This is a genomic window from Ruegeria hyattellae (assembly GCF_041537925.1).
In the GTDB taxonomy this organism is placed as follows: domain Bacteria; phylum Pseudomonadota; class Alphaproteobacteria; order Rhodobacterales; family Rhodobacteraceae; genus Ruegeria_C.
In genome coordinates this window covers 454,257-510,702 of the sequence record NZ_JBGOSH010000002.1, presented here as the reverse complement: position 1 = coordinate 510,702, position 56,446 = coordinate 454,257, and the positions used below count along the sequence as shown (strand labels likewise).

Annotated in this window: 54 protein-coding genes and 1 pseudogene (2 of these 55 only partly in view); 30 read left to right on the top strand and 25 right to left on the bottom strand. The window is 59.6% G+C overall.

The features are described 5' to 3' along the window. The 4 genes in view from AB1E33_RS06370 to AB1E33_RS06355 are tightly spaced (at most 56 nt apart) and all read left to right on the top strand, a layout consistent with a single transcriptional unit that may run on beyond the window. On the top strand, positions 1-308 hold the 3' portion of the coding sequence (locus AB1E33_RS06370; protein ID WP_372576414.1) for an aminomethyl transferase family protein. The gene continues 838 nt to the left of window position 1, outside the view; the window shows 308 of its 1,146 coding nt (coding positions 839-1,146); its start codon lies off the left edge, out of view; its stop codon occupies positions 306-308. 56 nt (positions 309-364) lie between these two features. Further along, on the top strand, positions 365-961 hold the full coding sequence (locus tag AB1E33_RS06365) for a dimethylamine monooxygenase subunit DmmA family protein (RefSeq protein ID WP_372576413.1): 597 nt from the start codon (positions 365-367) through the stop codon (positions 959-961). Then, positions 958-1,920 (top strand): PDR/VanB family oxidoreductase, encoded by a 963-nt coding sequence (locus AB1E33_RS06360; protein WP_372576412.1) that lies wholly within the window; start codon positions 958-960, stop codon positions 1,918-1,920. The genes AB1E33_RS06365 and AB1E33_RS06360 overlap by 4 nt, the downstream gene beginning before the upstream one ends. 13 nt (positions 1,921-1,933) lie before the next feature. Further along, on the top strand, positions 1,934-3,001 hold the full coding sequence (locus tag AB1E33_RS06355) for a heme-dependent oxidative N-demethylase family protein (RefSeq protein ID WP_372576411.1): 1,068 nt from the start codon (positions 1,934-1,936) through the stop codon (positions 2,999-3,001). 56 nt (positions 3,002-3,057) lie between these two features. Here the strand turns inward: AB1E33_RS06355 and AB1E33_RS06350 are convergent, their stop codons facing one another. After that, positions 3,058-3,714, bottom strand: a complete 657-nt coding sequence (locus AB1E33_RS06350) for a helix-turn-helix domain-containing protein (RefSeq protein ID WP_372576410.1) — start codon at positions 3,712-3,714, stop codon at positions 3,058-3,060. Positions 3,715-3,827: 113 nt separating this feature from the next. Here AB1E33_RS06350 and AB1E33_RS06345 point away from each other — a divergent pair, with 113 nt between their 5' ends. Beyond that, entirely contained in the window at positions 3,828-4,832 is a 1,005-nt protein-coding gene (locus tag AB1E33_RS06345) for a GlxA family transcriptional regulator (protein WP_372576409.1), read from the top strand. 8 nt (positions 4,833-4,840) lie between these two features. Here the strand turns inward: AB1E33_RS06345 and AB1E33_RS06340 are convergent, their stop codons facing one another. The 5 genes and pseudogenes from AB1E33_RS06340 to AB1E33_RS06320 form a co-directional block, all read right to left on the bottom strand. Continuing rightward, a complete protein-coding gene (locus tag AB1E33_RS06340; RefSeq protein ID WP_372576408.1) occupies positions 4,841-5,401 on the bottom strand; it encodes a sarcosine oxidase subunit gamma in 561 nt (186 codons plus the stop codon). Next, positions 5,394-8,339 (bottom strand): sarcosine oxidase subunit alpha family protein, encoded by a 2,946-nt coding sequence (locus AB1E33_RS06335; RefSeq protein ID WP_372576407.1) that lies wholly within the window; start codon positions 8,337-8,339, stop codon positions 5,394-5,396. Before AB1E33_RS06335 ends, AB1E33_RS06340 begins: the two co-directional genes overlap by 8 nt. Then, positions 8,336-8,623: a sarcosine oxidase subunit delta gene (locus AB1E33_RS06330; protein WP_372576406.1), complete on the bottom strand. Its 288-nt coding sequence runs from the start codon at positions 8,621-8,623 to the stop codon at positions 8,336-8,338. The genes AB1E33_RS06335 and AB1E33_RS06330 overlap by 4 nt, the downstream gene beginning before the upstream one ends. 13 nt (positions 8,624-8,636) lie before the next feature. Continuing rightward, the gene (locus AB1E33_RS06325) at positions 8,637-9,887 is read right to left on the bottom strand and encodes a sarcosine oxidase subunit beta family protein (RefSeq protein WP_372576405.1); all 1,251 of its coding nucleotides are present in this window, start codon (positions 9,885-9,887) and stop codon (positions 8,637-8,639) included. A gap of 337 nt (positions 9,888-10,224) precedes the next feature. Further along, positions 10,225-10,442: pseudogene (locus tag AB1E33_RS06320) on the bottom strand (aldolase/citrate lyase family protein); the annotation flags it as partial. Positions 10,443-10,717: 275 nt separating this feature from the next. Here AB1E33_RS06320 and nhaC point away from each other — a divergent pair. Next, positions 10,718-12,244 carry a Na+/H+ antiporter NhaC gene (nhaC, locus tag AB1E33_RS06315; protein ID WP_372576629.1) on the top strand — a complete coding sequence of 509 codons (1,527 nt, stop codon included), beginning with the start codon at positions 10,718-10,720 and terminating at the stop codon, positions 12,242-12,244. A 79-nt stretch (positions 12,245-12,323) separates the two neighbouring features. Beyond that, complete coding sequence (locus AB1E33_RS06310; protein WP_372576404.1) at positions 12,324-13,343, top strand: GlxA family transcriptional regulator; 1,020 nt, start codon at positions 12,324-12,326, stop codon at positions 13,341-13,343. 229 nt (positions 13,344-13,572) lie between these two features. Here the strand turns inward: AB1E33_RS06310 and AB1E33_RS06305 are convergent, their stop codons facing one another. Further along, entirely contained in the window at positions 13,573-13,749 is a 177-nt protein-coding gene (locus AB1E33_RS06305) for a hypothetical protein (RefSeq protein ID WP_372576637.1), read from the bottom strand. Between AB1E33_RS06305 and AB1E33_RS06300 the strand changes: the two genes are divergently transcribed. Next, positions 13,669-13,914, top strand: a complete 246-nt coding sequence (locus AB1E33_RS06300) for a hypothetical protein (RefSeq protein ID WP_372576403.1) — start codon at positions 13,669-13,671, stop codon at positions 13,912-13,914. The two genes, AB1E33_RS06305 and AB1E33_RS06300, sit on opposite strands and share 81 nt — an antisense overlap. 37 nt (positions 13,915-13,951) lie before the next feature. Here the strand turns inward: AB1E33_RS06300 and AB1E33_RS06295 are convergent, their stop codons facing one another. Beyond that, entirely contained in the window at positions 13,952-15,187 is a 1,236-nt protein-coding gene (locus tag AB1E33_RS06295) for a urate hydroxylase PuuD (RefSeq protein WP_372576402.1), read from the bottom strand. A gap of 99 nt (positions 15,188-15,286) precedes the next feature. On the opposite strand from AB1E33_RS06295, the gene AB1E33_RS06290 reads away from it, so the two are divergent. Then, complete coding sequence (locus AB1E33_RS06290) at positions 15,287-16,219, top strand: LysR family transcriptional regulator (protein ID WP_372576401.1); 933 nt, start codon at positions 15,287-15,289, stop codon at positions 16,217-16,219. Here AB1E33_RS06290 and uraH read toward each other — a convergent pair. Further along, the gene (gene uraH, locus AB1E33_RS06285) at positions 16,204-16,557 is read right to left on the bottom strand and encodes a hydroxyisourate hydrolase (protein ID WP_372576400.1); all 354 of its coding nucleotides are present in this window, start codon (positions 16,555-16,557) and stop codon (positions 16,204-16,206) included. The two genes, AB1E33_RS06290 and uraH, sit on opposite strands and share 16 nt — an antisense overlap. A 151-nt stretch (positions 16,558-16,708) precedes the next feature. On the opposite strand from uraH, the gene puuE reads away from it, so the two are divergent. Genes puuE through AB1E33_RS06270 form a run of 3 tightly spaced genes read left to right on the top strand, consistent with a single transcriptional unit; the run spans position 16,709 to position 20,102 of the window. Beyond that, a complete protein-coding gene (puuE, locus tag AB1E33_RS06280) occupies positions 16,709-18,121 on the top strand; it encodes an allantoinase PuuE (RefSeq protein WP_372576399.1) in 1,413 nt (470 codons plus the stop codon). After that, complete coding sequence (locus tag AB1E33_RS06275) at positions 18,118-18,603, top strand: ureidoglycolate lyase (RefSeq protein ID WP_372576398.1); 486 nt, start codon at positions 18,118-18,120, stop codon at positions 18,601-18,603. Before puuE ends, AB1E33_RS06275 begins: the two co-directional genes overlap by 4 nt. A 56-nt stretch (positions 18,604-18,659) precedes the next feature. Next, positions 18,660-20,102 carry a nucleobase:cation symporter-2 family protein gene (locus AB1E33_RS06270; protein ID WP_372576397.1) on the top strand — a complete coding sequence of 481 codons (1,443 nt, stop codon included), beginning with the start codon at positions 18,660-18,662 and terminating at the stop codon, positions 20,100-20,102. Between the two features lie 113 nt (positions 20,103-20,215). On the opposite strand, the gene bhcD is transcribed toward AB1E33_RS06270, so the two are convergent. From bhcD to bhcA, 4 genes are all read right to left on the bottom strand, one after another. After that, complete coding sequence (gene bhcD / locus AB1E33_RS06265; RefSeq protein ID WP_372576396.1) at positions 20,216-21,181, bottom strand: iminosuccinate reductase BhcD; 966 nt, start codon at positions 21,179-21,181, stop codon at positions 20,216-20,218. Between the two features lie 105 nt (positions 21,182-21,286). After that, positions 21,287-22,450, bottom strand: a complete 1,164-nt coding sequence (gene bhcC / locus AB1E33_RS06260; RefSeq protein ID WP_372576395.1) for a 3-hydroxy-D-aspartate aldolase BhcC — start codon at positions 22,448-22,450, stop codon at positions 21,287-21,289. A 14-nt stretch (positions 22,451-22,464) separates the two neighbouring features. After that, on the bottom strand, positions 22,465-23,430 hold the full coding sequence (bhcB, locus tag AB1E33_RS06255; RefSeq protein WP_372576628.1) for a beta-hydroxyaspartate dehydratase BhcB: 966 nt from the start codon (positions 23,428-23,430) through the stop codon (positions 22,465-22,467). Next, positions 23,430-24,620: an L-aspartate--glyoxylate aminotransferase BhcA gene (bhcA, locus tag AB1E33_RS06250; RefSeq protein WP_372576394.1), complete on the bottom strand. Its 1,191-nt coding sequence runs from the start codon at positions 24,618-24,620 to the stop codon at positions 23,430-23,432. The genes bhcB and bhcA overlap by 1 nt, the downstream gene beginning before the upstream one ends. Before the next feature lie 166 nt (positions 24,621-24,786). On the opposite strand from bhcA, the gene bhcR reads away from it, so the two are divergent. After that, positions 24,787-25,635 (top strand): HTH-type transcriptional regulator BhcR, encoded by an 849-nt coding sequence (bhcR, locus tag AB1E33_RS06245; protein ID WP_372576393.1) that lies wholly within the window; start codon positions 24,787-24,789, stop codon positions 25,633-25,635. Here the strand turns inward: bhcR and AB1E33_RS06240 are convergent. From AB1E33_RS06240 to xdhA, 6 genes are all read right to left on the bottom strand, one after another. Beyond that, positions 25,616-26,479 carry a bifunctional allantoicase/(S)-ureidoglycine aminohydrolase gene (locus tag AB1E33_RS06240; protein WP_372576392.1) on the bottom strand — a complete coding sequence of 288 codons (864 nt, stop codon included), beginning with the start codon at positions 26,477-26,479 and terminating at the stop codon, positions 25,616-25,618. The two genes, bhcR and AB1E33_RS06240, sit on opposite strands and share 20 nt — an antisense overlap. 178 nt (positions 26,480-26,657) lie before the next feature. Then, on the bottom strand, positions 26,658-27,995 hold the full coding sequence (gene guaD, locus AB1E33_RS06235) for a guanine deaminase (RefSeq protein WP_372576391.1): 1,338 nt from the start codon (positions 27,993-27,995) through the stop codon (positions 26,658-26,660). A 63-nt stretch (positions 27,996-28,058) separates the two neighbouring features. Then, positions 28,059-29,660: a xanthine/uracil/vitamin C permease gene (locus AB1E33_RS06230; protein ID WP_372576390.1), complete on the bottom strand. Its 1,602-nt coding sequence runs from the start codon at positions 29,658-29,660 to the stop codon at positions 28,059-28,061. Positions 29,661-29,704: 44 nt separating this feature from the next. Then, positions 29,705-30,586, bottom strand: coding sequence for a xanthine dehydrogenase accessory protein XdhC (gene xdhC, locus AB1E33_RS06225; RefSeq protein WP_372576389.1), 882 nt, complete (start codon positions 30,584-30,586; stop codon positions 29,705-29,707). Between the two features lie 3 nt (positions 30,587-30,589). After that, positions 30,590-32,908, bottom strand: coding sequence for a xanthine dehydrogenase molybdopterin binding subunit (xdhB, locus tag AB1E33_RS06220; protein WP_372576388.1), 2,319 nt, complete (start codon positions 32,906-32,908; stop codon positions 30,590-30,592). Positions 32,909-32,925: 17 nt separating this feature from the next. After that, positions 32,926-34,389, bottom strand: a complete 1,464-nt coding sequence (gene xdhA, locus AB1E33_RS06215; protein ID WP_372576387.1) for a xanthine dehydrogenase small subunit — start codon at positions 34,387-34,389, stop codon at positions 32,926-32,928. 170 nt (positions 34,390-34,559) lie between these two features. Between xdhA and AB1E33_RS06210 the strand changes: the two genes are divergently transcribed. Further along, positions 34,560-35,462 carry a LysR family transcriptional regulator gene (locus AB1E33_RS06210; RefSeq protein WP_372576386.1) on the top strand — a complete coding sequence of 301 codons (903 nt, stop codon included), beginning with the start codon at positions 34,560-34,562 and terminating at the stop codon, positions 35,460-35,462. Positions 35,463-35,671: 209 nt separating this feature from the next. On the opposite strand, the gene AB1E33_RS06205 is transcribed toward AB1E33_RS06210, so the two are convergent. Both AB1E33_RS06205 and AB1E33_RS06200 read right to left on the bottom strand, forming a co-directional pair. Further along, positions 35,672-36,472, bottom strand: a complete 801-nt coding sequence (locus tag AB1E33_RS06205; protein ID WP_372576385.1) for a substrate-binding domain-containing protein — start codon at positions 36,470-36,472, stop codon at positions 35,672-35,674. Continuing rightward, positions 36,453-36,560, bottom strand: coding sequence for a hypothetical protein (locus tag AB1E33_RS06200; protein ID WP_372576384.1), 108 nt, complete (start codon positions 36,558-36,560; stop codon positions 36,453-36,455). The genes AB1E33_RS06205 and AB1E33_RS06200 overlap by 20 nt, the downstream gene beginning before the upstream one ends. 143 nt (positions 36,561-36,703) lie before the next feature. Here AB1E33_RS06200 and AB1E33_RS06195 point away from each other — a divergent pair, with 143 nt between their 5' ends. From AB1E33_RS06195 to AB1E33_RS06175, 5 genes are all read left to right on the top strand, one after another. Next, positions 36,704-37,552 carry a sugar phosphate isomerase/epimerase family protein gene (locus tag AB1E33_RS06195; RefSeq protein WP_372576383.1) on the top strand — a complete coding sequence of 283 codons (849 nt, stop codon included), beginning with the start codon at positions 36,704-36,706 and terminating at the stop codon, positions 37,550-37,552. Continuing rightward, positions 37,549-38,328 (top strand): ATP-binding cassette domain-containing protein, encoded by a 780-nt coding sequence (locus AB1E33_RS06190; RefSeq protein WP_372576382.1) that lies wholly within the window; start codon positions 37,549-37,551, stop codon positions 38,326-38,328. The genes AB1E33_RS06195 and AB1E33_RS06190 overlap by 4 nt, the downstream gene beginning before the upstream one ends. After that, complete coding sequence (locus AB1E33_RS06185; protein WP_372576381.1) at positions 38,328-38,750, top strand: type 1 periplasmic-binding domain-containing protein; 423 nt, start codon at positions 38,328-38,330, stop codon at positions 38,748-38,750. Before AB1E33_RS06190 ends, AB1E33_RS06185 begins: the two co-directional genes overlap by 1 nt. A gap of 64 nt (positions 38,751-38,814) precedes the next feature. Further along, the gene (locus AB1E33_RS06180) at positions 38,815-39,876 is read left to right on the top strand and encodes a sugar phosphate isomerase/epimerase family protein (RefSeq protein WP_372576380.1); all 1,062 of its coding nucleotides are present in this window, start codon (positions 38,815-38,817) and stop codon (positions 39,874-39,876) included. Next, positions 39,873-41,036, top strand: coding sequence for a Gfo/Idh/MocA family protein (locus tag AB1E33_RS06175; RefSeq protein ID WP_372576379.1), 1,164 nt, complete (start codon positions 39,873-39,875; stop codon positions 41,034-41,036). Before AB1E33_RS06180 ends, AB1E33_RS06175 begins: the two co-directional genes overlap by 4 nt. A 316-nt stretch (positions 41,037-41,352) precedes the next feature. Here the strand turns inward: AB1E33_RS06175 and AB1E33_RS06170 are convergent, their stop codons facing one another. Next, complete coding sequence (locus AB1E33_RS06170) at positions 41,353-43,314, bottom strand: sensor histidine kinase (RefSeq protein WP_372576378.1); 1,962 nt, start codon at positions 43,312-43,314, stop codon at positions 41,353-41,355. A 250-nt stretch (positions 43,315-43,564) separates the two neighbouring features. On the opposite strand from AB1E33_RS06170, the gene AB1E33_RS06165 reads away from it, so the two are divergent. From AB1E33_RS06165 to AB1E33_RS06155, 3 genes are read left to right on the top strand one after another with little or no spacing between them, the layout of a single operon-like run. After that, entirely contained in the window at positions 43,565-44,269 is a 705-nt protein-coding gene (locus AB1E33_RS06165; protein WP_372576627.1) for an ABC transporter permease, read from the top strand. Continuing rightward, positions 44,263-44,979 carry an ATP-binding cassette domain-containing protein gene (locus tag AB1E33_RS06160; RefSeq protein WP_372576377.1) on the top strand — a complete coding sequence of 239 codons (717 nt, stop codon included), beginning with the start codon at positions 44,263-44,265 and terminating at the stop codon, positions 44,977-44,979. Before AB1E33_RS06165 ends, AB1E33_RS06160 begins: the two co-directional genes overlap by 7 nt. Further along, a complete protein-coding gene (locus AB1E33_RS06155; RefSeq protein ID WP_372576376.1) occupies positions 44,976-45,779 on the top strand; it encodes an ABC transporter substrate-binding protein in 804 nt (267 codons plus the stop codon). The genes AB1E33_RS06160 and AB1E33_RS06155 overlap by 4 nt, the downstream gene beginning before the upstream one ends. Positions 45,780-45,791: 12 nt before the next feature. Here AB1E33_RS06155 and AB1E33_RS06150 read toward each other — a convergent pair whose 3' ends face one another. After that, on the bottom strand, positions 45,792-46,271 hold the full coding sequence (locus AB1E33_RS06150; RefSeq protein ID WP_372576375.1) for a DUF6505 family protein: 480 nt from the start codon (positions 46,269-46,271) through the stop codon (positions 45,792-45,794). Continuing rightward, positions 46,268-46,978, bottom strand: coding sequence for a biotin/lipoate--protein ligase family protein (locus AB1E33_RS06145; protein ID WP_372576374.1), 711 nt, complete (start codon positions 46,976-46,978; stop codon positions 46,268-46,270). Before AB1E33_RS06145 ends, AB1E33_RS06150 begins: the two co-directional genes overlap by 4 nt. Positions 46,979-47,035: 57 nt before the next feature. Here AB1E33_RS06145 and AB1E33_RS06140 point away from each other — a divergent pair, with 57 nt between their 5' ends. Beyond that, positions 47,036-47,767, top strand: a complete 732-nt coding sequence (locus AB1E33_RS06140) for a hypothetical protein (protein WP_372576373.1) — start codon at positions 47,036-47,038, stop codon at positions 47,765-47,767. Here the strand turns inward: AB1E33_RS06140 and AB1E33_RS06135 are convergent. Further along, complete coding sequence (locus AB1E33_RS06135; protein WP_372576372.1) at positions 47,761-49,704, bottom strand: 4Fe-4S binding protein; 1,944 nt, start codon at positions 49,702-49,704, stop codon at positions 47,761-47,763. The two genes, AB1E33_RS06140 and AB1E33_RS06135, sit on opposite strands and share 7 nt — an antisense overlap. A gap of 360 nt (positions 49,705-50,064) precedes the next feature. Between AB1E33_RS06135 and AB1E33_RS06130 the strand changes: the two genes are divergently transcribed. The 7 genes from AB1E33_RS06130 to AB1E33_RS06100 all read left to right on the top strand — a co-directional run. Continuing rightward, positions 50,065-50,598, top strand: coding sequence for a DUF3305 domain-containing protein (locus AB1E33_RS06130; RefSeq protein ID WP_372576626.1), 534 nt, complete (start codon positions 50,065-50,067; stop codon positions 50,596-50,598). Continuing rightward, a complete protein-coding gene (locus tag AB1E33_RS06125) occupies positions 50,595-51,140 on the top strand; it encodes a DUF3306 domain-containing protein (protein ID WP_372576371.1) in 546 nt (181 codons plus the stop codon). The genes AB1E33_RS06130 and AB1E33_RS06125 overlap by 4 nt, the downstream gene beginning before the upstream one ends. A gap of 17 nt (positions 51,141-51,157) precedes the next feature. Next, positions 51,158-51,766: a TorD/DmsD family molecular chaperone gene (locus AB1E33_RS06120; protein WP_372576370.1), complete on the top strand. Its 609-nt coding sequence runs from the start codon at positions 51,158-51,160 to the stop codon at positions 51,764-51,766. A 55-nt stretch (positions 51,767-51,821) separates the two neighbouring features. Next, the gene (locus AB1E33_RS06115; protein WP_372576369.1) at positions 51,822-52,007 is read left to right on the top strand and encodes a twin-arginine translocation pathway signal protein; all 186 of its coding nucleotides are present in this window, start codon (positions 51,822-51,824) and stop codon (positions 52,005-52,007) included. A gap of 147 nt (positions 52,008-52,154) precedes the next feature. Next, the gene (locus AB1E33_RS06110; RefSeq protein ID WP_372576368.1) at positions 52,155-55,052 is read left to right on the top strand and encodes a formate dehydrogenase subunit alpha; all 2,898 of its coding nucleotides are present in this window, start codon (positions 52,155-52,157) and stop codon (positions 55,050-55,052) included. A 13-nt stretch (positions 55,053-55,065) separates the two neighbouring features. Continuing rightward, entirely contained in the window at positions 55,066-55,659 is a 594-nt protein-coding gene (gene fdh3B / locus AB1E33_RS06105) for a formate dehydrogenase FDH3 subunit beta (protein WP_372576367.1), read from the top strand. A gap of 197 nt (positions 55,660-55,856) precedes the next feature. Beyond that, a protein-coding gene (locus tag AB1E33_RS06100; RefSeq protein WP_372576366.1) for a formate dehydrogenase subunit gamma crosses the window boundary here: on the top strand, positions 55,857-56,446 show its 5' end (the start). Its footprint extends 592 nt past the window's final position; only the first 590 of its 1,182 coding nucleotides appear in the window; its start codon is at positions 55,857-55,859; its stop codon lies beyond the right edge, outside the window.

The following is a 56,446-nucleotide window of genomic DNA, read 5'->3' as shown; positions in this document are numbered from 1 at the left end:
CCGAGAACCACTATGCCGCGCAGGGCAAGGAGCGGTTCAAGATCTATGGCGTTGTGCTTGACGGCACCACTCCGGCGGATGAGGGTGCGGACCTGCTGCAGAATGGCGAAAAGGTCGGTGTTGTGACCTTTGGTATGTATTCCGAACTCAATGGCCACAACGTCGGCATCGCCCGGATGCCGGTCGCTTGCGCCGCACCCGGTACGGCGCTGACGGTGCGCAACGGTGACGGCACCGAGATCGCCGCCAAGGCCGAAGAGATGCCGTTCTATGACAGGGACAAGTCAATCAGAACAGCAAAAGGCTGATATTATCGGGGGCGCAATGGTCAGACCGTTGCGCCGTTTTCCTATCCGAGGACACAATGTCAAAGTTCGAATTTCCCAAGTCAATCGCAAGCCGCCCGGTCTGGGGCACGCTAGAGGTTCGCTCAGGTGAGCATCATCTCATGATCGTCGAGGCCGAAGGCGCCGAGGCCATCCTTGACATCGCCACACCGGAGCTGATGGCGAAGACCCATATCATCTACATTCCGCGCCATACCGATCATGTCGCCAAGCTACAGGCGCTGAACCCGGTTCAATTCTACGAAGGTCCGTCTTATGAGGCGTCTCTGCAGCGCATCCGCCGGGTGCTGGGTGACGCGCATATGGGGCTGCAGGTCTACCTGTCCGGCTCCGAGGGCATGATGGGGCAGGCGATGAACGAGGCGATGGCGGTGGGCATCCCGCACACCGCCATCCAGACCGAACATCGCGGATCGACCGCGCGCCGGATGCAATGCGTGCATTGCAAGGGCATCACCGAAAACGTCGAAGTCGATCCCTATGTCTGCGCCCATTGCGGGCTGAACCTGTTTGTGCGCGATCATTATTCCCGCCGTCTGGCCGCCTATCAGGGCGTGCGCGTGGATGCCGAGGATCATGGCAGCGTGCCGGAGCCGAAGGGGATTTATAAATGAGCGGTGCCGAGAAAATTCAGGTCAAAGTGACCGAGATCACCCCGCTGAACGAATTGGTCACACGGTTCCGGTTCGAACGTGTTGATGGTGGTCAACTGCCGACCTTTTCCGGTGGCGCCCATACGGTTGTCGAGATGCAGGATGGCGGCATCACCCGCCTGAACCCTTATTCGCTGATGTCCGATCCCTTCGATCAGTCCTCATACACCGTTTCGGTGCGCCGTGACGATGCAGGCCGGGGCGGGTCGCTGTTCATGCACCGGGAGGTCAAGCTGGGTGACGAAATGACGATCAGCTACCCAGTCAATCTGTTCTCGCTCGATCTGCGCGCACGCAAGCATCTGTTCCTTGCCGGTGGCATCGGAATCACGCCATTTCTGGCTCAGATCAAACAGCTTGAGGTTCTGCACGGACATTGGGAACTGCACTATGCCTGCCGCAATCACACATTGGCCTCTTATGCCGATAAACTGACAGACCGGCACCCCAATGAGACGCATATCTATTATGACGACCAGAACCAGGCGATTGACCTTAAGAATCTGCTCAGCGGTCAGCCGCTGGGAACGCATGTCTATGTCTGCGGACCCAAGGGCATGATCGACTGGGTGCGCAGCACTGCGACCGCCGAAGGCTGGCCCGCCGATTGCATCCATTACGAGGAATTCCTGGCTCCGCAGCCGGGTAAGCCGTTCCAGGTTCGGTTGGCGACCTCTGACAAAATCGTTCAGGTCGGTGAAAACGAAAGCCTGCTGGAAGCCATCGAGCGCGAAGGCGTCGATGCGCCGTATCTGTGCCGGGGTGGTGCCTGCGGACAATGCGAAACCGTGGTGCTGGATCACGACGGCAATTTCGTGCATCGCGATCACTGGCTGACCGACGAAGAACGGGCCTCTGGCAAGAGAATCATGCCCTGTGTATCGCGTTTCGAGGGCAAGTCCCTCGTGCTGGACCGCTGAGAGGAGGCCCAACATGACCATTCAATTCAACGACGAATCCTTCCGCGACGATTATACGTTCCACAATTCGGAATGGGCGATCAAACGCTTTCCGTTCCCGTTCCACGAAGACAGCTATATGTATTCCGTCAACATGGAGCAGCACCGGGGCGGGCCGAAGGGTTCCGTTTATGAGATGCGGTTTGATGTTGATGAGCATTACGTCTCGGAGATGAAAGACCGCGCCATAGTTCTGGATCAGGACCCCCTGCGCTGCCAATCCCTGCCGCATATGACACTGGCGGGCTGGGACATGCTAGAACTGATCATGGTTTGCAAGTCCGAGGACTATCCGGACCTGTTCGAGCTGCATCGCAACGGCAATCAATGGCGTTGGGTGAACAAACCCATGGGCATCGATCACAGCTTTACCTTCATGGATGAAACCACCCTGCCTTACGGCCCGATGGAGTACATTACCCGTCAGGCACAGGGCGATTTCGCCGTGCTCGACCAGCGCGACGACATGTTGTGGATGGATGCCGGCATGGTGACGACGCAGGCCGACTGGAGCCTGGACTTCGACATAGGCATGAATTTCTTCGAGTGGCACGCGCCGGTGCCGATGGCGCATGAGATGGGTATTTTCCAGCGCGCGTTAAAATTTCTGCTCAACATTCAACAAGGCGCGCCGGCACGCCGCCTGAACTGGACCATGACGGTCAATCCGCTACTGGATACCAGTCCGGAAAACTACCACAAATGGGGCATACAAAAGACCACGCTGACGCCAGAGAACATTGGCCATAAGCAGCATCTGCGGGTCGAGCTTCAGACCTTCTTCCGCCTGCCACGCTCCAATGCTTTGGTGTTCCCGATCCGCTGTTATCTGTGCAGTTTTCAGGACTTGATGACGATGCCCAAATGGGGCCGCCGCCTTCATCGGGTGATCCGCGATTTGCCCGAGGAATTGGCCACCTATAAAGGCTTCATCGACAACCGCCCAATGATGCTGGATTATCTCAGCCAGTTCGATGATGGGCTGCCGACGTCACCGGGGATCTGGCCGGATCTGGAAACGGAACCGCCTTTGAAGACCTGATCAACTGCGAATAGAAGTGCGAAACCACGGCCATGCGCCGTGGTTTTCCTTATCCGTCAGTTTGCCTGCGGATAGCTGATCACCGAGATATACCGAGCGGGCAGCGAGACCAGCCGCTCCGGCCCGTGCGGCGAATCGGCGTCAAAGAACAGGGTGTCGCCCGGTTGCAGAGGATAGACCTCATCGCCATGGCGATAATCCACTGCGCCTTCCAACATATAGATCGTCTCGATCCCGCCATGCTGAAAGGTCGGGAACACATCGGATTCCACTGTCAGCGTGATCAGATAAGGTTCCACGATCACACCTGACCCATTGGCACCGATATGGCCCAGCAGGTTGTATTGGTGGTTGGCGCGCGTGCCTGCCCGCTCAAGTTCGACACCTTCACCCGCTTTGGTATGCACCGCCTCGCGACGTTCTTCGAAGCGGCGAAAAAAGGCGGTCAGAGGAACCGAAAGCGCATTGGCCAACGCTTGCAACGTGGTCAGCGACGGGGAGGTGTTGCCGTTTTCGATCTTGGACAGCATCCCGATCGACAACCCGGTCAGCTGCGCCAGTTCCGCCACAGTGATGTTCTGCTGTTTGCGAAAGGCACGGACCTCGCGACCGATGGCAACTTCGAGAACTTTCTCGCGCTCTCCCGTCCGAACCGAATGTGGATCCTGCGTCAGTTTTGTTGCCATTTCTGCGTCGCGTTTTTTCAGTTTCATCTCGTCAGTGTCTTGCTACACTTGGCCAAACCTGTTCGGCAAGCCGCTGCACTACATTACCCAAACCAATTCGGACTACCTTAGCACTGATTTTTCCTGATAGTAAAATAATCATGCTGACAGAAAAAAGAATCGAGATTGGGTTTCTGCTTTTTGACGGGTTTCCGATGGCCTGTCTGACCTCTTTGATCGAGCCTCTGCGCGCTGCGAACGAGATTGCCGGGCAGGGGGCCTTCTGCTGGTCGCTGGTCACCGAACGCGGTCAGAAAGTACGCTCCAGCGCCGAAGTGCGTTTCGAGGCCGAACGCCTGCTGTCGGAATGTCAGTCCATCGACATTCTATTCCTGCTCAGCAGTCCGACCTCCGGATTTGACGACCCCGTTACAGGCAATGGCATGCTGCGCAGCCTCGGTCGACACGGCACCATTCTGGGCGGTATCAGCGGCGGTGTCTTTCCTTTGGTCCGGTCGGGGGCCATGACTGGGCATCCCGTCTCTGTCCATTGGTGTTACGAAGCTGCGTTTGAGGCCGAGTTCCCCGAAATGGATGCCCGCTGCGAGGTGATCGTTTCAGATGCGTCCCGCTATACGGCTGCCGGTGCGGCGGCGGCATTCGATCTCGCCCTGCACTTGATCGAAGACCGGTTGGGTAGCGATGTCGCGCACGAAGTCGCTTGTTGGTTCCAGCATCCGATGATGCGCGGCGAGGGCGTGCGCCAACAGGTTCCAAGCACGACAGCGCCCGACACCGGCGACAAGTTGCCTCCGCTGGTGGTGCAATGTGTTGACCTGTTTGCCAGTCATATCAGTGAGCCGATCTCGATCGCCGAAGTGGCGCAGCAGACAGGCGTTACCCCGCGCCAGATCGAGCGCGCCTTCAAGCAGGCCACGGGTCAAAGCCCCAGCCATTACTACCGCGCCATGCGGATGAAGGCCGCCCGGCAGATGGTGGTCTATACCAAGGATCCGCTGGCGGAAATCGCCTCGGCGATCGGATATGGGTCCGTCGCACCGCTGGTGACACACTACCGGTCGGCCTTTGGTCTCAGCCCAAGCGAAGATCGCCGCCGGATCAACCGGTTCCGGGTCGAGGACAACGCCCCATTGCCGTCGATCTGATCAACACTTCACAGCGTAGATTTCATCGCTGCCATGATGGCATGGTGCAGTGACCCGGCGGAGGATCGTGGGCCATAAATGCTGAACGCCTCGGGCGTCCGACACAAGACAAAGCAGCCCAGATGATGGATCGACGCGCGCGCGGCGTCACCGTCAGCCATCTTGCGTGTGTCCAGCGGGCAGAGCAATTCCAGCACGGCCAGAACATCTGCGCCACTCAGGTCGAACCGCGCCCAGGCGTCGGTTTGTTCCGAAACCGAGGCGGTATCGCCCGCCGCTGCCTTCGCCTGTTCAGACAGATCCTCGTGGCTCTCAAATGGCGCCTCGGCCATCCACTGATCCGGCCCGGTCCAGAACGCCATGATCGACGCACCATCGAACCGTCCAACATCGGGAGCAGGGGCACCAGTCAGCTTGGCCAGCGCTTTGGCGGCCTTCTTCTCTTGTCCCGGGCGCGCCGCGACCGAGGCCAAGGCCACGCCGGGCACTTCGGTACAAGTGACTGTGCCGACCGTATCAACGCGGGGTTCTGATCCGCCCAGAGCGGTGATTGCTACAAGATCATGCACGAAGCCGTTCTCCCTCAGGGTCGACAAAATGGGCCGAGACGATCTGGACCTCGACGGTCAGGTCGGTCAGGGGCGACACAAGGCGCATCTTCTCGCCCTGCCGCGCGCCACCGTTTTTCAGAAAGCCCAAACCGATGTGACAGTCCAGCGATGGCGAAAAGGCGGCCGAGGTGACATAGCCTTGATCATGGGCCGCATCGACCGGACCAATGGCGTCCATCAGATGCGCACCAGCTGTGATCTTGTCACCTTGGCTCACAGGTATGACGCCCACCATCATCAGCGCGTCCGGTTCGTTCAAACCTTCGCGCTCGGACAAGGTTGAACCGATGCTGTCCTTTTTCTTCGACACCATCCGGCCCATTCCAAGGTTCAGCGCGGTGGTGGTCCCGTTCAATTCGTTGCCCGCCGCGTGACCCTTTTCGATCCGCATCACACTCAGGGCCTCGGTGCCATAGGGCACCACGTCAAATTCCTCACCCTCGGCCATCAGACGCCGCATCAAGGCATCGCCATAGCGGGACGGGACGGCGATCTCAAAGGCCAGTTCACCCGAGAAGGAAATCCGGAACAACCGCGCCCGCAACCCGCCGCAGACGGTGATGTTGCCACAACCCATGAAGGGGAAGCCTTCGTTCGAGATGTCGAATTCCGGGTCGACGATTTTTTGCAGCAGCTTGCGCGAGTTGGGTCCGGCGACTGCATATTGCGCCCAGGCCTCGGTGGTCGAGATTAGCTGCACATCCATGCCCGGGAACAGGCATTGTCGGACAAATTCCATATGCTGATAGACCTTGACCGCATTGGCCGTGGTGGTGGTGACCACGAAATGATCCTCGGCCAACCGCGCCGCGGTGCCGTCATCCATCGCAATGCCATCTTCGCGCAGCATCAGACCATAGCGGGTCTTGCCAGCGGCCAGCTTGGCAAAGCCGTTGCAGTAAATCCGGTTCAGGAAGGCTGCGGCATCACTGCCCTGCACATCGATCTTGCCCAGGGTGGTACAGTCGCACACTCCGACCGAGGCGCGGGTCTGGCGCACCTCGCGGTCTACCGATTCACGCCAGTGGGTTTCACCCGGCAGCGGGAACCATTGTGCACGCAACCAGTTGCCAACCTCGACAAACACCGCACCGCGTTCCTTGGCCCAATAATGCGAAGGTGTCAGTCGGGTCGGGTGGAACTCCTTGCCCTTCATCCGGCCGGCGAATGTGCCGATCGGCACCGGTGTGTAGGGCGGGCGGAATATCGTGGTTCCGGTTTCGGGAATGGATTTGCCCGCAAGCTCGGCCATGATCGCCAGCCCGCCCATGTTCGAAGTCTTGCCCTGATCGGTCGCCATACCCAGCGTAGTATAGCGTTTCAGGTGCTCGACCGAGCGGAAGCCTTCCTGATGGCTAAGCTTCACGTCCTTGACTGTCACATCGTTCTGCAAATCCAGCCAGGCACGGGAACAACCCTGCACATACCAGAACGGTGTCTGGGACACTGGAGCATCCTCGGCACTGGGCATGTCGGGCAAGGACCCTTTCAGATCTAGTGCCTTCATCGCGCCCTCGGCCCCCGACTGCAACGCGCCATGGGTCGACAGTGCCCCATTGGCCGCGCCCGCGACCGACAAGCCCGGCGGCAGGTCAGCACCGGGGACAAAGGCAGCCAATTCGTCATTCCAATTCGGGCGCCCGCGTTGATGGCAGGTCAAATGCACATTCGGGTTCCACCCGCCCGAAACACCCAGCGCGCCGCACTCCAGCGTCCGGGTCGAGCCATCTGGCAAGGCGACCTCGACAAAGCTCAGACCCAGGCGGCCCTTGGTGTCGGTGACTTGCGCGCCGCGCAGCACCTCATATTCGTGGTTGATTGGTGCGTCCTCACGGACATCGATCACGGCGGCGATCTTGACCCCTTTGGCGTATAGATCGGCGGCGGTGCGGTGCCCATTATCATTGTTGGTAAAGATCGCCACCCGTTGCGCCGCCGTGGTGGCAAAGCGATTGGCATAGGTCCGCAGGGCGCTGGCCAGCATGATGCCGGGCCGGTCGTTGTTTTCAAACGCTATCGGGCGCTCGGTTGCGCCCGCGCAAAGCAAGGTGCGCTTGGAATAGATGCGCCAGAGGATTTGGCGCGGCTTGCCCGCAGGCAGACTGGCCAAATGATCCCCGGTCCGTTCGACAGCGCCATAAATCCCGTGATCGAAGGCCCCGATCACCGTTGTGCGCGGCATCAAACGCACATTAGGTAGGGAAGACAGCTCAGCTACAGCTTGCACCGCCCAGTCACTGGCAGCCGCGTCGTTCAGCGCAAAGGTCTCGCTATTCAGTCGTCCACCAAGGGCGAAATCCTCGTCCGCTAGAATAATGTCTGCCCCGGCACGCCCGGCGGTCAGTGCCGCCATCAGCCCGGCGGGACCAGCCCCGACGATCAGCAGATCGCAGTGGCGAAAACCCTTGTCATACTCATCCGGGTCTTCCTGCATCGACAAAGACCCCAGCCCAGCAGCGCGGCGGATCATCGGCTCATAGAGCTTTTCCCAAAATGCGGCAGGCCACATGAAAGTCTTGTAGTAGAACCCCGCCGACAGGAAGTTCGAGAACCGGTCATTGATCGCCAGAGCATCGAATTTCAGGCTGGGCCAGCGGTTCTGCGACCGTGCCTCCAGCCCGTCAAACATCTCGGCGGTGGTGGCGCGGGTATTGGGTTCCTGGCGGTTGCCGCTGCGCAGTTCAACGATCCCGTTGGGTTCCTCTGATCCAGCGGACAGCAGGCCACGCGGGCGATGGTATTTGAATGACCGTCCGATCAGCCGCACGTTGTTGGCCAGCAGGGCCGAGGCCAGCGTATCGCCGGGATGCGCGGTATAGCTGCGGTTGTCGAACTTGAAATTCAGGGTCGTGTTGCGGTCGATCTGGCCGCCGCTCAGCCTGTTGCTTTGGGTCATTTGGATCGTCCCTGCGACCGGGCCACGTCGCGGGCCAGTTCCACCTTTGAAATCTCATGGGTCACCGTGTTACGGGTGACCACCAACCAGGACCGGTCACCGCCTTCGTGAAACCACAGCTCGCGATGCTCTCCAGCGGGGTTGGCGCGCTGATAGGCGTAGTCATGAAACGCCTCTGCCGCGTTCTCGGCCTGCCAGTCGGGGCGGTCGATAAGGGATGCATCGCCGAGATAGACAAACTCGGAACTGTCGCGCGGACCCAGCAGAGGGTGTTGAATGATCATGCCTCTGTCCCCCTCAATGCAGGTTGGGCTGGTTGCCCATGCCCTTTTCATCGATCATCCGGCCGGCGCGGAACCGGTCGAACCGATAGGCGGTTGCGGTCGGGTGCGGCGCGTCATTCGCCAACAGATGGGCAAAGCAATAGCCCGAGGCCGGGGTCGCCTTGAACCCGCCGTAACACCAGCCGCCATTGAAATAGAGTCCGTCGATATGGGTTTGATCGATGATGGGCGAGCCATCCATCGACATATCCATGATCCCGCCCCACATCCGCAGCAACCGCGCCCGGCCGATCATCGGCATCAGCGCCATGCCACCTTCGCAGACATCCTCGACCACTGGCAGGTTGCCGCGTTGGGCATAAGAGTTATAGCCATCCAGATCGCCGCCAAAGACCAGCCCGCCCTTGTCGGACTGGCTGACATAGAAATGGCCGGCCCCAAAGGTAATGACGCCGGGCAGCAAGGGCTTCAGCCCCTCGGAGACAAAGGCCTGCAGCACGTGGCTTTCGATGGGCAACCGCATACCGGCCATCCCCATCAGGCGGCCCGAATTGCCCGCAACCGCGCAGCCAACCTTGCCTGCGCCGATGAACCCTTTGGAGGTTTCAACGCCCAGGCATTTGCCATTCTCGATCCGGAATCCTGTGACCTCGCAATTCTGGATGATGTCGACACCATTGCCGTCAGCCGATCGGGCATAGCCCCAGGCCACCGCATCATGGCGCACCGTACCGCCACGCCGCTGCGCCAGCCCGCCCTTGATCGGAAACCGGGCGTCGTTGAAGTTCAGATAGGGATATTCCTTGCGCACCTGCTCGGTATCCAGCAACTCGGCATCTGCTCCGTTCAGGATCATCGCATTGCCCCGGCGCGTGAACGCGTCACGCTGCGCGTCCGAGTGGATCAGGTTGACGATGCCGCGCTGGCTGACCATGGCGTTATAGTTCAGGTCCTGCTCCAGACCTTCCCACAGTTTCAGTGAGAACTCGTAGAACGGCTCATTCCCATCCAGCAGGTAGTTCGAGCGGATGATGGTGGTGTTCCGACCCACATTGCCGCCGCCGATCCAGCCCTTTTCGATCACCGCGACGCTGCGCTGCCCATAGACCTTGGCAAGGTAATGCGCCGTGGCCAGCCCGTGACCGCCACCGCCAATGACCACGATGTCATAATGCGTCTTTGGGGCGGGATCGCGCCAGGCGGGTGTCCAGCCTTTGTGGCCGGTGAGGGCCTCTTTGAAAACCTTGAAGCCAGAATATCGCATGAATCGGACCTTTTTTTCCATATTCCGTTAAAAAAACTTCTTTGGATATTCTCAAATCCGACATTGAAGATGTTGAATCAGACTTCGGACAGCAGGGTAACGTACAAGTCCGGTTCTTGATTGTGTCCGCCGATGCCAGTTGCGCCGGCGTTGCCGTAGCAACCGTCCGGCCGAATGGCGGACCGCGAAGTAGGTACCTGCGGGCCGTTTTGGTGCGATCAGAAAGGTGACATATGCAGCGGCGATCTTGCGGACTTTTTTGATCATGACTTCGGCCTGGCAGATTGAGGCACAGTCGATCAGATGGCCATCTAGTGACACCGCGCCCGCTTTAATTGATCATGATCAGGACCAGCCGCGCTCCGACCTGCTCGACCACATCGACGACGTCGCGATACATGTAGTGGGTGTCCAGCGCATTGATGCGCACCGACATGGTCTTGTTACCCCAGTCGTCTCGTTCAGGGCCTGGATGATGTTGCGGCGCGCCTGTTCCTTTTTGTCGTGGGCGACCGCATCTTCGAGATCGAGGAAGATCACGTCGACATCCGACTGCGGGGTTTGACGAGCTCCTTAGAAGAGCGGAGTCAGTCGAGGCAAGGCAGGCGCGCAATGCCTTCAGCATCTCCGCGACCCCGTCTGCGATCCGGGCGGAGCGGGTATCAAAAAGATCAACTTAGTCCGACGGCGCCAATTCACGCCCGAACTTGCTGCATTTCAGCGGCAACCTCGCCGCCCTACCTGAGGTTTGCGATGCATCCATCTCTCGGGTTGTCGCAAATCCGTAGCTATCCGGCGTGCTGGCGGAACTCCAAGCGCGCCGAAATATGATGATCTTGGACGATCCAGACAAATTCAAATGTCCAAATCGGGAGGTGACACACGTGTCTGCCAGTGATGAAAATGCTATCAAGCCAAGCTTGGGAATGGCGTTGGTTCCAATTGTATTGACGCTGTTGGTTTTGGGAATTCAGTTATTCTATTTTGGTGATTTCACACCGCATATTCCATTGACGATCGGCATCGCGATCACCGGGCTTGTCGGGCTGAAGCTCGGCTACAAATGGCCCAGCATCGAAGAAGGGGCGTTCCACGTTATCAACATCTCGATGCCCTCGGTTTCGATCCTGATAGTCGTCGGCATGATTGTCGGGGTCTGGATTGCGAGCGGCACCGTGCCATCGTTGATTTACTATGGACTCAAACTTCTTTCGCCCGAGATTTTCCTGGCCGCCGGCATGATCCTGTGTTCGACCGTCTCAGTGTCGCTGGGCACGTCATGGGGTACGGTCGGGACGGTCGGCCTGGCACTCATGGGGATTGGTGCCGGTTTTGGCATCCCGATGTACTGGACTGCTGGCGCTGTTGTTTCCGGCGCATTCTTTGGCGACAAGATCTCACCGCTTTCAGACACAACAAATCTCGCACCCGCCGTCACCGGCACCAACCTGTTCGACCATATCCGCAACATGCTGCCGACCACAGTGCCCTCCATGCTGATCGCGCTAGCGATTTACTTTGTGGTTGGTTTCACGCTCATCGACACGTCGCAGGTGTCTTTTGAGCGCATCGACGCCATCACGTCCGCCCTGGACGATGCGTTCTGGATATCCCCGATCATGCTTGCGCCGGCGCTGCTGGTCATTGCGCTGGCGGTCAAGAAGCAGCCTCCCATTCCGTCGCTCTTTGCCGGTGCTGTCGTGGGCGGATTGATGGCAATCGTGTGCCAAGGCGCAACGATGCACGAAACCTTCACCTTCGCCAACAGCGGTTATTCCATCGACACTGGCGTGCCCGAAATCGACCCGCTTCTGAACCGGGGCGGCATCCAGTCGATGATGTGGACCATCTCTCTGGTTTTGCTGGCGCTCGGCTTTGGCGGTGCACTTGAAAAAACTGGATGTTTGCAGACGATCATCGAAGTTATTATTTCGCGGGTAAAGACATTCGCGGGCATCCAGACCTCGGCGATCCTGACATCGGTTGCCACCAACACGGTTGCCGGTGATCCCTACCTATCGATTGCACTACCGGGCCGCATGTACGCGCCGGTCTATCGTGGCATCGGCTATTCACCACTAAACCTGTCGCGGGCGATTGAGGAAGGCGGGACGCTGGTGTCACCGCTCATACCATGGAATGCAGGAGGGGCTTTTGTGATCTCGGCGCTCGCGCTGGGGATTGGTGACGGAAACTTCGAGAATCTGCTCTATATTCCACTGGCATTTGCCTGCTGGTTGTCGCCGGTGATCGGCATCTTCTATGCCATGACGGGACTGTTTTCGCCCAAATCGAGCGACGAGGAAAAGCAAGCCTGGCAGGACGCCGGGGAACCCATCGCAACAATTGGCGCATAAGTCCAGGGCGCGCCGGGTGTCGATAAGTCCCCGGCGTGCCTCGCTCCCCATGCGGAAGCAGACCTGATAGGATCAACTTATGAAAACCCGAAACTTTGTCCCCAAAGGCGCGGCCAGTTTTTGTGTTGACTATGATGGCCCGCCGAAAGACATCCACTTTCTGCTTTTGCCGAAACTGACGATGCTTGCTTTCAGTTCGGCAGTGGAACCTTTGCGGATTGCCAATCAGGTGGCCAACAAGGAACTCTATCGATGGTTTCTGATGAGCGAGGACGGCGAACCGGTCCGCTGCTCGAACGGGATCGCAATTATTCCAGATACCGAGATCCGGAACCTGCCCAGATCGAGCCTAATCTTCGTGTGCTCGGGAATCGAGCCGACCACGAGCACCAGTCCGAAAGTTCTCAACTGGCTGAGCCGTCAACGCGCCTTCGGGTGCCGGTTTGGCGGGATATGCACCGGTGCTTTTGCACTGGCCGAAGCGGGCCTGCTCAGGGATAGGGAATTCACACTACACTGGGAAAACCAGCCCACCTTCTCGGAGTGTTTTCATGATCTGCGGCCAACAACCAACCTCTACGAGATCGATCAGGATCTGATGACCTGCGGAGGTGGCAACGCCGCAATAGACATGATGCTTGAGATGATCGAAATAGATCATGGTAAGGATCTGGCCGTCATCGTGTCGGACATGTGCATTCATTTTAGGTCGAATAACCGCGAGGCACCGCAGAAATCGGCTTACTCCGTCGCTTTGAACAGTCGAAATCAGCACCTCATAAACGCAATGCAATACATGCATGAGGCGATAGAAGAGCCGATGGAGATCACCGAAATCGCCAAGCGGGCACAGATCTCGCGCCGTCAGCTCGAGCGGCTTTTTCAGATCTATGTTGGGATATCGCCCGTGCAGTTTTATGTCGAACTCAGAGTGGCCCGCGCCCAGGCGTTGCTCAATGAGACCACCATGCCCATCGCCGAAATCGCGGCGGCAACCGGGTTCAGCAGTGCCAATCGCCTGTCTCTGCGCTTCAAGGAGCGCTATGGCAAGACCCCTGCCGCATACCGTCGAAGTTGGACCACGCAGGAAAACCGCTAGAGTCCTGACGCTTCTGAACCTTACCTTTTCCATTGATGTCTCTGTCACCACCATTGGCGAAGTGTGATGACGCGGCGGTATTTGGCGAATGTCCTATTTCTCAAACCCACCTAATTTCCGGCCGCATGATCAGTTCGCTGTTGCGGCGGGCTCAAAGCGCAGCAGGCCTATTGCGACGAAATAGAAGCTGCAGCGGCACGATTACTACTAGTAATAACAGGAATGGAATTTAGAGCCACATTTTCGAGGGGCGATCGTTCTGAATCAGGATCTCGATGACGGACCAGTCATAGTCGATACCTGCCAGTTGGGCGGCGTTGCCCCCTTGTTTGATGCGGGGAAAAGTCAGGTTGATGCCGGTGTTCCGATGAATGAAGGTGCCGTCGCAACGGCAGTTGTCGTGCATCTGACATTCGCACTGTATGCAACCCACGAAGAGCTGTGCGGAACCATGAACCTACGCGACAATTCGGTCAGGAATCCGACCTATTCGGATGGGATTGTGCATGTTCCCGACAAGCCCGGAATTGGCGTTGTGCTTTCGATGATCGGATTGAATATATCGGATTGAATATACTGTGGCGATGCCCTGAACTAGCAGATTGACTTTACTCTTTCTGTCGAACTTCGTTCACCCAAGAAACAATTGTCGCGCGGGCGTCTTCATCCATTTGAACCGCGTTCGGCGGCGGCATGGCGTGGCTAATGCCGGCTTGAAGATAGATCTGGCTGGCCTGCCGCGCGACATCGCCGGGGGTTTCCAAGTAAACCCCCTTGGGGGCCCATTTCATGGAGCCCCAGACAGGTTCTCTGGCGTGGCACATCGAGCAGTTGCCGAGGACGGTATCATAGGCCTCTTCGAATCCGGCGGCTGAGGCAAATTTCTGCTCGTAGGGGGTCAGAGGTTCGGCTTCGGCTTCTTCCAAGGTCTGCGTCGGACGCACCGACGACAACCAGGCGATCAGGATCATCAGAAGGACTGTCACCGCCCATGTCCAATGTGGGCCGCTACCGGTAGCGTGCATGGTGTTGAAGTAGTGGCGGATCGTCACGCCCGTCAGGAAGATCAGGCTTGCGATTATCCAGGCATACTCCGTGGCGAAGGCCAGCGGATAATGGTTGGACAGCATCAGGAACACGACCGGCAGCGTTAGGTAGTTGTTGTGGGTCGAGCGCAGCTTGGCGATCTTTCCGTATTTCGCGTCAGGCGTGCGCCCCGCCTTCAGGTCTGCCACAACGATGCGCTGGTTAGGCATGATTTGAAAGAAGACGTTGGCAGTCATTATGGTGGCCGTGAAGGCGCCCAGATGTAGCAGCGCCGCGCGGCCTGTGAAGATCTGATCGTACCCCCAGGACATTACCACAAGGATGACGAACAGCAGCAGCATCAGCATTGTAGGCCGCTCGCCCAGCTTGGATTTGCACATATAATCATAGGCCAGCCAGCCGATGGTCAGGGAGCCTCCCGAGATCAGGATGCCCTGCCACAGCGACAGATCGACCTTTGTCGGATCGAGCAGGAACAACTCTCCACCGACCCAATAGATGATCATCAGCAAGGCCGCACCGGACACCCAGGTGATGTAGCTTTGCCATTTATGCCAGACCAGATGCTCGGGCATGTTCTCGGGCGCGACCAGGTATTTCTGGATGTGATAGAACCCACCCCCATGAACCTGCCACTCTTCACCGAAGGCGCCAACAGGCATGTTGGGCGCTTTGCGCAGGCCCAGATCCAGCGCAATGAAATAGAATGACGCGCCAATCCACGCCATCGCGGTGATGACGTGCAGCCATCGAACCGAGAATGCGATCCAGTCCCACGCAACAGCCAGATCATACATAGCAGATTCCTTCTATTCTCTCACCGAAGCACACTATGCGACCGCGCATTGTTCTGGTATCGTCGATGAATATCAAATAGCATCAAAAAAAACAAAACAATGTCCTATCTCGACAACATCAGAACCTTCGTCCGTGTCTATGAACTGGGCAGCATGTCGGCGGCGGGGCGTGATCTGCGTATCTCTCCGGCTGTGACATCGTCGCGCATTTCGCAGCTTGAGGAACATCTGAGTGTTAGGTTGTTTCAGCGCACGACGCGCAGCCTGACGCCGACCGAACAGGGGCAGGCTTTTTATAGCGGTGCCTGCGAGATTCTGGAATCCGTTGAAAGCGCCGAGGCACAGGTCGTCAATATTACGGAGTACCCAAAGGGTTCACTTTATGTGGCGGCCCCTCTGGGGGTCGGGCGCAGACTGATCGCACCACAGGTTCCGAACTTTCTGCAGGAATATCCGGAGGTCAAAATCAGGCTGCGCCTGACCGACCGCAATGTCGATCTGACGACCGAAGGACTCGATCTGGCATTTTTTCTGGGCCAGCCCGAAGACAGCAACCTGCGCATCCGCAAGATTGCCGATGTGGACCGGGTGCTGTGCGCCGCGCCCTCTTATATCGCGGAACGTGGCAATCCGGCGAATGGCGAAAAACTGGTGTCAGAGCAGCATGAATGCCTGAATCTGCGGTTTCCCGGTGCCACGGAGTTTCAATGGCCGCTGATGACGCCGGAGGGGCCCAAAAAATATCCGGTATCCGGTCGCTACGAGTCCGATGATGGCGATGTTCTGACCGATTGGGCGCTGGCCGGGAACGGGATTGCTATGAAACCGGTTTTTGAGGTTTCGGAACATATCAAATCTGGCGCCCTTGTGCCCGTCGCCGTTGAGACGCCACCGGATTCCATCCAGATGGCGTGCCTGTTCACACACCGGAAATGGCAGGACCCAAAAACTCGCCTGTTCATGGAATTTGTTATCGAACGGATCAGTAAGGTCGTCCGCGACAGTACGCTTAGGGCTCAACTGCCCCGATAGGTCGAGTACCCGAAAGGAGAAAGCAAAAGCGGTACGTGGTAATGCGACGCCTCTGACATGCCGAACCTGAGCGGGATGACATCGAGGAAACGCGGCGCCTCAGGATCCACGCCGCAGGCGTCAAGATATCTGCCGGCATGGAACACCAACTCGTACACTCCGGTTTCAAACGCATCTGCTGGCAGGATCTGCTCATCCGTGCGCCCATCATCATTCGTGACAAGAGTCTTGAGGTGAATGCGTGCTTCCCCATCGAGCCTGTAGAGATCGATCTTGAGACCTTGCGCCGGACAGCCACGCGCGGTGTCGAGCACATGTGTTGTCAAATATCCGGTCATTCGCGTTTCTCCTTTAGTGGTGTTGGTTTATAGGCCTAAGATTTGGCAAACTGCAAAACACTCCAAACAAGATACTCTTTCTCAAGTTTTTTGAAAAAATGTCGTATTGTTTTGGATTACAGAGGAATGAAGCTAAGAAGAAAGGCCTCAAGTGACCCGTTACCCCCGTGACATGACAGGATATGGTGCAAATCCACCTGCCGCTAACTGGCCCGACGACGCGAAGATCGCCGTACAATTCGTGTTGAACTATGAAGAGGGCGGCGAAAACTGCGTCCTGCACGGTGATGCCGCGTCAGAGGCGTTTCTTTCCGAGATCACCGGTGCACAGCCGTGGCCAGGTCAACGCCATCTGAACATGGAATCGATCTATGAGTACGGCGCGCGCGCCGGGTTCTGGCGCGTTCACCAGCTGCTAGGCGATTTGCCCGTGACCGTTTATGGGGTTGCGACCGCCCTGGCGCGGGCGCCGGAACAGGTTGCAGCGATGAAGGCCTCGGGCTGGGAAATCGCTAGCCACGGCCTGAAATGGGTCGAGTACAAGGATATGGCAGAGGAGGAAGAACGCGCGCAGATTGCCGAGGCAATCCGCCTGCACCGCGACGTGACGGGCGATGCGCCGCGCGGTTGGTACACAGGTCGCTGTTCGGCCAACACGGTCCGGCTGGCTTCCGAGACCGGCCAGTTCGATTATGTCGCCGACAGCTACGCCGACGACCTGCCTTATTGGACGCGCGTCGGCGCGCGGGACCAGCTGATTGTTCCCTACACGCTGGATTGCAATGACATGCGCTTTGCCATTCAGGCGGGTTTCACCAATGGGAATCAGTTTGAAAGCTACCTCAAGGACAGCTTCGACACGCTCTACGCAGAGGGTGCTGCCGGTGCTCCAAAGATGCTGTCAATCGGACTGCATTGCCGGTTGATCGGACGCCCCGGCCGAGTGGCCGCCTTGCGCCGAGTGATCGAGTACTTCAAATCCCATGAAGGTGTCTGGTTCGCGACGCGGCTGCAGATCGCACAGCACTGGGCAAAGGAGAACCCCCCGATGCAACATAGCCGCCCTTCCGAGATGGATCGCGAAACCTTCGTTGCCGAGTTTGGTGGTATTTTTGAGCACAGCCCCTGGATCGCCGAAGGCGCGCACGGATTAGAATTGGGCCCCACGCATGACACCGCCCGGGGCGTTCATCAAATGTTGGCACGCGTGTTTCGCGCCGCGCCAGAGGATAAGCGCCTCGGCGTATTGACTGCGCACCCGGATTTGGCGGGAAAGCTTGCCGAAGCCAAACGGCTGACTGCGGAATCCACGGCGGAACAGGCCTCAGTCGGTCTGGACGCGCTGACCGATGAGGAACGCGCAACGTTCACGCGGTTGAACGAGGCCTATACCTCCAAGTTCGGTTTCCCGTTCATCATTGCGGTGCGCGACAACACCAAGGCGTCGATCATGGAGGCGTTCGAACGTCGCATAGACCATGACCGCGCGACCGAACTCGACGCGGCCTGCAAACAGGTCGAACGCATCGCCGAATTGCGGTTGCTGGAGAAGCTCGGCCAATGACCAGACATCTCAAGGCCCAGCCCCTGACCGCGGCTGCATTTGCACCTTATGGCGATGTGATGGAGGCCAGCGGCGACCCGGACAAACTCATCAATCAGGGCAAATGTGGCCGGTTTCATGACCGGGCACGTCTTGATTTTTCGGATGGGGTGGCGGGCATCAGTATCTTCAAGGGAGAGAAGGAAAGCCTTCCTTTAACCCTGAAGATGGTCGAGCGGCACCCGGCGGGCAGTCAGGCCTTTGTTCCGATGTCGGCCGATCCGTTTCTGGTTGTTGTGGCCAGCGACGACAATGGCGTTCCGAAAGACCCGGTCGCTTTTCTTACCCAACCGGGTCAGGCGATCAATTTTCTCAGCGGCACCTGGCACGGTGTTCTGACCCCTTTGTCCGAACCGGGGCTGTTTGCGGTCATCGACCGGATCGGAGACGGCGCGAACCTTGAGGAACACTGGTTCGACACGGATTACGTAATCGAAAGATGAAAGTCGAAGTTGGCAGAGGAGCCAGCACAAAGCATCTTCACGGGAGGACCACCAACATGGCAGATGCATCTATCGGGACACCGGAACAGCTCCGCGACCCGAATTACACTCCGGCGCTCCACCGCGCTATCCCATTGGGCATACAGCATGTCCTGGCCATGTTTGTGTCGAACGTGACGCCCGCGATCATCATCGCGGGTGCTGCCGGTTTTGGGTTCGGGTCTGATGCGGGCGCGCAGGGCTTTCCGGACATGACCTATCTGATCCAGATGTCGATGCTGTTTGCGGGGGTTGCCACGCTCCTGCAGACCATCGGCTTTGGCCCGGTCGGCGCGCGGCTGCCGATTGTTCAAGGGACCAGCTTTGCCTTCATTCCGATCATGATTCCGCTGGTTGCGGGCAAGGGAGTCGAGGCGCTGCCTGTTCTGTTCGGCGGTGTTCTGGTAGGCGGGCTATTCCACGCTTTCATCGCGACGTTCATTGGCAAGATCCGCTTTGCTCTGCCGCCGCTTGTAACTGGGCTGGTGGTCACGATGATCGGTCTGGCGCTGGTGAAAGTGGGCATTCAATACGCCGCAGGTGGCGTGCCTGCAATCGACAAGCCGGAATATGGCAGCCTGCTGAACTGGTCGGCAGCCCTGGTCGTGGTCTTTGTCACGCTGGCGCTAAAATTCTATGCCAAGGGTATGCTGGCCGTGTCTGCGGTCGTGATCGGTATCGTCGTAGGGTATTTCTACGCCATGGCAATGGGCATGGTTACAGTCGAAGGAATTGCGACAAGCTGGGGCCGCGCGGCATCCGTCGCCTTTCCAGTTCCGTTCAAATACGGGTTTGAGTTCGGTTTTGCCTCGATCATCGGGTTCTGCCTGATGGCATTTGTCTCGGCGGTGGAAACCGTGGGCGATGTCTCGGGCATCACCAAGGGCGGCGCGGGGCGTGAAGCGACCGAAGAGGAAATCACTGGCGCAACATATGCCGACGGGATCGGGTCCGCGTTTGCCGGTGTCTTCGGAGGATTCCCGAACACGTCCTTCAGCCAAAATGTGGGTCTTATCGCCATGACTGGCGTGATGAGCCGCCATGTGGTTACCATCGGCGCGCTGTTCCTGATCCTGTGCGGATTGGTGCCAAAGGTGGGTGCCGTGATCCGGACGATCCCGATCGAGGTTCTGGGTGGCGGTGTGATCGTCATGTTTGGTATGGTTGTCGCTGCGGGCATCTCGATGCTGTCAGACGTGAACTGGAATCGCCGCAACATGGTGATCTTCGCGATCTCATTGTCCATTGGGCTTGGCCTGCAGCTTGACCCGAAAGCCGTGCAATACCTGCCAGACACGCTGCGCATCCTGATGACCAGCGGGTTGCTGCCTGCAGCTCTGATCGCCATCGTGCTGAACCTGATCCTGCCAGAGGAACTGTCTGACGAAGCGACCGAGGAGGTTTCGGGCGGTATGGCGGGGCATGGCGAAGGATCGCTACCGCATGACGGTCACGTCTGAGTTAGCTGGGTGTAGCACTTTGGCGCTACATCCATGTGCGCAAACAGAAAAGCGGCGCGGAAGGGGCGCCGCTTTTTATTCGTTTGGGGGTTTAGCTCTAAGGGCTTTCTAGATCAGAAGTCGACCTCGATGGCGATGCCCTTGGCAACCGCCAGCTCAACCACCGACGCGGCCACAGCGAGGTCCTGCAGGCCCACGCCGGTGCCGTCAAACAGCGTGATCTGGTCGTCAGAGCTCCGCCCGGCATGGGCTCCGTTTATTACCGCGCCAAGCTGTGCGACATCCGCCTCGGTGATCAGCCCGGCGGCAATTGCATGCTGGGCCTCACCGATGGAAATGGACTGCGCCACCTCATCCGTGAATACATCCACCTTGGCCAGCAAAGCAGTCTCGACCTCCTGCTTGCCTTTGGTGTCGGTGCCCATACAGGCGACGTGGGTGCCCGGTGATACATGATTTGCCATTAGCGAAGGGGAGAAGGCTGATGTGATCGAGATGATGACATCGGCCTCGGTCATACCGTCAAGCTGCACCGCCTCGAAGGGCAGGCCTGCTTCGGAAGCCACCTTTTCAATATTCGGCAGCATCTCGGGGTGGAAATTCCAACCGATGACCTTTTCGAAATCGCGCTGCTCAAGGGCGGAGCGGAGTTGGAACGCCGCCTGATGACCGGCCCCGATCATCCCTATGACCGAGGCGTCCTGACGGGCAAGATGCTTGATCGACACCGAAGAGGCCGCCGCCGTACGCAGAGCGGTCAGAAGGTTGCCGCCGACCATGGCCTTGGCCTTTCCCGTGTCGGGATCGAACAGGAAAACGGTCGATTGGTGATTGATGATCTGACGCTTTTCAAGATTGTTCGGCCAGTATCCGCCCGCCTTCAACCCCAGCGTCAGACCGGCCTGATCGAACCCGCCCTTGAAACCATAAAGCGCGTCTTCGTGGCCGATCGCTTCGCGGACCACGGGAAAGTTATAGGCGTCTCCGGCGGCCATGGCCGCAAAAACTTTTTCGACCGCATCAAAGGCGGCCTCGCGCGTCATGAGATCGGCGATCTCGCGCTCGGGGACGATTAGCATATGTGTGCTCCTTGTCGTGAAAACTCGTGCGCCCGCGTGCATACCTTGGGTGGCCATTGCACGCGGGCGTCTTGATCCGACAACCTGCCGGACCCCCTGTTTCGATCAGTACGTCTTGCCGCGCGCGGAGACCGGCCAGAGCGTTTCGACCTTTCCGTTCCGAACCCCGACATACCAGTCGTGCACGTTGCAGGTCGGGTCACAGTGGCCCGGCACCAGCTTGAGCTTGTCATTGACCTTGAGCACGCCGTCCGGGTCAGCAACCACGCCATGCTCGTCTGAGCATTTGACGTATTCGACATCATCCCGGCCATAGATGGTCGGCAGGCCGCTATCAAGCGACTGGGCCTTCAGACCCGCATCGACAATGGCCTTGTCGCTTTTTGCATGGCTCATCACGGTGGTCAGAATGAACAGCGCATTCTCCCACTCGCCCTGATCGATGCGCTTGCCGTCCTTGTCCAGAATGCGCCCGTAATCGGCGTCCATGAACGCGTAGGAGCCGCATTGAAGCTCGTTATAGACGCCGGAGCTACTCTCGAAATAGTAGGACCCCGTGCCACCGCCACCAACGATATCGCAGTCTAAACCCTGCGCCTTGAGGGCCGTGACCGCGTTCGCGACCTGTGCGACGGCCACATCGAGCTTGGCTTTGCGATCCTCATAGCTGTCCATGTGCTGCATAGCGCCCTGATAGGCTTGGATGCCTGCAAATTTCAGCCCTTCGGCGGTGTCGAGCATCTTGGCGATGTTGACGACTTCTTGTGTGGTCGTCACACCGCAACGGCCCGCGCCGCAGTCGATCTCGACCAATACTTCGATCTGGGTGCCATGTTTGACGGCAGCGGCAGACAGAGCTGCGACGTTCTCCGGATCGTCCACACAACACAGAACCCGCGCGCCCAGATTTGGCATCCGCGCCAGCCGGTCGATCTTGATAGGATCAGTCACCTGGTTGGAGACCAGAACATCCTTGATGCCGCCACGGGCAAAGACCTCGGCCTCGGACACTTTCTGACAGCACACGCCGACAGAGCCCCCCAGCTTTTCCTGCAGCTTGGCCACATCGACGGATTTGTGCATCTTGCCATGCACCCGGTGGCGCATGCCGTGGGTTTTTGCATAATCGCCCATTTTCTTGATGTTGCGTTCCAGCGCGTCCAAATCCAGAACCAGGCAAGGTGTCTGGATGTCGGCCTCGTCCATGCCGGGCAGGGCAGGAACGTCAAAGCCTACTTCGAGGCCTTTGAAATCTGTTTGTGCGTTCATTGGATTGGCTCCCTTCACTTGATCCAGGGCAAGGTGTCGAGGTCGACATTCCCGCCGGTGATGATGACGCCGACCCGCTTGTCAGCGAACCGGTCTTTGTTCTTGAGAATGGTGGCAAGCGGCACGGCCGAACTTGCCTCCATCACGATTTTCATCCGCTTCCAGGTAAGTTTCATCGTCTCGACAATGTCTTCCTCGGATGCCGTCAGAATGTCGGTGACGTGGTTCGAGACAAAGTGCCAGGTCAGGTCCTTGAGCGGCACTTTCAGACCATCGGCGATCGTGTCGGGCGCGTCATCCGCGATGATGTGACCCGCCTTGAAGCTGCGATAGGCATCATCCGCCTGCTCCGGCTCGGCCGCGATGATCTGCGTTTCCGGCGCCATATGTGACAGCGTCAGGCAGGTGCCCGAGATCATGCCGCCACCGCCGATCGGGGCCACGACCATATCGAGGCCACCGGTCTGCTCCATCAACTCGCGGCTGCAGGTGCCCTGGCCTGCAATCACCCGGTGGTCGTTATAGGGGTGCACGAAATTGCCACCGGTCGCCGCCTGTACTTCGGCAAAGACCGCCTCACGCGAGGTGGTTGAGGGGTCGCATTCCGTGATGGTCCCGCCATAGCCGATGACCGCGTCTTTCTTGGCTTGTGGGGCAGTGCGCGGCATCACCACGTTACAGGGGATGCCACGACGCCCTGCCGCGTAGCTGAGCGAAAGTGCGTGATTGCCAGACGAATGCGTGCAGACGCCTTTTCCTGCCTCTTCCTCGGTCAAGCCGAACACTGCATTTGAGGCGCCACGCACCTTGAATGCAGCTGCTTTTTGGAAGTTCTCACATTTGAAGAATAGCTGCGCGCCGGTTAGCTCGTTCAAGTATGATGAGGTCAGGACCGGCGTGCGGTGGATATGCGGCTTGATCCGCTCATGCGCCGCCAGCATGTCGTCAAACGTTGGGATATACATTGCGCTGTCCTTCATCATGCGGCGTCCTTGCACGCAACGGCAGGGTGCCCGCGATAATATTCCTGCGCGGCGGCAACGCCGGACCCCAGGGTGATGTCAAGGCCCAGATCCGCCATGCACATTTCGGCGGTTGCGATGCCGCTCAGGGTCATCACATCCGTCAGACTGCCAAGATGCCCGATACGGAACACCTTGCCAGCGACCTCGCCCAGGCCGACACCAAAAGCGACGCCATAGGTCTCTGCCGCATGGGTCACGATGTCGGTTGCGTTGAACCCTTCGGGAGTGCGAATCGCGCTGACCGTGTCCGAATAGACCGCCGGGCTGGCGGCGCAGAGGTGCAGGCCCCAGGCATTGACTGCTTCGCGCACGCCCGTCGCGATGCGATGGTGCCGCGCAAAGACATTCTCCAGCCCTTCATTCAACAGCATCTGACACGCGTCGTTGAGGCCATTGAGCAACCCGACAGCGGGCGTGTACGGGTAGGCATTGTTGGCATACCCCTTGGCCATGTCATGCACATCAAAAAACGTTCTCGGCAGGGTTCCGGTCTTGGTGGCTGCCATGGCCTTTTCGCTGAACCCCACAATCGCCAGCCCGGCGGGCAGCATGAAGCCCTTTTGCGACCCGGTGACCGCGACATCTACGCCCCATTCGTCAAATCGGAAATCCATCGACCCGATCGAGGATACGCCATCAACGAACAGCAAAGCAGGATGGCCCGCCGCATCCAATGCGCGACGAACGGCGGCGATGTCCGATCTGACCCCGGTTGCGGTCTCGTTATGTGTGGCCAGAACAACCTTGATCTGGTGGCTCTTGTCCGCAGTTAGGATTTCTTCGTAACGGTCCGCGGGCAGGCCCTCGCCCCAGGGTGTTTCCACAATCTGGACGTCCAGCGCGTGGCGCTGGCACATATCGATCCAGCGGTGCGAAAACATCCCATTGCGCGCGGCCAGAACCTTGTCGCCCGCACTCAGGCAGTTGGTCAGCGCCGTTTCCCAACCACCGGTACCGGTGGAGGGAAAGATAAAGATCTCGGCATTGCCGCTTTTAAGCACCTTGCGGACACCATTGCGTGCAGGGTGCAGGATTTGCCCAAAAAGCGGCGACCGGTGGTCAATGGTCGGCATGTCGCAGGCTTTGCGCAGAGCTTCCGGGATGTTGGTTGGCCCCGGAATGAAAACAGGGTTTTGAAAGCTCATATCGATCTCCTCAAGTCGTTATCCTGTTTCTAACGCCTCGCTGGATTCGGCGAAATTTTTTTGAAATCGTTTTTCAAAAAGTCGATACTCAGAATAAATTATTGTTGTCATGGGCTTACGTTTTTCATATCGTGAAATTGCCTTTCGCAAAAATCTGAGACTTTATATGAAATCGCAAGAAAATGATATTTCCAGCCCGCGTCGCGCTCGCGGTCGGCCACGGGACTGGGACGACAAGACCGCGCAAAACACAATTAAATCCCTGGATCGCGCGATGGAGGTCTTTGAGTTTCTCAGCGAGGCGCAGGGCAAGGCGCTGACCGCGTTATCTGCCGAGATGGGACAATCCCCGGCCACGGTCTATCGCGTCCTGGTGACACTTGAAGGCCGGGGGCTTGTCGAATTCGACCCGGTCGAGCAGGTCTGGCATATCGGGCCACAGGCATTCATTATCGGCGCGCGTTTTCTGAGGCGCACCAGCCTTGTGGATCGCGCGCGTCCGATCCTGCGGAAATTGATGGAAGAGTCCGGTGAAACTGCCAATCTGGGGATCGAAAAAGAAGGCTTTGTGCTGTTTCTGAGTCAGGTCGAGACCCACGCAGCGATCCGTGCGTTTTTCCCGCCCGGTACGTTGTCGCCGATGCATGCCTCGGGCATCGGCAAAGCCCTGCTGGCCGAGATGGACGATGCCCGATTGACCCGAACCTTGCAGGGTAAGACGCTCGAAGCATTTACAGACTTCACCATTACCGACTTCGCAGCCCTGCGCAACAGCCTCGCCGAGGTGCGCCATGCCGGATATGCCATCGACGGTGAGGAAAAGAACCTTGGCATGCGGTGTATCGCGGCGCCGGTCTTCGATGTGACAGGCGAAGCTGTGGCGGGAATTTCGGTTTCGGGTCCGACCAGCCGCGTCGGCACCGGTGATATCGAACGCCTGAGCCGCTCTGTGAAAGAGGCCGCTCAGGCGTTGTCGCTTGCCATAGGAGGAAAGGTCACCCCGCCGCCGACCTGAGCATGGCATGCTGAGCATCCGACAGGGGCCGAAGTGCCATGTGGCGGTTCACGTCCTTATAGAGCAGATACCGGAACTTACCTGGTCCCCCCGCATAACAGGCTTGCGGGCAGAAGGCGCGCAGCCACATATAGTCGCCTGCTTCGACCTCGACCCAATCATTGTTAAGGCGATAGACCGCCTTGCCTTCCAGCACATAAAGACCATGCTCCATCACATGGGTTTCTAGGAAGGGAATGACTGCGCCGGGCTCGAAGGTCACGATGGTGACATGCATGTCGTGGCGCAGATCATTTGGATCGACGAAGCGTGTCGTTGCCCATTTGCCGTCCGTGTCGGGCATGACCGTCGGAGTGATGTCCTTTTCGTTGGCGATGATCACATCAGGTGCGTCCAGACCCGGAACAGCCTCATAGGTTTTGCGGATCCAGTGGAACCGCAGCATCCCGTCCGAGTTGTTGTGCAGGGTCCAGTTGGTCGATGGCGGCAGATAAGCATAGCCGCCTTCTTCCAGAATATGCTCGGTACCGTCGGCAGTCAGCGATGCGTTGCCTTCAACGACGAACAGGACGCCTTCGGCACCGGGATCGGTTTCGGGGCGACCCGAGCCACCACCGGGTGAGACCTCCATGATGTATTGCGAGAACGTTTCGGCAAACCCGCTTAGCGGGCGGGCGATCACCCAAAGCCGGGTGTGCTCCCAGAACGGCAGAAAGCTGGTCACGATGTCGCGCATCGTGCCTTTTGGAATGACGGCATAGGCATCGGTAAAAACCGCCCGATCCGTAAGGAGCTGTTCTTGACCGGGATGCCCGCCTTTTGGGGCATAGTAATTCGTTGACATCAAGGCTCCTGTCTTTTGTGCAGTTTAGGTCAAATATGTTGCGCCAAGCACCGGCTGGCCACCCGCATCAGGCTTGCAACACCTTTCGCAATCGCTTGATAATCCCGGCCTACTGATTGAAATGCCGTCAATCGGGCGGCCTCTCCAGAGACCAGCCGTTTGATGAACACGGCGCGGGTTACGAATGCTCCGGCACCCGAACGCTGGGCGCGCGCGCGGCAGGGGTTGTCTTGCTTGGCACACCGTTGACGTAAACCTCTTCGATGGCCCGGTCGTCGCCCATCATCTGCAGGACGAACAGCTCTTCCGACAGAGTGGTGGCGCGGTCCATGCGCAGGGCCATCGCCTCTGTGCTGCGTGCGTTGAGCACGACGATGTCCGCTTCTGTGCCGGGATCGAGAGTTCCGATCTTATCTTCCATCCCAAGAACGCAGGCATTCCCGCGCGTCGCCCAGTGGAACGCCTGCAGCGGATGCAGGGACTGCCCCTGCATCTGCAACACCTTGTAGCCCTCGTTCAGGGTCTGCAGCATGGAATAGCTTGTCCCCGCGCCGACATCGGTCGCGATCCCGTTGGTGATGCCGCGCCCGCGCAGACCGGCATCGTCAAAAAGCCCGCTGCCCAGAAACAGGTTTGAGGTCGGGCAAAACACGGGGTGTGCGCCAGTCTCGGCCAGGGCGTCGATCTCGCGCGGTTCAAGATGGATGGAGTGTCCGAGCAAGGTTTTGGGACCCAGAAGCCCGTAGGATTGATACACATCCAGATAGTCGCGTGCCTGCGGATAGAGCTCCAACGTATAGGCGATCTCGTCGCGGTTCTCGGACAGGTGGGTCTGCACATGGCAATCGCTGTGTTCTCGCACCAGAGCCTGCGCCATCTCCATCTGTTCGGGCGTTGAGGTGATGGCAAAGCGCGGCGTGATGACATAGCTCGACCGGCCCGTACCATGCCATGTGGAGATCAGGTCCTTGCTGTCGTCATAGCCCGTTTGCGGGGTGTCCATCAGACCGGTGGGCGCGTTGCGATCCATCATTACCTTGCCGCCCAGCATCCGCAACTGACGCTTGGTTGCTTCATGAAAAAACGCGCTGACCGAGGCTTTGTGGACGGAACAGAAGGCCACGGCCGTTGTAGTCCCGTGGGCGATCAACTGGTCGAAGAATTTTTCGGCCATAAGCGCGCTGTGATCGGGGTCTGCAAAGCGCGTTTCTTCGGGAAAGGTGTAATTGTTGAGCCAATCCAGCAGCTGCGATCCCCAGGAGGCGATCACCTGGACCTGCGGAAAGTGGATATGGGAGTCGATGAAACCCGCCATCAACAGGTGCGGCCGGTGGTCGATGACGGGGGCATCCGGGGCCATTGCCGCCACGTCGCCGAAGCTGCCGGTATTTTGGATCACCCCGTCACGGACTAGCACCGCTCCGTCTTCAATATAGCTGTAGGCGCCTGTGTCTTCGCCACTTTGCGGCTCGGCGTGGAAACTCAGCACGCGTCCGCGCAGCAATGTCTGGGTCATGATCATTCTCTTTGCATCACTGGGAAGGGGCCGGGGCGGCTGTTGTGCCGCCCCGGCCTGTGCTCAGGCTTGTTGTGCCGGCGTGTCGTCGTCGATCAGATCCGGCTCGTCGGGAACGATGACCCGATGTTCCAGATCTTCCTTCGGTGCGAGCATGGGATAGATGTAAAGGAACGCGCCGATGATCAGATAGCCGACGGTGATCCCGTCCAGTTGCGGGGCCTGAAGCGTAAAGGAGTGGATCACACCGATCGAGGACATCACCGCCGCAGCGATGGCAAAGCCGCCCGCCATGCGGAAGCGTCCGTCGATCACGTCTGCCACGATTGCCCCCCAGATCAGGCCAGTCAGAATAGCACCCTGGCTCAGCGCCAGATGGCCTTCGTAATGCGCACCTTCCATCAGTAGCGCCGCCGTCAGGCCCTCATCGCCCAACGCAGGCAGGCCTTCGACACCAGAGCTACGGAGCGCATTCATCAGCGATCCCCATTTGACGATCAGAAACTCCGAGATATGCGGCAAGATGGCAAAGGAAACGGCTGCCATATGCATCGGCTTGACCGCCCATGCAGTGTTGGTGATCAGGCTAACTGAAACAAAGACCAGCACCGGTGCCGCGGCGGCAATCGGAATAAGGCCGGCCAGGAAGGACAGGAACCCGAGGAATGCCGCAGCGGCGATCACAAAGGCAACCCCTACGATATAGCCCGCATGTGCATCCAGACGCTTATAGGCCGGGTGCCCGATATAAACCGTAGTGGGGAAGGGCGAGCCGAACAGCGCACCGATCATGGTGCCTGCACCATCCGTGACCTGACACAGGCCGACGGGATAGTGATCGCCTGCGGCTTCGGCGGATTCCACGTTGTTCATGGTCTCGATGAAGTTGTAGATCTGCACCGGGATCAGGACGAGGAACAGCTCGGGGTTGGCAAACAGGTACTGAACCCCGGCGATCAGGTCTCCGAAATAGGGAACGGGCGGGTAGAATCCGATGCCGCTGACGTCGAACCTGGACTGTCCCAACACGATAGCGATCACCGTGCCTGCGCCGATGGCCAGAAGGCCCGCAGGAATGTTCCCGGGCAGGCGAAACCGTCCGATCAGTCCCCAAAGGATGAAGAGCAGCGACGTGAAGCCGATGATCGGATGTTCAAAGATCTCCGCAAGCGGGACCGATCCGATGAAGACCAGCGCGATGCCGCAGAGCGTGCCCAGCATACCCGCGCGTGGCGTGATGCGCTTGAGAAACGGGCCGACAATGGCGCCAAGCGCCGCAACGATGCCACCCATGAAACCCGCTCCGATGCCGACCTGCCAGGCCAGAAGCGGATCCTGCGTCGCCCAGTAGATCGGTCCGATCACGCCGAAGAGATAGACGAACATCACTGGCGTCGAGATGCCGTAAGGCAGGGCGGTCACGTCCTTGCCTTGCCTATTTGCGGCCCATTTGGCCATGTAGGTATAGACGGCGACACCTGCCAGAATGGCGATGGCGGCACCCGGAACAATGCGGCCGAACACGATCTCGGCGGGCATCTGAAACACGAACTGGCAGACCCCGGACAGGATCAGTAGATTGACAAGGTTGTCGGTGAACAGCGCCCAGAAGGCGCTGAAATCGCTGCGTGTGAACAGCTTATAGTCGTAGGTCCTCCCGTCCATGACGGTCTCCTCCTCTGATGGAACCAGCCCTCGCTCTGACGATGTCAGCCCGAAATCCCTTGCTGGCCTTGGTGTTGACCCGATGCGGGTGCGTCGAGTGCTCCGTAAGGAGCGGTTGCGGCAGTTTCAGAGGTCAATTCAGCCATCACTTCGGCCACCACGAAGGAGGCAATGACGCTGGGCCGCTTGTCGCGGCTGCCGCTTGCCCCGATGGGGCAATTCAAATTTTCGATTGTCTGGCCGCCGCAGTGCTTGCGCGCCCAGTTGCGGAATTTGGTCCGCTTCGTGCCCGAACCGATCATGCCTACATAGCGCGCGTCGCCGCGTTCTAGGGCAGATGATGTCAGCAGGAAGTCGAGGCCGTGATCATGGGTCAAGACGATGAACGCGCTGTCAGACGGGGCGGTCATGATGTCGACCTCGGGGATGGCGCTGACGCGGCATTCCACATCCGATTGGCAAAACTCGAGCTCCTGCGCCCTTGTGTCAATCACGATGCAGCGCACCGGCAGGTGCTGGAACAGGTTCGCCAGCGCGCGCCCGACATGTCCGCCGCCCATGACATATACATGGGGCAGTGCTGCGTCGGAGTTGTCCGCGCGCAGCTGGGCGGCGCGCTTGTCCGACGGGCGCATGCGCGACAGCGACAGTTCCACCCTCCCACCGCAGCATTGCCCGATCTCGGGGCCCAAAGGCACATCCATATCCTTGTCGAGGATGCCCGCGCACAGCATGTCGCGCGCCTGCTCGATGGCAAGGTGTTCCAATTGCCCACCGCCTATCGTGCCCCTGAGCCCCTGCGCCGAGACAAACATCTCGGTCCCTTCGTTGCGCGGTGACGAACCGCGCACCCGGGTGAGCGACACTCGGATCACAGGGCCTTGAACCTGTAAGAATGTCGACAAGGATTTGGATGCGCTGGCCATATCCTATCCCCCGTCTCTGAGCCGGGTCACCGCCATCAACACGCGTTCCGGCGTGGCGGGCGCGTCAAGACGCGGACAGGTCTTGTAGTTGGCCACCGAGGCAACCGCCATCGACAGCGCTTCGAACACCGAGATGCCCAGCATGAAGGGCGGCTCGCCCACCGCTTTGGAGCGTTTGATCGTCAGCTCGCGGTTTTCCGACCAGTCGGCGAGGTTCACATTGAAGATGCGTGGCCGATCCGATGCCAGCGGGATCTTGTAGGTCGAGGGCGCATGGGTCCGCAGGCGGCCTGCGTCGTCCCACCAGAGTTCTTCGGTGGTCAGCCAGCCCATCCCCTGAACAAACGCCCCCTCAACCTGGCCCTTGTCCAGCGCGGGGTTCAGCGAGCGCCCGACATCATGCAAGAGGTCGGTGCGCTCGACCCGGTATTCGCCTGTCAGAGTGTCGATGGTCACTTCGGAACAGGCCGCGCCATAGGAGTAATAGTAGAACGGACGGCCTTGACCCTTGTCCCTGTCCCAATGGATTTTCGGGGTCTTGTAGAAACCTGCAGCAGAGAGCTGAATTCGCGCCAGATACGCCTGTTTGATGAAGGCGTCGAAGGGGATGACTTGCGTGCCGACATGAACCTCGTTTGCGCGGAACACTACTTCTTCAGGTGCGACACCCCATTTCTTGGCCGCAAAATCGACCAGACGCGCCTGGATCTGTTTGACCGCATCCAATGCCGCCATGCCATTCAGGTCAGTCCCGCTTGAGGCGGCCGTTGCAGAGGTGTTCGGCACCTTCTCGGTCGTGGTTTTGGTGATCTTGATCCGATCGATATCGACCTGAAACGCTTCGGCGACAATCTGTGCGACCTTGGTATTCAGCCCTTGCCCCATCTCGGTCCCACCATGATTGAGGTGGATCGAGCCGTCGTTATAGACATGAACCAGCGCACCGGCCTGATTGTACCAGGTGGCGGTGAAAGAGATGCCGAACTTCACCGGCGTCAGCGCGATACCCTTTTTTAGAACTGGCGAGTCGGCGTTGAACGCGATGATCTCCTGCCGCCTCTGTCGATAGGCTGCGCTGTCTTCCAGTTCGGACACCAAACGGTCGAGGATATTGTCCTCAACAGTTTGGTGATACGGCGTCAGATCGCGGCCCTTGCCGCCATAGAAATTGACCTTGCGCACATCCAGCGGATCCTGGCCGGTGGCAAAGGCGATTTCTTCGATAATACGTTCCGCCGCGATCACGCCTTGCGGGCCGCCAAAGCCACGGAAAGCCGTGTTCGACACGGTGTTGGTCTTCATTGGATGGCTGGTCAGGCGCACATTGGGGTAGAAATAGGCGTTGTCGGCATGAAACAAAGCGCGGTCGGTTACCGGCCCCGACAGATCGGCCGAGAATCCGCAACGGGCTGCAAAGCTGCCGTCCAAGGCGTGAATGCGCCCGGCCTCATCAAAAGCCACATCGTAATCGATCACGAAATCATGCCGCTTGCCGGTTGCGGTCATGTCCTGATCGCGGTCGGGGCGTATCTTGACCGCGCGGTTCCATTTCTTGGCGGCAATCGCGGCGACCGCACAGAACAGGTTCATCTGGCTTTCCTTACCGCCAAACCCCCCTCCCATGCGCCGCACATTCACGACCACGGCATTCGAGGGCACGCCCAGAACATGCGCCACCATATGCTGCGCCTCGGAGGGGTGCTGGGTGGAGCATTGAACAACGACCTCGTCATCTTCGCCAGGGATGGCAAAGGCAATATGGCCTTCGAGATACATGTGATCCTGACCGCCCACATTCATCCGCCCCTTGATGCGGTGCGGTGCAGCCTTGAAGGCGGGCACAATGTCGCCACGTTCAAGCTTGAGCGGCTTGGTTACATATGGGTAATCGGCCTCCTGCGCGGCAATTGGATCGAGCGCGTGAGGCAGCACTTCGCAGTCGATCTGCGCCAGTTCCGCCGCATGCCGCGCCGCGTCGCGGGTATCAGCAATGACGGCAAACAGAGGCTGGCCGTGGAACTGGATTTCGTCGGTGGGAAAGACCGGCTCATCGTTCAACCCGGTGGGGCTGATGTCGTTCACACCTGGCACATCTTCGGCTGTCAGCACGCCGACCACGCCCGGCGCGGCCCTGACTGCGGACAGGTCGATGCCCTTCAATGTGGCATGTGCCACCTCCGAAACGCCTAAATAGGCATGCAGCGCGCCTACGGGCAGCGCTATATCGTCGGTGTAATCCGCGCGGCCCGTGACGTGCTTGATGGCGCTGTCATGAATGCGGTCGCTATGCGCGGTACCCTGGACGGAAACGTTGTCTTTCATCGGGTCGTCTCCTTTTATCAGGCCGAGGCCAGTTGAATGGGGGCCGCTGTTGCGACGTCATGTTCAAGGAAGAACCGGTGCAACAGATTCTGGGCGGAGAGCATTCGGTAGTCAGACGAGGCCCGCCAATCGCTGAGCGGCGAGAAATCCTGCGGAAGCGCGGCAGCGGCCTTATCGAATGCGGCTTCGGACCAATTCTGGCCGACAAGCGCCTGTTCGACTGCGGTGGCGCGCTTTGGGGTAGCGGCCATGCCGCCAAAGGCGATGCGGCAGGTGGTGATGACACCATCGGTAACGCTCAAGTTGATCCCTACCGCGACAGACGAGATATCCTCGTCACGCCGTTTCGAGATCTTGTAGGCTGCGTTGCGCTGGTCGGGCTCGGGAAGCGGAATTCGGATGGTTTCGACGAATTCTCCGGATTGCCGGTCCTGCTTGCCATAGTCGACAAAGAAACTTTCCAGCGGCAGCGTACGGCGTTCACCCCCGCGCCGCAGGGTGATATCAGCACCCAGAGCAATCAGGACTGGTGGCGTGTCACCGATTGGCGAGCCATTTGCGATGTTGCCGCCAACGGTGCCCATATTGCGCACTTGCCAACCGGCGATGCGGTCCCAATACGCCGAGAGATGCGGCAGATGGCGGGACAGTGCGTCCTGGCATTCGGTGTAACTTGCCCCGGCGCCGATCATCAGATCGCCGCCTTGCCTTTGAACAAATTTCAGGTCGTTTAGATGGTCGATGAAAATGGCGGGGCCGATTTTGCGCAAGAACTTGGTCACCCAGAGGCCGACATCCGTTGCACCTGCTACAATCGTTGCGTCGGGATGGTTCAGCAGGCATTCGGCAAAATCATCCAGATCCGCTGGCAGAATGCTGAGGTTGTTCTCCGGGCCCGAAACGACCCGCTTGCCATCCTGCAAGATCCGCAGGCGGGTGGTTATTCCGCTGCGTTCCGTGTTCAGATGATCGGAGGTGGGCGATCCATAGCGGCTGATCGCGACTGCGGCGCGGATGATCGGCTCATATCCGGTGCATCGGCACAGATTGCCTTGCAGCGCGGTTTCGACCTGCGCCTCGGAGGGTTCGGGGGTCTCCATCCAAAGGGCATAAAGCGACATGACAAAGCCCGGCGTGCAAAATCCACACTGGCTGCCATGGTGATCGATCATTGCCTGTTGAACCGGGTGCAGCCGCCCGTCGGGTCCCGACAGATACTCTACCGTCACCACGTGGCAGCCATCCACAGAGGCGAGGAACCGGATGCAGGCATTGACCGGGGCGTAGGTCAGACCATTCTCGGCGAGGCGGCCGACCAGAACGGTGCAGGCACCGCAATCGCCTTCGGCACACCCTTCTTTGGTACCGGTCAGGCGACGCTCCAGCCGGAGGTAGTCGAGCAGCGTCTGGCTTGCGCCGACATCGCTGACCGAAACATCCCTGCCGTTCAGTACAAATCGTATTTCTCTGCGATGCGCCATTTGCGTCGTTTCCCGGTGCCGTGGTTGCCAAACGTCGAGTCCCGGACACTCTAACGCGGCGCATTACGGTAAAAAATGGCCGCAAACGGCAAATACTTTCAACGTTTCGTTGAAAATAGGGTCGCATGAGCGCAAACTGCCTGTGTTGAGTACGCGAAAGGTGGGAAAAAATGTCGTATGTAGAAAGCCTTCGCGTCTTTGTCAGGGTGGTCGAGCTTGGTAGCATCACCTCGGGCGGGCGCGACCTCAGGCTGACGCCTGCCGTCGCGAGCAAACGAATAAAGGAACTTGAGAGGCGACTTGGGGTGCGGCTATTCAACAGAACCACCCGGTCGATCACGCCCACCGAGGTAGGTACGGTTTTCTATGACGAAGCCAAAAGCGTGCTGTCCGCCCTCGAAACGGCAGAGGCGAAAGTTGCCAATTTCTCGGACAAGCCAAAGGGCGCAATTCGGGTCACCGCTCCGCTGGGTGTGGGCCGCAGAATAGTTGCTCCGCTCGTTCCGGATTTTGTCGATACCTACCCCGAAACCGAGGTTAGAATGCGGCTGTCGGACCGCAAAGTAGATATGCTGGCTGATGGTTTGGATGTCGCGTTCTTTGTCGGTCAACCGCAGGACTCAAACATGAAACTGCGCAAGATCGCGGATTGCGAGCGGGTTCTGTGTGCCTCCCCAAACTATCTTTCGGAATTCGGCACGCCTGAAGCGCCAGAGGATCTGCTGCATCTGAAACATAACTGCCTGCTGTTGCGGTACCCGCGATCGCCGGAGTATTTCTGGACGCTGAACCCGGAATCCGGACCAATCAAGCTTGACGTGCGCGGCAAGTTCGATGCTGATGATGGCGACGTCCTGACAGACTGGGCACTTGCGGGCCGAGGCATCGTCAACAAGCCACGGTTTGATGTATCGGAGCATATGTCGAACGGGCGTCTGGTCGAGGTTCTGCCTGCTGCCCCGCCGCTGTCAACGATCTTTGGGTGCATATACCCGCACAAGAAGTTGCAAGACCCAAAGGTTCGCCTTTTCGTAGACCACATTGTTGCCAGGAGTCAGGTGATGCTGCGTTAGGCGGCCTTAGATGTGCGCACTCAGTGTCTTCGCTTCTCAGGAACAGGTTGGAATAGTCCCGAGCATAACGTTCGTTTGAACCACATGGTTTCAATTCACTCAACGCGCCGACAACTATGCTACGACTCAATCAACTTTGCGGTGCTTTGTCTGGTGACGATCTCATGAGCAAGGAATGCCGGGGCGGCTGGGGCCGGGTTGTTCCCCAACTAGGCCAGCAAGGTTTCCATTGCCGGTTTCCCGATCAGGTTTCGCGCCTGGTGCACAGTTGTAAGCTCGGGTTGAAAAATGGCCGCGAAGGGGACTTCGTCGAACCCCATCTCTGAGTATTCTCCCGGAATGTCCACACCGGCCTCATGCAAACCCCGTATGACGCCCATGGCAGATTCGTCATTTGCGCAGAATGCTGCGGTGGAGCTTTGGTGCTCTGCCAGCAAAATATCTGCCGCCCGCTTGCCGTCCCGAAAGGCAGAGCCACCAGCAACCGCGGCGGATTTGTCATCAAGTCCTGGATCCCTCATCGCAGCGGCGTAATCGTCATGCCGGTCTTTGGTTAGCGAATTACCTTGCGGGCCGGTGACATGAACGATCGACCTGTGCCCTAGCGACAATAGATAGGTGGTGGCATCATAGGCTGCTTTTACATTGTCGGTACCGACGTATGGAATGGCGCTATTATCGATCCGCTCGGAGATAGACAAGATTGGAACTCCGTCAGGCAGAAGGTCCGTCGGGCGCGCGCGGACGTTCAGAAGAAGAGCGCCATCCGCGCGACCGTTACGTAAATTTTTCAGGATATTGGAAAATCTTTCATTTTCGTCACTGGTGTTGCCAATCAGGATCGTCAGGTTTGCCTGGGTGGCCACCTTGTCGATTCCAGATAGGATTTTGGAAAAGAACGGATTTGCGATGTCGGGCAAGATGACAAGAACGGTTCCGGCCCGATTGCGCCGCAACATTTGCGCGGCGGTATTGACGCTATGGCCGGTCTCAAAAACCGCATCGAACACGGCTTTGCGAGTTTTTTTTCGAAACGATATTCGGTGATTGCAGGGCACGGCTGACGGTTGCGGTCGATATACCTGCCACCCGAGTCACGTCTCTTACGGCAGGTTTTTTCTGCGACTGTCTGGTCTTCGTGACCTGATTGTAACAGGGCAAGATGGCAAATGTAATGGTTTACATAAAAAGTGTAAACGATTACATAAAATCCGAATGTGGTGCCATCCTAGGGAGGATAAATGAAGCTGGGTGTAAACCTGCTTTGTGTAGGCGGACTGATCGAAGTGGCAAATCTGGAACATTGCCGTCTGGCCTCACAAGAGGGTTATGACGGCATTGAAATTGCCGTTCAGGATGGCTCCCCCAACAACTATGGATGGCTGGGCGCGCAGTTGGATGCAATAGGGTTGGAGCGGGCCTGCACCGCCATTGTCCCGGACCCGGGTGCAGACCCAACCAGTGCGGACCCGGCAATCCGGACGCGCGGTATTGCGCATCTGGACGGGATTCTAGACTGTACAACAGCCTTGGGTGCCCGGATCATCGGCGGGCCGTTTCACGCGCCAATTGGGCAGTTTACCGGCAAAGGTCCGACCACAGACGAATGGCAGCGCGGGACTGAAGCGCACTACATGATGGCTGAGAAGGTGGCGGAACGGGGTATTCCGCTTGCCCGTGAGCTCCTCAACTGGTTCGAGACGCATTTTCTTAACGCGGCTGAACAGGCCGCGCAATTTTGCGATATGGTCGGGCATCCCACCTTCGGGACCATGTTCGACACGTTTTGTCCCCATATCGAAGAAAAGGATCCGGTCGGCGCATTCCGGGCGCTGGCAGGACGGATCAATGTGCTCCTCGTGTCCGAGAATGACCGGGGAATAGCAGTCACTGTTCAGATTGATTGCCCATCGGTCTTTATGGTGGTCAAGGCAACGGGCTTCGACGATTGGGTGTTGATGGAGGCTAGCGGCGCTGGCGTACCCGAGATTGCGGCCGCCACACGAATCTGGCGACCGATGTTCGACAACTATACAACGCAGTTCCGTGACAGTGCGCGTCTCATCCAAGACACGTGGGAGCAGGCATGAGCGGCGATATCGTCTTTGAAATGAAAGTTGTCACAAAGGAGTTCCCAGACATCAAAGCGCTGGATCGTGTCAGTTTCACAGTGCGCGCAGCCGAGGTGCACGCGCTGTCTGGCAAAATCGGGGCGGGGAAGTCCACACTGATGAAGGTTCTGTCGGGCGTCTCCCAGGCAGACAAAGGCGATATCTATCTGCGCGGTGAACGGGTTGCGTTCCACCATCTGCTCGAGTTGCTCGCACAGGGTGTCAGCGTGATCTATCAGGAGTTTTCTCTGCGACCGGACCGCACCGTGGCTCAGAACATCTTTCTGGGGTGCGAGCCTGTGCGCTGCTCGGGAGTTTTGGATGCCGACCGGATGCGGCGAGAAACGCAGAAGGTTCTGGCCCTGTTCGAAGACCACCACCGGTTTGGCCCCGATACACGGGTGGGAGAACTTGACGTCACGCAGCAGCAGATGGTCGAGATCGCCAAGGAGCTTTCGCTGAACATTCATGTCATCGTGATGGATGCCGAAGGTTTGGACGACAAGCAGATCGCCGATCTCGAGGACCTGCTGGCCGGTGGCACCTGCGACGCGCTGATCGTTTCACCGAACACCACGGCCGCGCTGACACGGGCGGTCGAGAGTGCCTGCGAACAACTTCCCGCCATTGTTTTCGACCGCAGTGTGAATACTGACTGCCCAGTGACCTTCATCAAGCCGGTCGGTGGCAACGGGTTCGGAATCAGTCCGGCGAGTTCATCGCAGCCAACGCCCCCGAAGGCTCGGACGTTCTGATGCTGCGTATTCTGCACGGCGTAGATGTTCTGGAAACCCGCTATTCCGCCGCCAAGCGCATTCTGGAAGAGGCAGGGCTGAACATCTTGGGTGCGGCCATTGAAGCCTTTGAGGATTGGGGGCCGGATGTGCCGATCGTCACGGGTGAGGACCAGCATGACTTCCTCCAGAAATGGCAAGAGATCGGCATGAGCACCATCGCGACGCCCTACCCGACCAATCAATGGCGCACGCCGATCCTGGCGGCGTTGAAGGCTCTGGACAGCGAAGCTATCCCTGGGTCGGAGTGGAACCTGCCGCAGCCCGCGACTGCCAACGACAATCTGGCTGACTTCTTGAACCCTGCGATACCACCGCTGCACTACGCCGCTTGCGGTTGCGAAAGGATGCCAGGCTACCCCGAGCGTTGGCGCGGCAAGTAACCATCTGAATCGACCGGGCCCCAGGGCGGGGCCTCGCAAACCCGAATAATAAAAGGAGGCACACATGCCGGGTGCGATCAAAGGACCTGCGATTTTTCTAGCGCAGTTTGCGGGGGACGAGGCCCCATTCAACTCGCTGGGCACGATCACGAAATGGGCGCGTGAGCTTGGCTATGAGGGCGTGCAGATCCCAGCTTGGGACACGCGGTTATTCGATCTAGACCGCGCTGCCGAAAGCAGGGAGTATTGTGACGAGGTTGTTGGTATATGCGCCGAGAACGGCGTGCAGATAACCGAATTGGCGACCCACCTGCTGGGGCAACTGGTTGCGGTGCATCCTGCTTATGACACCCAGTTCGACGCGTTCGCGCCGCAGGAGGTTGCGGGCAATCCCGCCGCACGGCAGGCATGGGCGGTGCAGCAGATGCTTAAGGCGGCGACAGCCTCGCGCAATCTGGGGCTGGAGGTCTCGGCCTCGTTCACCGGGTCGCTGGCCTTTCCGTTTCTTTATCCGTGGCCGCAGCGCCCCTCGGGGCTGATCGAGGAAGCCTTTGGCGAGCTAGCACGCCGCTGGACAACAATCCTGAACGCTTACGAAGATCAGGGGGTTGATGTTGCCTATGAGCTGCATCCCGGAGAGGACGTTTTTGATGGCGCCACGTTCGAGATGTTTCTGGACGCGCTGGACGGCCACAAACGCTGCACCATCAACTACGACCCGTCGCATTTCCTGCTGCAACAGTTGGACTACCTGGGGTTCATCGACCTCTACCACGACCGGATCAGCGCCTTTCACGTCAAGGATGCCGAATTCAATCCGGACGCGCGGCAGGGGGTCTATTCGGGCTATCAGCCCTGGCTGAACCGGGCCGGACGGTTTCGGTCGCTGGGGGATGGGCAGGTGGATTTCACCGGGATATTTTCGCGGCTCGCCACCCATGGATATGACGGCTGGGCAGTTCTGGAATGGGAGTGCTGCCTGAAACACCCCGAAACCGGTGCCGCCGAAGGCGCGCCCTTTATCCGCGATCACATCATCCATGTTACCGACAAGGCGTTCGACGATTTCGTCGGGGGTGACGGCAATCCGGCCATATTGAAATCCATGCTGGGGATCGCGCGATGAGTGGAAGCTACAAATCACCCATCCGCTGGGGCATGGTCGGCGGCGGCGAGGGTGCGTTCATCGGGGGCGTTCATCGCATCGCCGCCCGGTTGGACGGGCAGTACGACCTGCTTGCCGGAGCATTTTCGTCGGACCCAGAACGGGCCAGAAGGTCCGGCGCGGCGCTAGGGGTTTCAGCCGAACGCAGTTATGGCAGTTTCGAAGAAATGGCCCGCACCGAGGCCGCACGCCCCGACGGGATCGAAGCCGTCTCGATCGTGACGCCCAATCATATGCACCTGCCCGTGGCGCGGGCCTTTTTGAAGGCAGGTATCCATGTCATTTGCGACAAGCCGTTGACCACATCGCTGCAGGCCGCGCGGGACTTCTTGGATGAACAGTCGAATGCCGACGCCCTGTTCGTTCTGACTCAAAACTATCCCGGCGCGCCGATGGTCCGTCAGGCACGCGAAATGATCGCTCAGGGTGCAATCGGAACCTTGCGCCACGTCCAGGTGGAATATGTGCAGGACTGGCTGACCAAGCCGGTAGATGAAGCCAACAAACAGGCCGCCTGGCGCACCGACCCATCGAAATCGGGCGCGGCAGGGGCCTTGGGGGATATCGGCACCCATGCCTATCAACTGGCCTGTTTTGTCACCGGGCAGCGTGCGGGACAGGTGGCTGCCGATTTGACCGCCTTTGTTCCCGGACGCCAGGTGGATGACAACGCGGCCGTTCTGATGCGATACCCAAGTGGCGCCAAGGGTATGTTATGGGCCAGCCAGGTGTCACCGGGCAACGAAAACGGGTTATCGATACGGGCCTATGGAGACAAGGGCGGTCTGGAGTGGCAGCAGGAAGACCCCAACCGGCTGTGGTTCACCCCTTTCGGAGAACCCAAACAATTGCTGACCCGCGGCGGGGCAGGGGCCAATCGCGCCGCCAACGCTGTTACGCGGGTGCCGGGCGGTCATCCCGAAGGGTATCTGGAAGCCTTCGCAACAATCTATGCCTCGGCTGCTCAAGCAATCCGAGCACATCGGGGCGGTCTCGATCCAGCGCCGGAATTTCTGCTCACCACCTTGGAGGAGGGCGTCCACGGCATGGCCTTCATCGATGCCTGTCTGCGCTCATCAGCAGGTGTTGCCGCGTGGGAACCCCTTCAAACGCTACCTTGACGGATATCCATGAACTGAAACTGCGACCCGCATCTTCAAGATACTTTGGGTCACAGGATCACTTGTTCTTCGGCAGGGTGCCCGTAGGAGGAGCCTTCGTACCAATTTTGTTTCGGTCGCAAGGGTTGCTCCTCGGCCCCGGTCTCCCGCGCTGTAACGGCTCTTTGGCGGCATAAGTGTCTACTGGGCAATAAATTCGTTGCAGATCACCAACGGGATGACAGCACATGGTGCTGCCATGACATACTTGTCACATAAGGCTCCCTGCCATTCCAATGAGTGGCTCGCACCCTCAACAAAGCTTGGGATCTATCACCTAGACTGCTTGTTGTAGCGCGGCTGCCTTTGCGGTTGCCGCTGGCAACCAGACTTCGAACCGGGCACCGCCGCCCGGTCGGTTGTGCGCCGTGATCAGGCCGCCAGCCCGCTGTATCAGGGTTTGCGAAATCGACAGGCCCAGACCCGTCCCCTCGGCCTGCTTGGTGGTGTAGAAAGGGGCAAAGACATCATCGACATCTTCGGGTGCGATGCCTGGCCCGGTATCAGATACGACGATGCAGACGCCATCGACCCCATCCTGTTCGGCATCTGTGGTCTCGAGGGTCAACACGCCGCGCTCGCCCATGGCCTGAACCGCGTTCAAGATCAGGTTGATCAGGACTTGCTGTAATTCGCCGGGGTCGATGCGGACCGCCAATTCGGTCCCCAACTGCGTTTGGACCCGGAAATCGCCGTGAGAAATGACGTGATTGACCAGCACCAGGCAATCGGTGATGACCGGGTTCACCGGCACCGTCTGTTCAAGGTCGGCAAAATCGCCCGGGCGGGCAAATTGCAACAGTTTGCCCACAATAGTTCGGATGCGGGCAATCTGCCGGTCGACCAAACCAAGTTCAGTCCGGATTGTCTCGGCGGCATCCCCCAGACTGTCGCGGATCACGTCCATATTGCCCTGAATGACGGCGACAGGGTTGTTGATCTCATGCGCGACACCGGCGGTGATCTCACCGATCGAAGCCAGCTTTTCGCTCATCACTAACTGGCGGAACGTTTCTTCGAGCTTTTCATTGGCGCGCTGCAACTCAGCTGTGCGCTGATCGACGCGCACGTTCAACTCCTCGTTCCACGACCTCAATGTCCGGTCCCGCTCCTGTATCTGGTCCAGCAGATCATCGAGATGGCCTGCCACTTCTCCGATCTCTCCGCCGCCGCCAACCTGGCCGTTGCGCGCCGACAGGTTGCCGCGCTGCACCTGGTTCATGGTACGTGTCATACGTTCAAGTGGCGCAAAGATGCCCTTGGCAAGCCGTAGGAATACCGGCGCGGACAAGAGCAGCACCGCCATGAACGCCCCGAGAATGGCAAGGAAGGCGTTGCGCTTGGCGATGGTGAACGGCTCTTCCAGCACACCGACATAGAGCATACCGACATAGTCTCCGAAACTGTCGGTCAAGGGCAGGTAGCCCGAGATATACCAGTCGTTCACCACAAATGCGCGGTCGAGCCAGGTCTGCCCTTGTCCCAGCACCTGTCCCCGGACCGCCGCCGACACGCGGGTGCCCAGGGCGCGGACATCTTCGAACAGGCGCACATTGGTCGACACGCGCACATCTTCCAGAAACAGGGTTGCGGTGCCCTGCCGTGACCCGCCCGCCACCGCGTCCTGATAGACAAGCGCGTTGATCGTATCGATGAAGCCCAGGTTGCGGTTCAGCAGGATGCCCCCCACCAACACCCCGTCGCGGCCCGGCAGGCGAACGGGAGTGGCGGAATGAATGACCATCCCACGATCCTCGACCGTGCGGTCCGTGGGTACGGCTGCCTCGGTCTCGATAAGAGGCAGGCGGGCGCGGTCGGCGAGCTGGGGCGATATTGCGCCTAGCGCCGCGCCCGAAAAGATATCGACTGCGGTCTGTCCCTGTCCCTTGGCCGCGCTCTCAATCACCGGCCACGTCCCGGTCGCTTTGGCAGGCGGCAGATAGTAGAGAAAGTCCAGTTCCAGTTCCGCTCGCTTTTTCTCAAAGAATGCGTCAAACCCCGTCATCCGCGTCTCGGCGAACTCCACTGAACCGGCAACCGCCTGCAGTTCATCCCCGGTCTCGACCATCAGACGTGACAGATATTGTTCCGCAATGCGCAGGTCGCTTTCGACATTTGCAATCAGCACCTCGTCATAATCCGCCGTCCACCGCGTCATGCCCAGAAAAAGCAGCAGCGGCATCAGCAGGACCATGGGCGCAAGGGCCAGGATCAGCAGGCGGAAGCGGACAGAAGTCATGGGCGCACGCTATCAAAGCCGATGACTTTGCGCAAAAGCTCTGCAACAGGCGCGCGTGCCACATTTGTCATTTTGGCCGGTCTCAAGCCCGAGGCATGGAAAAATACGCCGGACAATTTGGCCCTGAAAAGGCACCGCGGCGTGGCCTGCTGGACAAGCTGTCATGCCCGCCCCACCTTGCAACAACAGGGCTGGTATCCCCCGTGAAAACCGTCCAACCTGCGGCAAAACAAGAACTGGAGGATTGACCATCGTCGATCTGTGGGAGGGGCTGCGCCACGCCTTTTGGCTGGTCGTCACGTTTAATCCAGAGTTGACCGAGATCGCGCTGCTCTCGCTTCGCGTCACCTTGACTGCGTTGGTTATTGCCTGTGTTATTGCGCTGCCGCTTGCCGCCCTTCTGGCGGTTCGCCGCTTTCGCTGGCGCCGCGCCACCATCGCGATGCTGAACGCGCTCATGGGCCTGCCACCGGTGGTCGTTGGCCTGATCGTCTATATCTTCCTGTCCCGATCGGGTCCGTTTGGCGCGCTAGGGCTACTGTTCACGCCCTCTGCGATGATCGTGGCGCAGGTGATCATAATCGTGCCCCTGATCGCGTCGATCGCGCACCAGTCGCTGCGCGAGCTTTGGGCTGAATATCACGACCTTCTGATTTCGATGAATGTCACGCAGGTGCAGAAGATGCGGACGCTGATCTGGGACGCACGGCGCGCCCTGCTGACTGCCGCACTGGCGGGCTTCGGACGCGGCATCGGAGAGGTCGGCGCCATCATGATCGTGGGTGGGAACATCGACCACGCCACCCGTGTGCTGACTACCGCCATCGCGCTTGAGACCGGGAAAGGCGAATTCGCGCTGGCCCTGGCGCTTGGCTTCATCCTGATTGCACTAGCGCTCGGCGTGAATCTGACGATCCACTGGATCGGGCAGACCGAAAGGGACAGCCGATGGTGACCGAGTTGTTTCCGCTGGTTCTTGAAGGTGCCGAAACCTCGCGCCGTGGCAAGCGGCTGGTGGGGCCCACCGACCTGACGCTGAACGGGCAGGGCCTGTGCGTGGTGATGGGGCCGAATGGCGCTGGTAAAACGACGCTTTTGCGATTGATGCATGGCACCGCGCGGCTGACTGGCGGTTCCGTGAGATGGGCTTGTGACACGGATCTTGCGCGCCACCATCAGGCATTCGTGTTCCAGCGTCCCGTGGTCCTGCGCCGCACGGTGGAAGACAACTTGACCTACCCGCTGCGCCTGCGCGGCGTAGCGCGGGCGCAGGCAAGGGACGCCGCAAGAAGATGGGCGAAACGTGTCGGGCTTGAGCCGCATATGACGCGCCGCGCCATGGTCCTGTCGGGCGGAGAGCAGCAGAAACTCGCCATCGCGCGTGCACTGATCACCGAGCCCGCGCTGGTATTTCTCGATGAACCCACGGCCTCGCTCGATGGGCGTGCAACGCGCGAGATCGAGGCGATCCTGCTGCAGGCCAAGGCCGACGGGACCCGTCTGATCCTGTCCACGCATGACATGGGACAGGCGCGCCGGATTGCCGATCAGGTTGTGTTCATCCTCGGGGGTAAGGTACACGAGACCGGACCGGCGGATGCCTTTTTTGACGGACCGGAAACACCCGAAGCGCTGGCTTTTTTGAACGGAGATATCGTGGAATGAAACAGTGGCTAATTGTTGGGATTCTGGCGCTTTTCTCAGCAAATCTCGCCCACGCCGCAGACCAGATGCGCATGGCCGTCACAACTTCGTTCCACAACTCGGGTCTGGCCGAGGTACTGCTGCCCGAGGTCGTGAGGGATCTGGACCTGGAGGTGCAGTTGTTGGTCGTCGGCACAGGTCAGGCACTCAGACTGGGCCGGGCCGGGGATGTGGATGCGATTCTGGTGCATTCCCGCGACGCCGAAGAGGCGTTTTTGGCCGAAGGCTATGGCACGCATCGGCGCGAGATCATGTATAATGACTTCGTCCTTGTTGGCCCGTCCAATGATCCTGCGGGCATTGCAGATGCCGAAACCGCCACGAACGCTTTGCAAGATATTGCAGCGGCTGGCGCCGGTTTTGTCAGCCGCGGCGATGACAGCGGTACCCACAAGAAAGAGCTGGCCTTGTGGCAGGAGGCGGGACTGGATGCCGACACCTTCGGACCGTGGTACCGCGCCGTGGGGGCGGGCATGGGGGCAGCGCTAAACACGGCTTCGGGTCTTGACGCCTATATCCTGTCCGACCGGGCCAGTTGGTTGAACTTCGGCAACAAAAGCGGTCTGGAGTTGCTGTTTGCAGGGGACCCGGTGCTGTTCAACCAATATGCCTATTTGCCCGTGAACCCGGCGCGGCACATTCATGTCAAATCCGATCTGGCGGCAAGGCTGGAGGACTGGTTGACCTCTGTGCGCGCGCAGGCGCTGATCGACGAATACCGGATAGACGACGAGACGCTGTTTGTGTTCAACGCAAAGTAGGGTCTGGGCGCCCTATTCGCCCGTGTCGCCATGGACCGCGAACTGATCCAACCCGGCATCCTGCGGCTGGATAGTGCGATACGCCTCACGCACGCCTGCATCGGCCAGCTCGCGTGAAACAGTCAGCAGCGTGTTGGGATCATGGTCATCGCACAGATCGACCATCTGTGCCAGTTCTTCGGCCGCGACGGGGCGGGCGGCCTCGACCGACGGCGCACCATAATAGGTCACGAAATGTTGCGCCAGAAGTTCAGTAAGCCTGTCCAACTCGGCAGGTTCCAGCGCGGTCACGGCGACAAAGGTAACCCGGCCGCCGGTTTCCAGCCCGAGCCAGCCATTGGCAAAGGCTTGCCGCGCCTTGCCGGTCAGGTCCGCTTCGGACCAGTTCGAAAACTCGAACCCGCCAGAGATGCACCATTCGCCCGTTCGCGCGGGTAAGGAAAAGACATTCATGTCGCTTTCGTCGAAATGGATCGCGCGCGCGAGTTTCATACCGGGTCCTCTAACACTGTGGTGAGCGGGATCAGGTGGGTTGTGTCGTCATCGCGCAAAAGCATGCCGAACGCCTCATCCACACCCAGAAACGTCCCGGTCAGGGACTGGTTCCGCACGTCTTCCCCGATCCCGAGCGCCAGCCCGCGCCATTCGGAATGCACCGGCGCTATGCCCTCGCCTTCCCACCGGCTGAGCCAGTTCAGCGTGTGTCGCGCCCAGGCCTCGAGCAGAGCAGGGGGCGAGACATCGGCGCAGCCTTCGGCAAAGAGCGCGGTTTGATCCGGCGTCCGGCCTGTCTCTTCGGTCGCGGGGACCAGAGGCAGGCAAAAACCGATCACCAGCCAGTCCGGAATGGCTTCGGGATCGGCGCCCGAGGCGCGCGCACGAAACCCGCCGCAGCGCGCGCCGTTCACGCGGATGCCGCCCCACCAGTCCAGATGCACGGCCACCTCGGGGGGGGCCAGCGCACCCAGCGCATTCTGCAGGCCCACACCACAGAGCGGCAGCATGGTAATTGCCTGGCCCAGCGGCACCTCGGGGGCAAAGACCAGCGCCGCCTCCATTTCCGTGGCACCCAGTTTATGCGCGATCAGCCCAGCGTCGCAGCCAAGCGTCGCGCGCATGATCGCGTGGTCGAAAGCGCTGCCGGGCGCGCCTTCACCCCACATCAGCGGAGGGAAGGTGACGTCTGCCACGTCGCTCATGGGGTTGTATCCTCGCTATCGTTGACGGATCGCGTCCGCGGGCCCTAGGTTGACCCAATGCGCTATCTGGTTCTGATCTTGGCCCTGTTTCCGGGTTTGGCAATGGCCGATGACAAGCGGGTGGCATTCTATGCCCCACCCGCGCTGGTCGAGAGCGGGTTGATCCGCCATATCGCGCCTCGCTTTTCGCTGAAGACCCAGGTCAAGGTCGATCTTGTGAGTGACCCGGCGAAGGCCGACCTGCTGTTGGGCCCGGAGGGGCAGGCACTGTTTTCGGGCCTTGGGCAGACCTGGCATATGGAGTTGCGCGGTGAGGCCAAGGGCGCGCAACGCTTTGCCGAGTGGCTGACCTCGCAAGTCGGCAGCCGAACCATTCAGGGCTTTGCACCCGAAGGCGCGCCTATCTTTACCAAGCCAAAAGTGCAAAAGGCGGCGGTGGCAAAGGTCGAGATGACGGGCGATGCCGTAGTGGGGCAGAGGCTGGCCTGGGCAAAATGTGGGCGATGTCACGTGACCGAGCGGGGCAGGGACAGTTTTGGTATCGGCTCCACCCCCAGTTTCTTTGTCATGCGCGGGTTTGACGACTGGCAGGCGCGTTTCACGGGGTTCTTCGTGCTCAAACCCCATGCAGCCTTCACCCAGATCGCAGAGGTGACCGACCCGTTTCCGGTCGACCGCCCGTCGCCGATTGCGCCCATCGAGTTGACGCTGGACGAGTTGGAGGCGATCCTGGCTTATATCGCCATTCTGGCCCCTGCCGATCTGGGCAATCCTCTGCAACATCAGTGATCGCGCCGTTTTGACAGGTAGTCGTCTGTGGTGCGCACGCGCGGTCGTTCGCCGCCCGCAAAGGGGTTGTCGGTTGCGTGGAATTGCGCGTTCACCCGGCAATTGTCGCACATCTGGATCATGCGCAGCTTGTCGCCCGAGAACATCGCGTGATCCTTCAGCTTGTCGCTGATCCGGTCGATAGCAGATTTGGACCCGAACAGCGCGCCGCATTCTATGCAGGCAAAGGGCTCCTCCTCGTTCAGAACCTTTTGGCTCAGCGCCGCGGTGGTCAGGTCGAGGCGCGGTTCATAGGTGATTGCATCCTCGGGGCAGATGCTGGCGCACAGACCGCATTGCAAGCAAGCGTCCTCCTGAAAACGCAGTTGCGGTTTGTCGGAGTTGTCGCCAAGCGCGCCCGAGGGGCAGAGCGACACACAGGACAGGCACAAAGTGCAGGCATCTGTGTCGACCAGCACCGCGCCATAAGGAGCGTCTGGGGGCAGCGGGATCCGGTCGGTGTTTGGATGCAGAGCGCGCGCTGCTTGCCGCGTGATCTGGCGTCTTGTGCCCATTGGGCGGACGGGGCTATCGACCGGGGCGGGGGCCGTTTCGTCATATAGCGCTTGGCTCATCGCGTCCGGGTCAGACGTTTCGATCAGCGCGGTTTTGCCCGCACCTGCGATTGCGTTGGTCAGCGCGATCTGTGCCTCCAGCACCGGGACGTCGGCGGTGGGGCCGGGTAGCAATGTGACCGACGCAAACCCGGCGGCGAGGGCGGCAACAGCCTCGGCATGGCCAAAGGCGCCGATCGCGGTCATCTCAAGCGGGACAACATCGGCGGGCAATCCGCGCCCGTGGCGTGCCGACAGCCGCACCATCTCGGCGCCATGAGCGTCATGGACCAGCAAGCGTGGCGCGGTGCCGCCTGCGTCCAGATAGGCCTTGGCCATGATCTGCACCCGCCGCATGGTCGCATCCACCGGCGGCGCATCATAGGTGATCGCTCCAGATGGGCAGGCGGCGGAGCAGGCCCCGCATCCCGCGCAGATCATCGGATCGATGGCGACATGTTCTCCGGCAGAAGTGATGGCTCCAGTCGGGCACAGATCGAGGCAATTGGTGCACCCCGTCTGTTCGGCGCGGGAATGAGCGCAGAGCAAAGGCGTGGTCTTGACGTAGAGCGTCTTTTCGAATGTGCCGGTCATATGCGAGGCGGCCATGATGGCGGCACCCACTCCGGTCGCATGACCGGGATCAGCGCGAAGGTATCCGTCGCGCTTTTCCGGGGCCACAAACAAGGGCGTGCCGCCGCGCAGATCCAGGATAATATCGCAGTGCGACACGGCACCGTCACGCGGGTCGCTAAGCGTAAACGCCCCGCGACCGCCAGGGTTCACCTGTTGCAGGGCGTCGATCACCACCTCAAACCCGCCAAACGCCCCCGAGGCACGGCGCAGCCTGCCCAGAACCACATCAAACTCCCGCGCGTCGGGCACGTCGCCAGATTCGATCAGCACGGTGACGCCCAGATACTCTTTCAATTGCGCAGCGGCTTCCAGCGCTACATCGGCAGTGCCGAGGATCAGGCACATCCCCTCGCTGACCACATCCAGGGTCTTTTCCGGCTCTGCGGGCAGCATAGCACCGGCGACGAGCGCGGACATTTTGGGCAGTTTCGGTGCTTCGTCATCGCTCCAGCCTGCGCGGTCACGCAGGTCCAGAGTAGGTGGCGCGGGGCGGTTCAGACCCTCTGCCAACTCCTCAAAAACCTGGGCTTCTTGTGTGCAACAGAAAACGGCGTCTTCCCCTTCGAGAGCGGCTTGCGCGCGCTCCAGCTGAGTAGTGCACAGGGCCGAGCAGGGGCGGACGACGTTCAGTCCGGTAGCTTGAGACAAGCCCTCGGCGTCGATGGCCTGGGTTCCCAAACAATCGCACGTTATCAATGATTTGACCACGTTTGCCTCCCCTGTGACAGGTGGCTTTTTGCCCCCCTGTTCGACCAATCTTTGACCTCAGCCTAGTCAGGATTGGGACGTATCACAAACCATTTTAAGAACAGGTTATGCGCCACAACAGGCCTCGAATCGGGCAGGTGATTCGCGACCTAGTACCAATCCATAAACCTGAGTTAAACACTCATATTGGACAATTCGTCCCATTTCGCCCGCGGCCCCCGGACAGGCTGGCCAAATTGCCAGAAGCGCCTCTTGAGGTGTCTTTTACGGGACTACGCCCTTCTCGGCTGAACACTTTGGCGGTTTGATTGCTCACGAGGAGGAGATTGGGTGATCCGAAACCCCCACCAGCACCGATACATGCCGTTGGGTGTCGTCTTGCGACGGCTGCCCGGTGTGACCCGCTGGGCCTCCTACAGCTGGAAAGCCGTTGCTGTTCTGCCTGGAGCCGGGCCCTCTGACTGGCAGGAACTGCGCCGCGACGGCGAAGCGGTCGAATACCACGCCGCGACCCTGACTTTGGATCTGCACGGGGCCGAGACCGAGGCCTATCTGCATGGATTATCGGCTCAGGTGCCTGCGATCTATGTGGTGCTGCGTGACGGGGGCGGCGATCATCCGCTCGACGTGGTTCTGGTCACGGCGTCGCCCTACGAGGCGCAGGATTACACCGATAGTGGCGAAGAGATCGTCGAGAAAGTGCCGATGCCTGCGGGCCTGATGGCATGGGTGCAGGCCTTTGTCACCGATTTTCATCAAGATGAGGTATTCGTCAAACGCAAGCGTGACAAGAAACGCACCGACCTGACGCAAGACGGCATCGGTGATCCACGGATCGCAGGAACGGGGGACATCTATGCCTCACCCGCGCGGCAACGGAGGCGGGTGCATTGAGCGATGGGCGCGATTTCTGGTCCCGGCGCCGCGCCGGAGTTGAGGCCGAGGCGCAGGCGGTCGAAGTCCGCGCGCTCGAAGCCGAAACCGCCCGGCTTGAGGCGCGCCCGGATGATGAAATTCTGGCCGATTTGGACCTGCCCGAACCCGAGGCCCTAAACAGTCCGGACGCGGTTCGGGATTTCCTGCAGGCTGAACTGCCTCAGCGTCTCAAGATCCGCGCGTTGCGGCGGCTCTGGCGGTTGAACCCGACACTCGCCAATCTCGACGGGCTGGTCGATTACGGCGAGGACTATACCGACGCCGCGACAGTCGTCGAAAACCTGCAGACCGCCTATCAGGTGGGCAAGGGCATGCTGACCGCCTTTGTTGAGGACGACGAAGAAGCAACCGCCGAAGATCCCGCCACCGAAGAGATCAAACCAGAGGAAGACGCTGCGCCGCTGATCGCGCAGGCCGACCCGCAGCCTCTGCCAGAGCCTGATCCCGCGCCCGTTGCGATGCCGCAGCGGCGGATGCGGTTCAGTTTCGATACGGCCTAGCGATGGAAGACCCGAAGATGGACACCGCCGAAGACATTCAGATTGCAGACATGGATCGCGCCCGCGCCGATCTTTATAACTTCCTCGGCGCGCTGCTGGCCGGACCGCCAGACGAGATGCTGCTTGCACAGACTGCTGGCCTGACCGGTGATGAGACCGAGTTGGGGCAAGCCATCGGCACGCTGGCAAAGCTGGCCCGCGTGACAAAGCCAAAGGCGGCGGAAACAGAGTTCAACAAGCTCTTCATCGGATTGGGCCGGGGCGAACTTCTGCCTTTTGCCAGCTACTATCTGACCGGCTTCCTAAACGAAAAACCGCTGGCGCTGCTGCGTCAGGACATGGCGGCGTCCGGAATGCAGCGATCAGAGACAGTGTTCGAACCCGAAGACAGCATTGCCAGCCTGATGGAGATGATGGCGAGCATGATCGTTGGCCGTTTCGGCCCGCCTGCGGACCTGACCATGCAAAAGCAGTTCTTCAACAAGCATATCGGCCCCTGGGCCGGGCATTTCTTTTCCGACCTCGAAGAGGCCAAGACCTCTGTCTTTTACACACCCGTGGGCACGGTGGGTCGGATCTTCATGACCGTGGAGGCAGAAGCCTTCCGGATGAGCGGCGGCGAGTGATCGGCGTCATTGAGGGTGGGGCAACCTGCCGACAACATCGAAAGGAGACATAGCGATGAGCGGGAAAGAAGACGGTGCATCGCGCCGCGACTTTCTGAAACTGGCCACAACGGCAGCGCCTATTGCGGCGGTTGCGGTGGCGACCGGTGCGCAGGCAGAGGCGGCCGAGCCGGACCCGAGCAAGGAGACCATGCAAGATACCGCGCATACCCGCGCGTATTTTGACAGCGCGCGGTTCTAGGCGCCAACAAGGGAGGATGGTCGCGCCCGGGAATCAGCCCGGACGAGGCAGGCCGACAGCGACTGGTTGCGTGACGCCCGACTGCTGCAGGCCAAAGACGAAACCAAGCGAGCAACCCGGAACGGGACGCAAGCAAGGGAGGAAACTATGCTGAGGAAAAAGACCAACGGGGTTGCGCGACGCCCCCAGCGGACAAGTATCCTGTCTGAAGCAGCCAATGCCTCGGTAGACCGGCGCGCGTTTTTGCGCGGTTCGGGACTGGTGATCGGGGGCCTGTCGGCGATTGCCGCCACGGGCGGGACGGTCACCCGGGCCGACGCTGCAACTGCTGCGGCGGGCAAAGTGGATTTGAAGAAAACGGTATGCACGCATTGCTCAGTCGGCTGCACGGTCATGGCCGAGGTGCAGGACGGTGTCTGGACGGGTCAGGAACCCGGCTGGGACAGTCCCTTTAATCTGGGCGCGCACTGCGCCAAGGGGGCTTCTGTCCGCGAGCACGCCCATGGCGAGCGCCGTCTCAAATACCCGATGAAGAAAGAGGGTGGCGAGTGGAAGCGCATCAGCTGGGAACAGGCGATCGACGAAATCGGCGGCGGCATGATGAAGATCCGGGAGGAAAGCGGCCCGGACAGCGTCTATTGGCTGGGCTCGGCAAAGCACAACAATGAACAGGCTTACCTGTTCCGAAAATTCGCCGCCTATTGGGGCACGAACAACGTCGACCACCAGGCGCGTATCTGCCATTCGACCACCGTTGCGGGTGTTGCGAACACATGGGGCTACGGCGCCATGACCAACAGCTACAACGATATTCATAACTCCAAGGCGATATTCATCATCGGGGGCAACCCGGCCGAGGCGCATCCCGTCTCGCTCTTGCACCTGCTGCGCGCCAAGGAACAGAACAACGCCCCGGTCATCGTCTGTGACCCGCGCTTTACCCGCACCGCAGCCCACGCGGACGAGTATGTGCGCTTCCGTCCCGGCACCGACGTGGCGCTGATCTGGGGGATCCTGTGGCATATTTTTGACAACGGATGGGAGGACAGGGAGTTCATCCGCACCCGTGTCTGGGGCATGGACCAGATCAGGGACGAGGTCGCCAAATGGACGCCTGACGAGGTCGAGCGTGTGACCGGCGCGCCCGGCTCGCAGCTCAAGCGCGTTGCGCGCACTATGGCCAACAACCGCCCCGGCACCGTGATCTGGTGTATGGGTGGCACGCAGCACACCAATGGCAACAACAACACCCGTGCCTATTGCGTGCTGCAGCTTGCGCTCGGCAATATGGGCACCGCTGGCGGTGGTACCAATATCTTCCGCGGCCATGACAATGTGCAGGGGGCGACCGATCTTGGCGTTCTGTCACACACGCTGCCTGGCTATTACGGCCTGTCGGCCGGGGCCTGGGGCCACTGGGCGCGTGTTTGGGAAGAAGATCCTGAATGGCTGGCCGGTCAGTTTGCCAAAGTCACCGGTGCCGATGGCAAGGAAAAGTCGCTGCAGAACCTCACCGGTATCCCGGTGTCGCGCTGGATCGACGGCGTTTTGGAAGACCCCGACAACATGGACAACCCCGACAAGGTGCGGGCCATGGTGCTGTGGGGTCACGCGCCCAACTCTCAGACCCGGATGACGGAAATGAAGACGGCGATGGAGCAGCTTGACATGCTGGTTGTCATCGACCCCTTCCCAACCGTCTCGGCGGTGCTGCAAGATCGCACCGATGGGGTCTATCTGCTTCCGGCGACAACCCAGTTCGAAACCCGCGGCTCGGTTACTGCGTCGAATCGGTCGTTTCAATGGCGCGAACAGGTCATCGACCCGCTCTTCGAATCAAAGCCCGATCACGAGATCATCGCGCTGTTTTCGAAGAAGTTCGGGTTCCATGACCGCATCTTCCGCAACATCAAGCTGGAAGAAGACGGCCTGACGCCCGAGCCCGAGGATACGCTGCGCGAGATCAATCGCGGTATGTGGACGATCGGCTATACGGGTCAAAGCCCCGAGCGGATCAAGAAGCACATGGCGAACCAGCACACGTTCGACCGGACGACGCTGCAAGCCGTGGGTGGTCCCGCAGATGGCGACTATTACGGGCTGCCATGGCCAAGTTGGGGACCGCCCGAGATGAACCACCCGGGTACGCCGAACCTTTATGACATGTCCAAGCCTGTGGCCGAGGGTGGTTTGACCTTCCGCGCGCGTTTCGGCGTCGAACGGGACGGTGAGAACCTGCTGGCTGAAGGGGTCGCAAGCGCAGGGTCGGAAATTCAGGACGGATACCCTGAATTCACGATGCAGATGCTGATGGATCTGGGCTGGGATGGTGATCTGACCGACGAGGAACGCGCCGCGATTGATGCCGTGGCGGGACCCGAGACCAACTGGAAGACCGACCTGTCAGGCGGTATCCAGCGGGTGGCGATCATGCATGGTTGTGCGCCCTTCGGGAACGCCAAGGCCCGCACGGTCGTGTGGACGTTCCCCGATCCGATACCGGTGCACCGCGAGCCTCTGTACACAAACCGCAGGGACCTGGTGGCAGATTATCCCACCTACGAGGACCGCAAGTTCTATCGCCTGCCGACGATGTACGCATCGATCCAGAAGCAGGACTTTTCAAAGGACTACCCGATCATCCTCACCTCCGGCCGCCTGGTCGAATATGAGGGTGGCGGGGACGAAACCCGGTCGAACCCGTGGCTTGCTGAGTTGCAACAGGACATGTTTGTCGAGATCAACCCGCGTGACGCCAACAATCTGGGCTTGCGGGACGGCAGCCAGGTCTGGGTCGAAGGACCCGAAGGCGGCAAGGTCAAGGTGATGGCAATGGTTACCAACAGGGTAGGCGAGGGCGTGGCCTTCATGCCGTTCCATTTTGGCGGCCATTTCCAGGGCGAGGATCTGCGGTCCAAATACCCCGAAGGGGCGGACCCCTATGTGTTGGGTGAAAGCTGCAACACGGCCCAGACCTATGGCTATGATTCAGTCACCCAGATGCAGGAGAGCAAAGTGACTCTCTGCAAGATCTGGACAGCGTAAGGAGACCTGAGAGATGGCAAGAGCAAAGTTTCTCTGCGACGCCGAGCGCTGCATTGAATGCAACGCCTGCGTCACGGCCTGCAAGAACGAGCATGAGGTGCCCTGGGGCATCAACCGCCGCCGCGTGGTGACCATCAATGATGGCGACCCCGGTGAGAGGTCGATTTCCGTGGCCTGCATGCATTGTTCCGATGCGCCCTGCATGGCGGTCTGCCCGGTGGACTGCTTTTATCAGAACGAGGAAGGGGTGGTTCTGCACTCCAAGGACCTCTGCATCGGCTGCGGTTATTGCTTCTACGCGTGCCCCTTCGGTGCGCCGCAATTCCCGCAGGCCGGCAATTTCGGGTCGCGCGGCAAGATGGACAAATGCACCTTCTGCGCCGGTGGTCCCGAAGAAACCCACTCCACCGCCGAGTTCGCCAAATATGGGCGCAACCGGATCGCCGAGGGCAAATTGCCCATCTGCGCCGAAATGTGTTCTACCAAGGCGCTGATGGCTGGGGATGGCGATGTCGTATCGGCCATCTACCGCGAACGCGTTGTGGCCCGTGGCTTCGGTTCTGGTGCGTGGGGTTGGGGTTCAGCCTATGGTCGTCAGGACGGGTAAGTCCCGTTTGCCACCGGCGCCCGTTCAGGCGCGCGCCGGTGGTTTCTCCGGACTGTCACATTCTGGTTGGTGCTGGCAGATCGTGGGTGCCTGTAGCGTCTTTTCGCTTCGCTGCATGAGGATGCCTTTCGTGTCCTATCGCTCTGCTACTTAGGGATATTTTCGATGTCCTACTGCTTCGCTACTTGAGGACTCCTATGCGCGCTCTTCTCTGCATACTCGCCCTTTGTCTGGCGCTTCCCGTCGCGGCGCAGGAGGCCCCGCCACCCCCGGATCGCTCTGCCACTGGCGGTGCGCAAACGCTTGAGGACATCATGGCGCGCCAGCGGGGCGAGCAGGTCGCGCCCAAGACAGGTGATGCCGCCGGCGCGGTCCGCGATCTGACGGGTCAGCTGGGCACACTCGGCGGTGCCTCCGACCCCGAGCTATGGCGCGAACTGCGCTATGGGTCGGCGGATGTAACTGTGTCATCGGGGGGCGAGGTCGCGACCGTGCTGATGCAGGATGGCGGCATGGCGTGGTTGGAGTTTCGACAAGGGCCGCTGGTGAAATATGGCGGGTACCTGCTGCTGGGCACCATTGCGCTGCTGGCCGTGTTTTTTGTTCTCCGGGGCCGGATCAGGCTGGATTATGAAATGACCGGTCGCACCGTGATACGGTTCAAGACTTTTGAGCGGGCCGCGCATTGGCTGCTGGCAGGCTCCTTCATCCTACTGGGAATAACCGGTTTGCTGACCCTGTTCGGCCGCATGTTCATCGCGCCTTACATTTCCAAGGATTTCAACGC

Excerpts from the sequence above, each read along its gene's own strand:
- AB1E33_RS06365 (WP_372576413.1), top strand. The coding sequence starts at position 365 with ATGTCAAAGTTCGAATTTCCCAAGTCAATCGCAAGCCGCCCGGTCTGG.
- AB1E33_RS06360 (WP_372576412.1), top strand. The coding sequence starts at position 958 with ATGAGCGGTGCCGAGAAAATTCAGGTCAAAGTGACCGAGATCACCCCG.
- AB1E33_RS06355 (WP_372576411.1), top strand. The coding sequence starts at position 1,934 with ATGACCATTCAATTCAACGACGAATCCTTCCGCGACGATTATACGTTC.
- AB1E33_RS06350 (WP_372576410.1), bottom strand. The coding sequence starts at position 3,714 with ATGAAACTGAAAAAACGCGACGCAGAAATGGCAACAAAACTGACGCAG.
- AB1E33_RS06345 (WP_372576409.1), top strand. The coding sequence starts at position 3,828 with ATGCTGACAGAAAAAAGAATCGAGATTGGGTTTCTGCTTTTTGACGGG.
- AB1E33_RS06335 (WP_372576407.1), bottom strand. The coding sequence starts at position 8,339 with ATGACCCAAAGCAACAGGCTGAGCGGCGGCCAGATCGACCGCAACACG.
- AB1E33_RS06330 (WP_372576406.1), bottom strand. The coding sequence starts at position 8,623 with ATGATCATTCAACACCCTCTGCTGGGTCCGCGCGACAGTTCCGAGTTT.
- AB1E33_RS06325 (WP_372576405.1), bottom strand. The coding sequence starts at position 9,887 with ATGCGATATTCTGGCTTCAAGGTTTTCAAAGAGGCCCTCACCGGCCAC.
- nhaC (WP_372576629.1), top strand. The coding sequence starts at position 10,718 with ATGATCTTGGACGATCCAGACAAATTCAAATGTCCAAATCGGGAGGTG.
- AB1E33_RS06310 (WP_372576404.1), top strand. The coding sequence starts at position 12,324 with ATGAAAACCCGAAACTTTGTCCCCAAAGGCGCGGCCAGTTTTTGTGTT.
- AB1E33_RS06305 (WP_372576637.1), bottom strand. The coding sequence starts at position 13,749 with ATGCACGACAACTGCCGTTGCGACGGCACCTTCATTCATCGGAACACC.
- AB1E33_RS06295 (WP_372576402.1), bottom strand. The coding sequence starts at position 15,187 with ATGTATGATCTGGCTGTTGCGTGGGACTGGATCGCATTCTCGGTTCGA.
- AB1E33_RS06290 (WP_372576401.1), top strand. The coding sequence starts at position 15,287 with ATGTCCTATCTCGACAACATCAGAACCTTCGTCCGTGTCTATGAACTG.
- uraH (WP_372576400.1), bottom strand. The coding sequence starts at position 16,557 with ATGACCGGATATTTGACAACACATGTGCTCGACACCGCGCGTGGCTGT.
- AB1E33_RS06275 (WP_372576398.1), top strand. The coding sequence starts at position 18,118 with ATGACCAGACATCTCAAGGCCCAGCCCCTGACCGCGGCTGCATTTGCA.
- AB1E33_RS06270 (WP_372576397.1), top strand. The coding sequence starts at position 18,660 with ATGGCAGATGCATCTATCGGGACACCGGAACAGCTCCGCGACCCGAAT.
- bhcD (WP_372576396.1), bottom strand. The coding sequence starts at position 21,181 with ATGCTAATCGTCCCCGAGCGCGAGATCGCCGATCTCATGACGCGCGAG.
- bhcC (WP_372576395.1), bottom strand. The coding sequence starts at position 22,450 with ATGAACGCACAAACAGATTTCAAAGGCCTCGAAGTAGGCTTTGACGTT.
- bhcB (WP_372576628.1), bottom strand. The coding sequence starts at position 23,430 with ATGAAGGACAGCGCAATGTATATCCCAACGTTTGACGACATGCTGGCG.
- bhcA (WP_372576394.1), bottom strand. The coding sequence starts at position 24,620 with ATGAGCTTTCAAAACCCTGTTTTCATTCCGGGGCCAACCAACATCCCG.
- bhcR (WP_372576393.1), top strand. The coding sequence starts at position 24,787 with ATGAAATCGCAAGAAAATGATATTTCCAGCCCGCGTCGCGCTCGCGGT.
- AB1E33_RS06240 (WP_372576392.1), bottom strand. The coding sequence starts at position 26,479 with ATGTCAACGAATTACTATGCCCCAAAAGGCGGGCATCCCGGTCAAGAA.
- guaD (WP_372576391.1), bottom strand. The coding sequence starts at position 27,995 with ATGACCCAGACATTGCTGCGCGGACGCGTGCTGAGTTTCCACGCCGAG.
- AB1E33_RS06230 (WP_372576390.1), bottom strand. The coding sequence starts at position 29,660 with ATGGACGGGAGGACCTACGACTATAAGCTGTTCACACGCAGCGATTTC.
- xdhC (WP_372576389.1), bottom strand. The coding sequence starts at position 30,586 with ATGGCCAGCGCATCCAAATCCTTGTCGACATTCTTACAGGTTCAAGGC.
- xdhB (WP_372576388.1), bottom strand. The coding sequence starts at position 32,908 with ATGAAAGACAACGTTTCCGTCCAGGGTACCGCGCATAGCGACCGCATT.
- xdhA (WP_372576387.1), bottom strand. The coding sequence starts at position 34,389 with ATGGCGCATCGCAGAGAAATACGATTTGTACTGAACGGCAGGGATGTT.
- AB1E33_RS06210 (WP_372576386.1), top strand. The coding sequence starts at position 34,560 with ATGTCGTATGTAGAAAGCCTTCGCGTCTTTGTCAGGGTGGTCGAGCTT.
- AB1E33_RS06195 (WP_372576383.1), top strand. The coding sequence starts at position 36,704 with ATGAAGCTGGGTGTAAACCTGCTTTGTGTAGGCGGACTGATCGAAGTG.
- AB1E33_RS06190 (WP_372576382.1), top strand. The coding sequence starts at position 37,549 with ATGAGCGGCGATATCGTCTTTGAAATGAAAGTTGTCACAAAGGAGTTC.
- AB1E33_RS06185 (WP_372576381.1), top strand. The coding sequence starts at position 38,328 with ATGCTGCGTATTCTGCACGGCGTAGATGTTCTGGAAACCCGCTATTCC.
- AB1E33_RS06180 (WP_372576380.1), top strand. The coding sequence starts at position 38,815 with ATGCCGGGTGCGATCAAAGGACCTGCGATTTTTCTAGCGCAGTTTGCG.
- AB1E33_RS06175 (WP_372576379.1), top strand. The coding sequence starts at position 39,873 with ATGAGTGGAAGCTACAAATCACCCATCCGCTGGGGCATGGTCGGCGGC.
- AB1E33_RS06170 (WP_372576378.1), bottom strand. The coding sequence starts at position 43,314 with ATGACTTCTGTCCGCTTCCGCCTGCTGATCCTGGCCCTTGCGCCCATG.
- AB1E33_RS06160 (WP_372576377.1), top strand. The coding sequence starts at position 44,263 with ATGGTGACCGAGTTGTTTCCGCTGGTTCTTGAAGGTGCCGAAACCTCG.
- AB1E33_RS06155 (WP_372576376.1), top strand. The coding sequence starts at position 44,976 with ATGAAACAGTGGCTAATTGTTGGGATTCTGGCGCTTTTCTCAGCAAAT.
- AB1E33_RS06150 (WP_372576375.1), bottom strand. The coding sequence starts at position 46,271 with ATGAAACTCGCGCGCGCGATCCATTTCGACGAAAGCGACATGAATGTC.
- AB1E33_RS06145 (WP_372576374.1), bottom strand. The coding sequence starts at position 46,978 with ATGAGCGACGTGGCAGACGTCACCTTCCCTCCGCTGATGTGGGGTGAA.
- AB1E33_RS06140 (WP_372576373.1), top strand. The coding sequence starts at position 47,036 with ATGCGCTATCTGGTTCTGATCTTGGCCCTGTTTCCGGGTTTGGCAATG.
- AB1E33_RS06130 (WP_372576626.1), top strand. The coding sequence starts at position 50,065 with ATGCCGTTGGGTGTCGTCTTGCGACGGCTGCCCGGTGTGACCCGCTGG.
- AB1E33_RS06120 (WP_372576370.1), top strand. The coding sequence starts at position 51,158 with ATGGACACCGCCGAAGACATTCAGATTGCAGACATGGATCGCGCCCGC.
- AB1E33_RS06115 (WP_372576369.1), top strand. The coding sequence starts at position 51,822 with ATGAGCGGGAAAGAAGACGGTGCATCGCGCCGCGACTTTCTGAAACTG.
- AB1E33_RS06110 (WP_372576368.1), top strand. The coding sequence starts at position 52,155 with ATGCTGAGGAAAAAGACCAACGGGGTTGCGCGACGCCCCCAGCGGACA.
- fdh3B (WP_372576367.1), top strand. The coding sequence starts at position 55,066 with ATGGCAAGAGCAAAGTTTCTCTGCGACGCCGAGCGCTGCATTGAATGC.